Raw genomic sequence first — 54,291 nt, forward strand, 5'->3', positions numbered from 1 at the left:
CGGCGCGCAGGCGGGCTTCTGTTCGGAGGGCTTGTATTCGGGGGGCCAGGGCATAGGCTACCGCCGACAATGGGCCGCGGCACCGCGCAGGAAGCGGGGGCGCCGTGCGGGGGCACGGGAGGGCCGAGGTGGCGGGAACCGTCAGGATGCATCGGGAGGGGCCGGTCGCAGTCCTTTTGCTGGACCATCCGCCGGCGCAGATCCTGTCGCAGCGGGCGCGCAAGGGGCTGATGACGGCGCTCGACCGGGCCGAGGCCGATCCCGCGATCCGCGCGGTGATCATCGGCGATGCCTCGGGCGGATTTCCCGGACAGGTCAACCCGCGCGAATTCGGCGCACCGCTGGCCGCGCCGGTGCCCGCGGCGCTCGCACTCAGGATCGAGAGCTTTCCCAAGCCGGTCGTCGCCCTGCTCGCGGGCAACGTCACCGGGGCAGGGGCCGAGCTCGCGCTGGCGGCCGATGCGCGCGTCGCGGTACCCGCGGCCCGGATCGGTTTTGCCGACACGCTGATCGGGCTGCCGCCCTCGGCCGGGGCGACCCAGAGGCTGCCGCGGCTGATCGGGGCCCACCATGCGCTGACGCTGATGCTGACCGGGCGCAACTACCCGGTCACCAGCGAGGTCGCGCAGGGCATCTTCGACGCCATCGTGCCCGCCGCCAAGGCCGAGGCGAAGGCGCGGGAGATCGCGCTCGCGCTGGCCGAGGCGCCGGACCGGCCGCGCGCGCGCGACCGGACCGAAGGTTTCGCGGATGCCGGTGCCTATCAGGCGGAACTGGCCCGCCGCCGCGCCAATGCCGCGCCCGATGACCGGATGGTGGCGGCGGTCTGCCGGGCGGTCGAGGCGGCGCAGCTGTTCCCCTTCGAGGCCGGGCTGGAGCTCGAACAGGAGTTCTTCGACGAGATCGCGGCAAGCGACCGCGCCCGCGGACTGCGCCACGCGCTGATCGCCGAGACCCGGGTCAGCGCCGGGATCAAGGCGCCGCCGGTGGCGCTCGCCGGGATCCTCGCGCTCGGCCCCGGGGCACCGGCGCTCGTCGCGACGCTCGCGCAGCGCGGGATCGGCGTCGTGGTGCACGAGCCCGACCGCCATCGCGCCGCCCGCTTCGCCGCGGCCCTGCGCCGGGCGCTGGCGGCCAGGGCCTCGCTCCGGGCGCAGACCGGCGCGGCGGGCGAGCGGCCGGAGGACCGGGTGATCCTGCAGTCGGACATCGCGGCGATGACCACGGCAGAACTGCTGCTCGACCTCTCCCCCGACGATCCGGCGGCGAAATCGGCCGCGCTCGTCGCGCTGGCGGCACTGCCCGAAAGCGATGCGCCGGTGCTGAGCGCGACCCGGCACCTCGACACCGCGAACCTGGCGCCCCGGGCGGCGCGCGGCCGGGTGATCGGCCTGCACCTGCCCGGGCGCAGCTTTCCCGCGCACCTGGCCGAGCTGGTCGTCACCCCCGGGACCACCAGCCGCGCCCATGGCCGCGCCCGGCGGTTCATGCAGCAGATCCGGCGCATCCCGGTGCGGGTGAGCGCCTCGGACGGGCTGGCCGGGCCCGCGATGATGGGCGCGCTCCTTGCCGCGGCGGACGCGCTGGTCCGGGTCGGGCTGGACGCCGGCGAGATCGACGCGGCGATGACGGGCTACGGATTCGCGCGCGGCCCCTATGCCATGCTGGGCGAGATCGCGGCCATGGCCCATGCCGAGCGCGAGGCCCGGCTGGGCCGCGCAGCGGGCCTGTCGTCGCTGATCGCGCGCGCCGGGCTGAAGCCGGGGCGGGATAGGTGCAGCGGAGCGCTTCAGGCGCTGGTGGCCGAGGCCCGCGCGGGGCGTCCCGCGGAGCACGCCCATGGCTGGCGCGCCTCGGAGGTGCGCACCGCGCTGCTGGCGGCCCTGGTCAACGAGGGCGCGCGGCTTCTCGCGGACAGGGTCGTGGCCCGGCCGCTGGTGCTCGACGTGGTGATGGTGCAGGGCTACGGCTTCCCGCGGACGCAGGGCGGGCCGATGCAGGCCGCCGAGACGATCGGGCTCGGGCATCTGTCGCAGGCGATGCGGGTGCTCGCAGAGCTCGACAAGTCGGTCTGGGCGCCGCACCCGCTGATCGGCGACCTGATGGCCAACGGGGTCGGGTTCTCGGACCTGAACGGCTGAGCGTCAGCCGAGGAAGACGCCGAGGATCACCAGCATCAGCCCGATGACCGACAGGAAGAGCGCGCCGAGGTTCAGCGGCAGGGCCTTCTGCACGGCCGCGCGCAGCTCCTCGTCGGTGAGCTTCGCCTTGCGGGCGCGGTTCACCTTGGCGATCGACCAGAAAAGCCCCGCGAGCCCCAGCAGCGAGAGCGCCGCGCCGCCCCAGATCAGGTAGTCCATGCCATCTCCGCCCGGTTGTGATCCGCGATGCGCCTAAAAGATGCCGGCCCCGGTTGCAAGCCCCGCGGCCCCCTTGCGGGACGCGCGGCGGGGCGCTATCGGGGAACCTCCCGCAGCGATGGAGGCTCAAGATGGATGACGGCGTGATCGACAACGGCGAGGCCAGCTACCGCGTGACCGCGAACGAACTGCGCCAGTTCATCGAGCGGATCGAGCGGCTGGATGCCGAGAAGAAGGACCTGGCGGACCAGCAGAAGGAAGTCATGGCCGAGGCGAAGGCGCGCGGCTACGACACCAAGGTCATGCGCAAGGTCATCGCGCTGCGCAAGCGCGACAAGGACGACATCGCCGAGGAAGAGGCGGTGCTCGAGATGTACAAGGAAGCGCTCGGCATGAGCTGAGGCCCGGCCTGCCGCCCTGGCGGCAGGCGGCGCAGGGGGGCGCTGCCCCCCCTTTCGCGTCCCGAGGACGCGAAATTCACCCCCGGGATATTCTTGACCAGAGGAAGCAGGGGAACCTGTCGGGGCGTGGCTTGTCATCCGCGCGGGCGCGCGGTTTGGTGGTGTCGGAACGACAGGAGGTTTCGATGGCCGGCAAGACCGCACCGACGCTCGACGAACTGCGCGCGCGCTATGGCAACGACAAGGGCACCGCGTTCTACGATCCGCGGCTGAAGGCGGTGGCCGACGGCATCTTCGGGGAGGGCGGCCGCCGGGCCTGGCCCTTCGCGGGGGTCTCGACCCTGCTCGACGCGCCCTACCGGCCGCAGGACGCGGGCGTGCTGGCCGATGGCGGGCGGATCGAGGGGCTCGACGTGGCGCTGGTCGGCGTGCCGATGGATCTGGGCGTGACCAACCGGGCGGGCGCGCGGCGCGGGCCCAAGGCGGTGCGCGAGATCGAGCGGATCGGACCGTGGAACCGGGTCATGGACGTGGCCCCGATGCAGGTGCTGAAGGTGGCCGACATCGGCGACGTGCCGATGCGCTCGCGCTATGACCTCACCTCCTGCCACGAGGATATCGAGACCTTCTACACGGCGCTCGCCGCCTCGGGCATCCCGCCGCTTTCGGTCGGGGGCGACCATTCGATCTCGCGCCCGATCCTGAAGGCGCTGGCCGGGGTGCACGGTCCGCTCGGCATGGTGCATATCGATGCGCATGCGGATACGTCGGGCGTCTACGAGGGGGCGAAGTTCCATCATGGCGGCCCGTTCCGGCAGGCGGTTCTGGAGGGCAGCCTCGACCCCGCGCGGACCATCCAGATCGGCATCCGGGGCGGCGGGGATTTCCTGTGGGAATTCTCCTACGAGAGCGGGATGACCGTGATCCATGCCGAGGAACTGGCCGGGATGGGACTGCCCGCGGTCATCGCCAGGGCGCTCGAGGTGGTGGGCGCGGGCCCGACCTATGTCAGCTTCGATGTCGATTCGCTCGACCCGGCCTTCGCACCCGGAACCGGCACGCCCGAGGTCGGCGGGCTGACCCCGCGCGAGGCGCTGGCGATCCTGCGCGGGCTCAAGGGCATCGACATGAAGGGCGGCGACGTGGTGGAGGTCGCGCCCTCCTACGATCCGACCTCGAACACCGCGCAGGCCGCGGCGCAGGTGCTCTTCGAACAGCTCTGCCTGATGGCCTTCGTGCCGGGACGCTGAAAGGACACGCTCGCGGGCGGTCTCAAAACCTTGATTGGTTGTTTCAGTTCCGATCTCTTAGACCGGGTCGTGACGTTGGGAAGTTCAAGGACAGGCTGAGTATGTGGGCAAGGGTCAAGGTGGGCGTGCGCGCCGCGGTTCTGGCTCTGGCGGGGGGCGTTGCGGCGTCCGCGCCGGTGGCGGCCGAAGGCGCGCGCCCTGTTGTGGTCGAGCTCTACACCTCGCAGGGATGTTCGTCCTGCCCGCCGGCCGATGCCTTCTTCTCGACGCTCGCCGAGCGCGAGGACGTGATCGCCCTGGGCCTGCATGTCGATTACTGGGATTACATCGGCTGGAAGGACGTCTTCGCCAGCCCGCTCTTCACCAAGCGCCAGAAGTCCTATGCGCGCCACGCCGGGCGCCGTTCGATCTATACCCCGCAGATGATCATCCACGGGCAGGAGGATGTCGTGGGCACCCACCCGGTCGACGTGGCCGAGCTCATCATGCGCTACCGCGCCGTGCCCGCCGCGGTGACCGTCGAACTGGAGCGCCTCGGCGCCGGCAGGGTGGGGATCGAGGCCGAGGCGGCGCAGGGCTTCACCCAACCGTTGACCGTGCAGCTGGTCCGCTACGCGCCCTCGGCCCGGATCGAGGTGCTGCGCGGCGAGAACGCGGGCAAGACGCTGGTCTACAGCAACATCGTCACCGAATGGCACAACCTGGGCGAATGGGACCCGCGCACCCCGCTCGACATCGAGGCGGAGGCCGCGGGCGATGACCCGGTCGTGGTGCTGATCCAGCACGCGGGCCCCGGCGCGATCGAGGCCGCGGCGCGGCTGCGCTGACGCCTCAGGCCGTGCCGTCCTGCACCGCGCGCCAGCGGCGGTGGATCCAGAGCCACTGGTCGGGATGGGCGCGGACCCGCGCCTCGAGCGAATCGTTGAGCGCCTGCATCATTTCGGCCGGCTCGCCCGGCGGGATCGGCGCCTCGACCTCGATCCGGAAGGACAGGCCGTCGGGCTGGCGGATCGTGTAGATCGGAATCAGCGGCGCGCCGTATTTCACCGCCATCTCGGCCGGCGAGAGCGCGGTCATCGCCGTAACGCCGAAGAACTCCAGCGCCACCCCGTCCTCCATGTGCTGGTCGTGCAGGATCGCCACGGCGCCGCCCGAGCGGACGTATTTCACCATGTCGGCGAGGCCCCGGCGCGAGCGGGGGAAGAGCGGCGTGGCATTCGCCTCCATCATCCGGACGTAATGCAGGTTGAAGGGCACGTTGCTCATCGGGCGGTAGAGGCCGCCGAGCGCGCCGTAGCGCTGGCGCATGAGGGCGCGGAAGATCGCGTAATTGCTGAAATGGCCCGAGACGAGGATCATCGGCCGGTGATGCTCCATCCCGTCGAGCAGGGTCTCGACACCGGGGCCTTCGAGGGCGATGTCGCGGATCCGCGCGTCGACCTCGTCGGGCGAGAAGAACTCCATCACCGTGCGGCCGACCTGGTCGGGGACCAGGCGGACCAGCCGCTCGACCTCGTCCCGAGGCAACTCGGGCCAGGCGAGCGCGAGGTTGTCGCGGATGCGGCGGCGCCAGCCCGCAAGCGGCGCGATCACGGCGGAGGTGAAGCGGCCGAAGGCGCGCACCCTCGTCTCGTAGGGCAGGAGCCGCATCAGGCCGAGCGCGCCCATCAGGGCGGCGTTGACCGCGTGATCGCCGATCCGCTCGGGCAGGGACCGGGGCTCGGGCGCGCTGGCGCTCATCGGTGCTCTCCCTGTCAGGGCGCCGTGCGGGCCCCGTGTTCGCGGTGCCAGACATAGAGCCCGGACCCGACGATCACAAGCGCGCCGACCCATGTCCAGAGGTCGGGCCATTCGCCGAAGGCGACGATTCCGAAGAGCGTGGCGAAGACCAGCCCGACATAGCCGAAGGGGGCGAGCACCGCGGCCTCGCCTGCGGTGAAGGCGCGGATCAGCAGAAGCTGGCCCAGCGTGCCGAAACCCGCGAGCATGAGCATCAGCACCACGCCCTTCGGCGTGACCGGCTGCCAGTGGAAGGGCACCAGCACGGTCAGGATGATCGCCCCGAAGAGCGCCCCGTAGAGCAGCGAGGTCCAGGGATCCTCGGACCGGCCGACGTAGCGCGTCATCAACGCGTAGCCGGCGTAGGTGAAGGCGGCGCAGAACGGCAGGAGCGACCAGAGCGAGAAGACCGCGCCGCCCGGCCGGATCACGATCATCGCCCCCACGAGCGAGATCGCGATGGCCACGATCCGGCGCGGTCCGACGGTTTCGCCAAGGAAGAGCGCGGCGCCGAGGGTGATGAGCACCGGGTTCACATCCATGATCGCCGTGGCCTGGGCGAGGCCGATATGCGAGATGCCGAAGAAGAAGAGCGTGGTCGAGCACATCAGGAAGGCCGAGCGCAGCAGCTGCAGGCCCGGGAAGCGCGTGCGCGCCACGGCGCCCAGACGGCGCGAGACCAGCGCCAGCACCAGCAGCGACTGGCCCGCGTAGCGCGCCCAGAGCGCGACGACGGTGCCCGATTCCTGCGACAGGGCCTTGGCGGTGGCGTCCATCGACGTGAAGCAGAAGATTGCCGCCAGCATCAGCAGGATGGCGCGGGAATTGTCGGCGACGGGCAGGGGGGCGCTCACCAAGTTGCTGCCTGCGGGCGGGGGCGGGGTGACCCCGGGGGCGGAAGGAGCGGCGCGCATGTCATGGCGGCAGCCATAGGCGGGGGCGCGGGGAATGTCCACGCGGGCCGGAGGGGCGGGCGGTCAGCCTGGGGCAGGCGGGGGTGTGCGGGCACGGACCGGACCGCCGCGCGGTCCGAGGTCCGGCCGGTCCGGGCGCGGCAGCCGGGCCCGACCCTTTTCGATGGGCGTGGGGATATCGCGGGACCGCGCCTGCCTGCCGCCTGCGCGACATATGCGCTTCGTCCCGTCGCCGGTTTGCGGGGACGGGCCTTCCTGGCCGACAGCGGGCGCGTCGGGGCCTCGGCGCGCCGCGGAGAGCCGGACCTGCGAGGTCGCGCGCGGGCCGCGGCGGGCCAGGCTGAGCGCCTCGCCTCTTTGCCCTGCGGGCGAACCGGGGCGTCCCGGCTTCCGGCCGGGAGGCGTCCGCGGTGTCGGTCGGGCCCCGGGCGCCCCTCGGCGTCGATCGGCGTTCAGGCGTCCTCCTGATCCTCGTCCGTGAGCAGGAGCAGATCGCCCGCCGCCTCCATTTCGCGGATTGCGTTCACGATCTCGGTCATCGCCGCCTCCGCGTCCTTCGCCTTGATCTTGCCGAGGTCCCTGGCGTCCTCGCGCAGCTGTTCGGCCAGGCGGCCGGACATGTTGCCCAGAAGGTACTCCGCCGCCTTGGTTTCCGGCCCGGTGCCGCCGCTGCCCGCGGCGATGGCGGTGATCAGGGCGCTCTGGTCGAGGTTGCGGACCACCTTTGGCACGTCGCGGGGGGCAATCCGAGCGGGAATGTTGGCGAAGGTGAAGATCGCCCGGCGAACCTCCTCGGCGAAATCGGAATCGGTCTCGTCGAGCCCGGTCAGCATGTCGTCGCGCGTGTTCGCGGTGGAATAGTTGAGGATCGCGCCCACCATCTCGGCCGGGCCCTTGTCGAAGACCGAGCCGCGCCGCGCCTCGACCTGCGCGGCAAGCGAGAGGCCGATGCGTTCCAGCGCCTCGGGGGTGACGCCGGTGGTCTGGCTGATGGCATAGGTGATCCGGCGGGCACGGGCGCCGGGCAGGGCGCCCAGCACCTCGGCCGCGCGGCCGACATCGAGCTTCGACAGCACGATGGCGCCGACCTCGGTGCTTTCCTGTTCGATGAGCGGCAGGAGGTCCTTGACATCGAGCTGCCGGATCCGGTCCCAGGGATCGCCGGCCTGCTTCACCCCCGCCTCCTTCCGCAGCCGCGCGGCGGTATGCGGCGAGATCTGGCCGTCGAGCGCCGTCAGCGCCCCGGCGATCCCCTTCGGAAAGGTGAGGCCCAGCCCTTCGAGCTCGTCGGCGAATTCCTCCACGACCTCGTCGAGCGTCGCACGGTCGATCGGGCGCATGGAGCCCAGGATCTGTGTGAGATCGGCCTGCAATTCGTCCGGCAGGTCGCGGAGTGGCAGCGTCTCGCCCTCTGCCAGCAGCAGACGGACGACGATCGCCGCCTTCTGCCGCCGCGTCAGTGCGGCGCGTCCCCCGCCGCGGGGGGGTGTCATTTGTCCGAGCGGCGCAAGCGTGCCCATCTCTGCCTCGTTCCTGCTGTCCCCGCAAGGCTAGCCGGAAAGTCGTGAACGAGTGGTTTAGACGGGCAGCCGGATCAGCCGTTCACCTGCTGGACGCAGGTCCTTGCCTCGGCATCCCAGACATAGCCCTCGGCGCAGGAGCTGGCCTGCCGCTCGTGATAGGCGCAGCTGGCAGAGGCGAGCGCGGGAAGGAAGGCAAGAACCGAGGCCGTCAGGATCGTGCGGATCGTCATGTCGATGTCTCCCGTTGGATGCGTCGAGCATAGCATGACGCAGGGTCATCTCCAATGGTACAGAGGGAGACCGCCGGGAGAGGACGACAGGCAGCGGAAGAATGGGGGCTCTGCCCCCGTCGCGGGTCTGTCGACCCGCGACTCCCCCGGGATACATGAACCAGAGGAAAGTGGGGACCAGAGGAAAGAGGGGCGTCAGCTTTCGCCGAAGACGCGGGCGAAGATCGTGTCGACGTGCTTCGTGTGGTAATCCATGTCGAACTTCTCGTTGATCCGGTCGACGCCGAGCGCCTTCACCACGTCCTCGTCGGCGAGGAGCTGCTCGCGGAAATCGACGCGGTCTTCCCAGACCTTGAGCGCGTTGCGCTGGACCATGGCGTAGGCATCTTCCCGCGACACGCCGGCCTGGGTCAGGGCGAGGAGCACCCGCTGGGACATCACGAGGCCCGGGAAGCGGTTCATGTTCTCGAGCATGTTCTCGGGGAAGATCAGCATCTTGTCGATCACGCCGGCAAGCCGGTTCAGCGCGAAGTCGAGGGTGATCGTAGCATCCGGGCCGATGCCGCGTTCGACGGAGCTGTGCGAGATGTCGCGCTCGTGCCAGAGGGCCACGTTCTCCATCGCCGGGACGACCGCCATGCGCACCAGGCGGGCGAGGCCGGTGAGGTTCTCGGTCAGCACCGGGTTCTTCTTGTGCGGCATCGCCGAGGAGCCCTTCTGGCCCATCGAGAAGAACTCCGCCCCTTCCAGGACCTCGGTGCGCTGCATGTGCCGGATCTCGATCGCGACGTTCTCGATCGAGGAGGCGATGACACCGAGCACCGCGAAGAACATCGCGTGGCGGTCGCGCGGGATCACCTGGGTGGAGATCGGCTCGGGCTTCAGGCCGAGTTGCGCGCAGACATGTTCCTCCACGCGGGGGTCGATGTTGGCGAAGGTGCCGACGGCGCCCGAGATCGCGCCGGTGGCGATCTCCTCGCGCGCGGCTTGCAGGCGCGCCTTGTTGCGGTCCATCTCGGCGTAGAAGCGGGCGAAGGTCAGGCCCATCGTCGTGGGCTCGGCATGGATCCCGTGGGAGCGGCCGACGCGCACGGTCATCTTGTGCTCCATCGCGCGCTTCTTCAGCGCGGCCAGCACGCGGTCGAGATCGGCCAGCAGGATGTCGGCGGCCCGGGTCAGCTGCACGTTGAGGCAGGTGTCGAGCACGTCCGACGAGGTCATCCCCTGGTGCACGAAGCGCGCCTCTTCCGAACCGACGTGTTCGGCCAGATGGGTCAGGAAGGCGATGACGTCATGCTTGGTGACGGCCTCGATCTCGTCGATGCGGGCGACGTCGAACTCCACGTCCTTCGCCTTCCACACCGCCTCGGCGTTCTCGCGCGGGATGACGCCGAGATCCGCCATGGCGTCGCAGGCATGGGCCTCGATCTCGTACCAGATGCGGAACTTGGTGGCGGGCTCCCAGATCGCGGTCATCTCGGGGCGGGAATAGCGGGGGATCATGGGCGCGGCGCTCCTTTACCTTGTTCGCCGCGGTCATTACTCCCGGGGGGCGCGCGGGGCAAGGCGGCTGTCCGCCGCGCGAAGGGAGACGGGCCGATGCGTCAGGCAGAGGAAACGGGGATGCGCGCGCGCCAGGCGCGGCGCCGGGTCGAGCGGCACCGGCTGCGGGTCGCCCTCGTCTTCGTGGCCGCCGTCTCGGCCCTGGCGGGGATGACCGACGCGATCGGGCTGATGATCGCGGGCAATTTCGTCTCCTTCATGTCCGGCAACACGACGCGCGCCGGGGTGGCGCTGGCCGAGGGGCGCTTCGGCGCCGCCCTGCCGATGCTGCTGGCCGTCGCGGTCTTCGTCGCGGGCAATGCGCTCGGCGTGCTGGTGGCGGGGCGCGGGCGGCGGGCCTTTACACGGGTGCTGGGGCTGGTGGCGCTGCTGGTCGCGGGCGCGGCGCTGGTCTTTGCCTGGCCGCTCGCGGGGTTCCTGCTGGCGGTGCTGGCGATGGCGGTGCTGAACGCGGCGGTCGAGCAGGTCGCGGGCCTGCCGATCGGGCTGACCTATGTCACGGGCGCGCTGTCGCGCTTCGGCAAGGGGCTGGGGCGGCGGCTGCGCGGAGAGGCGCGGCCGGGCTGGGAGATCCAGATCGTGCCGTGGTGCGGCATGGCGGCGGGGGCCGTGGCCGGGGCGGGGCTGGCCATGCACTGGGGCGCGGGCGCGCTCTGGGTGCCGGCGGGCTGCGCGGCCGCATTGGCGCTCGCGGGGCTGGTGCTGCCGCGCCGGACGGCGCGCGGGCTCAGCCGGGCGGTCGGAGGATGAGCGCGCTCGCGCCCTTCGAGGGGGTCTGGCGGCTGGACCGCCGGGTGGAGAACGCCCTCGGGCCGGACGCGCGCTTCACCGGCGAGGCGGTCTTCACGCCGGACGGCGCGGGGCTGGTCCTGCAGGAGACGGGCGAGATGCGGATCGAGGGGCAGGGCGCCTTCCGCGCCGAACGCCGCTACCTCTGGCGCGGCGTGGGGGCGCGCATCGCGGTATTCTTCGACGACCTCCGCCCGTTTCACGATTTCGATCCGACGGAGCCGCGCCCCGAGGCCGAGCACCCCTGCGCCCCTGATCACTACCGGGTGGCCTATGACTTCACGGGCTGGCCGCGCTGGCACGCCGTCTGGCAGGTGGCGGGCCCGCGCAAATCCTACGTGATGCACAGCACCTACAGCCGGTGAGCCCGAGGCTTGCACCGGAGGCGGCGACGCGGCATTACCGGGGGCGAAACACTCAGAGGAGGCACTCGCGCATGGCGCAGGCGATGACTGACAGGGTTCTGACCGAGACATTCGGTCCCAGCGAAGGCGCAGCACTTCGCATCAAGCAGGCGTTTCTGGTGGTGGCGGGGATCGCCCTGCTGGCCATCATGGCGAAGATCAAGCTGCCGGTCCCGCCGTCGCCCGTCGCGGTGAACATGGGCACCTTCGCCGTGCTGACCATCGGCGCGGCCTATGGCGCGCGGCTCGGGCTTGTCACGATCATCGGCTACATGCTGATCGGGGCGCTCGGCTTCGACGTCTTCCAGTCCTCGACGGCCGAATTGTCCGGCATCGACTACATGACGGGCTCCACCGGCGGCTACCTGCTGGGCTACGTGATGGCCACCGTCCTGCTGGGCGCGCTGGCCCGCCGGGGCTGGGACCGTTCGGTGGTCTGGATGGCCGTGGCGATGCTGGCCGGCAACATCATCCTCTACGTGCCGGGCCTTCTGTGGCTGGGCCAGATCTACGGCTGGGACAAGCCGATCCTCGAATGGGGCCTGACGCCCTTCGTCATCGGCGACCTGATGAAGCTGGCGCTGGCGGCGATGATCCTGCCCGCGGCGTGGAAGCTGGTCGGCCGCGCCCGCGGCTGATCCCGGTCCACCCGGTTCGGAACCAGGAACGCGGCCCCTCCCGGGGCCGCGTTTTTCCATGGCTCAGTCGAGGTCGGTCAGCACGCGGGAGGACCGCTCGAGCGTCTTGTGGACCGGGCACTTGTCGGCGATCTCGCGCAGCTTGGCGCGCTGCGCGGCCGTCAGCCTGCCCTCGAGCCGGATGCGGCGCTGGAAGGTGTCGACCTTCTCGTCCGAGGCGCTGCCGGCGTCCTGTGCATGGACCTTGTCGTGGCTCACATCCACCTGCACATGGTCCAGATCCCAGCCCTTGCGGCGGGCGTACATGCGGATGGTCATCGAGGTACAGGCGCCAAGCGCCGCGGACAGGAACCCGTAGGGCGACATGCCGCGGTTGGTCCCGCCGTAGCCTTCGGGTTCGTCTGCGATCACATGGTGATAGGGACCGTCATTCACGTCCTGCATGAATCCGTCGGGGTCCGCTTCGGAAACCCGCACGATGCCCTCGGGCGCGCCGGGCGGCGGTGCGGGCGGCGTCAGCGTCACGTAGCGCGTGAGCCAGGCGGCAATGACCTCGGCCGCGTATTCGGCATCGTCGGCGCGCGAGACAAGGTGATCGGAATCGTCGAGCGTGACGAAGCTTTTCGGATGGCGGGCGGCGGTGAAGATGCGCGCGGCGTTCTCGATCCCGACGCTCTCGTCGCGCGGGGCGTGCAGGATCAGGAGCGCGCGGCGGAGCTCGCGGATCGCGGGGCCGAGAGAGGTCGCCTCGATATCCTCCACGAACTGCCGCCGGATGGTGAAGGGCCGCTGGCCCAGCGTCACCACGGCCTCGCCGCGGCGCGCGATCTCGTCCAGCGCATCGGCGAAGTTGTGCTCCACATGGGCCGGGTCGAAGGGGGCCGCGATGGCGACGACGGCCTTGGCGGAGGCGATCTGCCCGGCGGCCTTCAGGATTGCCGCGCCGCCCAGCGAATGTCCGATCAGCAGCTCGGGCGCATGGCCCGTGTCCGCAAGGTGTCGGGCCGCACGGACGAGGTCCTCGACGTTCGACGTAAACGTCGTGTTGGCGAATTCCCCGTCCGAATGGCCAAGACCGGTGAAGTCGAATCGCAGCACCGCGATGCCCATCGAGGCCAGCCGTTGCGAGATCCGGCGCGCGGCGGCGATGTCCTTGCCGCAGGTGAAGCAATGCGCGAAGAGCGCGGTCGCCAGCCGGGGCCCATCGGGCATGTCGAGCCGGGCAGCGAGGGTGCTTCCGTCATGTCCCTCGAAGCTGATGCGTTGCGTTGGCATGAGGCCCTCCGATCGTCGCGCTCAGAGGGGACCCTGCAAGCTGCGCATCCGGCGGGCAAGCGCGCAATCCCGGGCGTCACGCGGAGTTGAGCCGCTTGCACCGGGAGGCGGCGCGTCGCAGAACAGTGCCATGACGCCGATCCTCCAGACCCGCTTGCCCTATGCCGAGACCGACCGCCGCCCGCTGCCGGGCATCCAGCCGCTCGACCCTGGCGAATGGCTGATCGCCGACGACGCCTTTGCCGGGCAGATGGCCGAACGCGCCCGCCTGCTCGGCGGGATGCGCGACAAGGTCGTCGCCCTCACCCCCGAAGGTGCCGAGGCCGCCTCCGAGCTCATGGAGAGCGTGCTGGCCTTCCTGCAGACCCGCGCGGGCTACAGCTGCGCCGAGGGCACGGTGACGCGCCCCGACGGGGTCACCGTCACGCTCGATCCGGCCGACCCGCTGGGCACGCTGGGCCTGCTGGTGCAGGAGGACCTCTGCATCCTGGAAAAGCCCGCGGGAGCCGCTGAACACGTGCTCACCGGCGCGGTGCTCTGTTTCCCCTCGGCCTGGACGCTTGCGCAGAAGATCGGCCGTCCGCTGATGCGCATCCATGCCCCGGTCGAGGAGTATGACGAAGGGATCGGGCGCCGTGTGCAGCGGCTCTTCGACGGGGTGCAGGTCGGGCGACCGCTCTGGCGGTTCAACTGGCTGCCGACGAACGACACGGCGCTCTTCCGGCCGAAACTGGAATATGCCGACAAGATCCGCGCGACGGGCATGCCCTACCTGCGCAGCGAACGGCAGACGATCCTGCGCCTGCCGCGCACGCGGGCGGTGATCTTCGGGATTCACACCTACATGGTGGAATGGCCCCCGGCCTGAGCCGGGGCGCCCTCAGAACGGCAGCGCCTGGAGCGTGGCCGCCACGGCCTCGTGCAGGCCAAGGCCGAGGAGCGTGAGCGAGGCCGTGAGGACGAGGCTCGCGACACGCCGTTCGAACTTCACCTTGGGCTGCGGGACCATCTCGGGCGGGATCGGCAGATCGACACGGAAGACGTCGGACAGCGGCTCTCCGGCCTTCCGGGGCTTCAGGCGCGCCACTTCGGCGGCGACGTAATCGTCGAAATTGTCCCAGCAACGCATCCGGCGGGCGGTGGCGGCGCGGGTCTTGTAGTGATGCACGTTCACCCGCGTGCCGAGGTGACGGTGGTGGGTGGCAGGCTTCACCCGGCGCGGCAGGGGCGTCGGCGTCGGGGCAGGGGTCTGCGCAACCGCGCAGGCGTCCTCCGCCTCGTCCGCGTCGTCCCGGTGCATATCCGCGCTGACCATCTCGGCCACGGCACGGGCGGCCGGGTCGGCGGCAAGGCGGACCGAGGTAACGGCCTCCTGATAGGTGCGCGCCGGGATCAGCGCGCCCTGCCAGTCGACGAAGCTGGCGCCCGTCTCTTCGATGGCGATGTGCAGCATCTCGGCCAGAAGGGCCGCGGCGGCCTGCGGGTGGCCGGAGGGCAGCGCGCCGGTCTGGGTGACGGTGAAGGCGACACGGACCGCGGGCCCGTCCTCGGCCTCGGTCTCGTCCATGGTGATCCCGACGGTGACGGCCTCGCCGGAAAGCGCCGCGCCGGTGCAGCCGCCTCCGGTCTGCCGCGCGTCGATTCCGAACACATCCAGCGCGGTCAGCGCCGGGGCGATGAGCTGGTGGACCGCGATCTCGGCATCCGCGCCGAGGACCAGGGCGGCCTCGTAGGTTTCGGGGTCTTGGATCATCTGTGTGCCGCACTCTTTTTGCGAGTTTGCACGGGTCTTCTTCCCGCATTCCCCGCCAGTTTCGCCGCGAAATGAGATGAAAATCGGACATGAATCCTGGCGAATCCGCCGCATCTGGGTAAATTCTGGGCACTGAATGTGTCTTGCGCCACATTCGTGCCCGAAAGCCAGGAATACAGGGGGCAAATGCGGCAATCCTGCCCAGAACCCGAAGCCTCGAGCCCGTCCTTACCTTGCGAAAATGCGCGGAGAATTGCTCACGTTTCCGGCATTGCACCCACAAAAAAGGGCGCCCGGAGGCGCCCTTTCCCTGTCGCTGCCGATCGGCTCAGCAGGAGTAGTACATCGCGTATTCGACCGGATGCGGCGTGTGCTCGTACATCTCGAGCTCGTGCATCTTCAGGCCGATGTAGCCCTCGATCTGGTCCTTCGTGAAGACGTCGCCGGCCAGCAGGAAGTCCATGTCCTTCTGCAGCTCCTCGAGCGCCTCGCGGAGCGAGCCGCAGACGGTCGGGATGTCGGCCAGCTCCTCGGGGGGCAGGTCGTAGAGGTTCTTGTCCATGGCTTCGCCCGGATCGATCTTGTTCTTGATGCCGTCGAGACCGGCCATCAGGAGCGCGGCGAAGCACAGGTAGGGGTTCGCCGACGGATCGGGGAAGCGGGCCTCGACGCGTTTCGCCTTGGGCGACTCGGTCCAGGGGATCCGGACGCAGCCCGAACGGTTGCGGGCCGAATAGGCGCGCAGCACGGGGGCCTCGAAGCCCGGGATCAGACGCTTGTAGGAGTTGGTCCCGGGGTTGGTGAAGGCGTTCAGCGCCTTGGCGTGCTTCAGGATGCCGCCGATGTACCACAGGGCTTCCTGAGACAGGTCGGCGTATTTGTCGCCCGCGAAGAGCGGCTTGCCGTCCTTCCAGATCGACATGTTCACGTGCATCCCGGTGCCGTTGTCGCCCTTGATCGGCTTCGGCATGAAGGTCGCCGTCTTGCCGTAGGCCTGCGCCACGTTGTGGATGACGTACTTGTACTTCTGCAGCTGGTCGGCCTGGTCGGTCAGGGTCGAGAAGATCATGCCCAGCTCGTGCTGGCAGGACGCCACCTCGTGGTGGTGCTTGTCGACCTTCATGCCGATGCGCTTCATGGTCGAGAGCATCTCGGCCCGGATGTCCTGGCCGTCATCGACGGGGTTGACCGGGAAGTAGCCGCCCTTGATGCCGGGACGGTGGCCGGTGTTGCCCATCTCGTAATCGGTGTCGGTGTTCCAGGCGCCGTCGATCGCGTCGACCTCGTAGGAGACCTTGTTCATCGACACGGCGTACTTGACGTTGTCGAACAGGAAGAACTCGGCTTCCGGACCCATGAACGCCTGATCGCCGATACCGGACGACTTCAGGTAGGCCTCTGCCTTCAGCGCGGTGCCGCGCGGGTCGCGCTCGTAGGCTTCGCCGGTGTCCGGCTCGACCACGGAGCAATGCAGGCAGATGGTCTTCTCGGCATAGAAGGGGTCGACATAGGCGCTGTCCGGATCGGGCATCAGCTTCATGTCCGACGCTTCGATCGACTTCCAGCCCTCGATGGACGAACCGTCGAACATGAAGCCTTCCTCGAGGAAGTCCTCGTCGACCTGATCGGCCATGACCGTCACGTGCTGCAGCTTGCCGCGCGGATCGGTGAAGCGGATATCGACGTATTCCGCCTCTTCGTCCTTGATAAGTTTCAGAACCTTATCGCTCATTCCCTATATCCCTTCCTTGACTAGGAACGTTTCTTACAGCGCGTCGGAGCCCGACTCGCCGGTACGGATGCGGATCGCCTGCTCGACAGAGGAGACGAAGATCTTGCCGTCGCCGATCTTCTCGGTCTTGGCGGCATCGATGATCGCCTCGACGGCGCTGTCAACCTGATCGTCGTCCAGCACCACCTCGATCTTCACCTTCGGCAGGAAATCCACGACATATTCTGCGCCGCGGTAGAGCTCGGTGTGGCCCTTCTGGCGCCCGAAGCCCTTGACCTCGATCACGGAGAGGCCCTGAACGCCCACGTCCTGAAGCGCTTCCTTGACCTCATCAAGCTTGAACGGCTTGATGATCGCCTCGATCTTTTTCATGGGAATACTCCTCGCCTGACCCGTCGGTTCGACCTCAGACCACTTTCGTCCGGGACCCACAATTGGCTAACTGACCCGGCAGGCCGTGTCGAGCGGGAGCGGCGGGGTCGCGCCGAAAATTAAGGCTGATAGCGTAAGAAATGGGCAGTTTGTGAACACCTCCACTTTCACCGATCTTCTGACCGCCGAAGAGATGCGCGCGGCCGAGGCCGAGGCCATGACTCGCGGGCTTGGCACCGGCGGCGAGCTGATGGAGCGCGCCGGCCGCGGCGTGGTTGAGGCGGCATTCGCGCGCTGGCCCCGGCTCGCCGCGGGGCCGGGCCGGGCGCTGGTGCTCTGCGGGCCGGGCAACAACGGGGGCGACGGTTTCGTGATCGCGCGCCTCCTGCGCGACCGGGGCTGGGAGGTCGAGAGTCGCCTGCTCGGCTCGGCCGAGCGCCTGCCGCCGGATGCCCGCGCGGCTCACGACCGATGGGCCGCGGCGGGCGCGGTCGGCACCCTGGGGGCGGGCTGGGACAGTGCCGCGCCGCGCGATCTGGTCATCGACGCCCTCTTCGGCACCGGGCTGAGCCGGCCGGTGGACCTGCCCTGGCTCGACCTGCTCGCCGACATCGCTCCGGGTGCGCGGATCGTCGCGGTGGACCTGCCGAGCGGGCTCTGCAGCGACAGCGGCCGGGTCATCGGCGAGCGGGCCGTGCGGGCCGATCTCACCGTCAGCTTCCATCGCGCGAAGGCCGGCCATTACCTGGCCGAGGGGCCGGACCATTGCGGCGCGCTTTCGGTTGTCGACATCGGCCTGCCTCCGAGCGGTGGTGCCTTGCGGCGGATCGACCGGCCCGCGGCGCCGACGAAGGCCGGGGGGCACAAGTTCGACCATGGCCATGCGCTCGTCCTCTCGGGCGGGATGGGGCGTTCCGGCGCGGCCCGGCTGACGGCCAGGGGCGCGCTCAGGATCGGGGCGGGGCTGGTGACGCTCGGCGCGCCCGGCGCGGCGATGATGGAATGCGCCGCGCAGCTCACCGCCGTGATGCTGCGGCGGATGGACGGGCCGGAGGCGCTGGCCGAACAGCTGGAGGACCGCCGCCTCACCGCGCTCTGCCTCGGACCGGGGCTGGGCGTCGAGCGCGCGTCGGCGCTGGTCCCGGCGGCGCTCTCCGCGCCGCACGCGCCGGGGGTCGTGCTGGACGCGGATGCGCTGACGGCCGTCGCGCAGGATCAGGCGCTCTTCGCCGGGCTGAACCCGCGCTGCGTGCTCACCCCGCACATGGGAGAATTCGCACGGCTCTTCCCGGACATTGCCGACCGGCTCTCGGCCCCCGCACGCCGTGGCCCGGCGATGAGCCGCGCCGACGCGGCGCGCGCGGCGGCGGCGCGGGCGGGCTGCACGCTGCTCATGAAGGGCCCCGACACGATCGTCGCCACGCCGGACGGACAGGCCGTCGTCAGCGCCGCCGTCTACGATGACGCGGCGCCGTGGCTCGCGACCGCAGGGGCAGGGGACGTGCTGGCGGGTTTCGTCACGGGGCTGCTGGCCCGGGGGATGGCGCCCGGCGAAGCCGCGCTCACCGCCGCCGGGCTGCATGCCGCCTGTGCCCGGGCCTTCGGGCCGGGGCTCATCGCCGAGGACCTGCCCGAGATCCTGCCACGGGTCATGGCCGGTCTGTCGGGCACATGAGCCGGCGGCGCCCATGAAAAAGGGCCGCGAAAGCGGCCCTGTCCGGTTGCGGCTGCGGCTGGTTCAGGCGGTCGCCGTCTCCGGCACCGGCGCGTCGAGTTCCATCCCGCCGGCATAGACCACATGGGCGCTGTCGAAGACCAGTTCGCAGAGCGTCAGCTCGCGCTCGCCGATCTCGCGCACGAATTGGCCGTCGGCCAGGCGCGCCACCGGCACCATCGCCTGCTTCGCGCCGAAGAGCGCCTCCGCCCGCCAGTCCCGCACCAGCACCTTCTGGGCGGCGGGCAGGATCATGTCCTCGTCGGGACGGGTGTGCCCGAGCGATCCGGCGGCGATCGCCACGGCCGCCACGGCGACCTTGCGCACACGGATGTCGCGGAGCACGGCCATTCCGCTGTCGCGCGTGATGACCCGGTCGCCCGGGGTCAGGAATTCAACCGGCATTTCGCCGTCGAGCGTGAGCACGCGGGTGCCCGTCACGATCCCTGCCGGAGCTTCCGCTGCGGGGCGGGTCTGGGTCTGGCGCTGCGATGTGGACGGTTTCATGGCGGTCAACTCCTTCTGGTCCGCCCTGTTTCGCCGGGAATTATGGCCGAAATGGGCCGCGGGGCGGGACTCCGCGGGGCATTGTGGCGGCAGACGCCCCATTCGCGCCGCAATTGAGAGGACGTCCGCCGGTCCCCGCATCCTGCGCGTGAACATCTCAAGAAAGGATTAACAAGTGTGCCGCCGGGGCGCTGCGGGGCCAAAATTTCCCTCTCGCCACGCCTGCCGGGCTTTGATAGACAGCGCGGACCCCGGCGCGGCCCGGGGGCGCGCGGGTGTGGCGAAATTGGTAGACGCACCAGATTTAGGTTCTGGCGCCGCAAGGCGTGGGGGTTCAAGTCCCTCCACCCGCACCACAATTCCTGAACTGATGTCACGCATCCGGCGTCCGGAAAGCTGACGGCCCGACAGGCGGGATCGTGCGGGGACAGCACCCTGCCGGGCCGGCACGGAACGTGAGGGGGTTGTCCGTGCCCTCTCTGTACGTGTGTGGTGCGGGGATGGATCATCCCGACCGGATTCACGAAGTCTTAGCGCGTGGCGGGCTACACGGCGGCCAGAGCATCATCGAAGGATACCGCCATGCGCCTGCTCGCCATGGTCCTGGCCTGCCTCATCTTCGCGCCGCCCGCATTGGCGCTCAGCGACAGCGACGCGCCGGAGGCGCGCGCCTCGATCCTGCACCGGATCGACCTTGCGGGGCGGCAGAGGATGCTGTCGCAGCGCATCGCCATGTCCGCCTGCCTTGTCCATGCGGGGGCGGAACCGGCGGTGAACGCCGCCCGTGCCGACAGGGCGGAGGCGCTCTTCGACCGCACGCAGAGGGGGCTGCGGGCCGGTGACGCCGAGCTGGACCTTGCGCCCGAGTCACAGGCCGACGTGCTGGAGGCGCTGACGGCGGTCGAAAGGCTCTGGCCGAAGATGCGCGAGACGGCGATGGTCGTCCGCGAGGGCGGACCCGCCGCCGCATTGGCGCTCACGAGGCTGCGCACGCAGGCCGGGATGCTGCTGAAGGCCACGAACGAGGTCGTGACGCGGATGGAGGACGCCTATGCGCAGGGGCTTGTCGCGCCGGAGCTGGCCGGGGCGGTCAGCCTGGCCGGGCGCCAGCGCATGCTGATCCAGAAGGCGATGATGCAGGCCTGCTTCGCCGCGAGCAGCGGCCACGGCGCGGCGCTGAAGGCCAAGGTGCTTGCGACGAAATCCCTGTTCGAGCACAGCCTTGCCAACCTGCTCATCGGCGACGCGGCGGCGGGCGTCATTCCCGTCCCCACGCCCGAGATCGACGCGCAGCTCGTCCGTATTGTGCGGATGTGGCGCTGGCTCGGCGCGGATCTCGAGGCGCTGGCCAGCGGCACGGACATGGGGCCGGATCGGCTGGCACAGCTCGCCCGCGCGGCCGAAGTGGTGCTGATCGTCATGAACGAAACGGTCGGCCTTTACGCGGCGCTGTGAACCGCGCCGGCGGCCGGACCCGCCGGGAGCCCGGCAGGGCGCCATTGTCCTCCGCGGGGGCCGAACCGAGGTCGGGCCTGAGACCGGGGTCGCCATCGCGGGGGCCGCGACCGTCGGCGCGCGCCGGAGGCAGGCGGCGCTTGCGGTTGCGCCGAGGCACCGTGGTCGTCCTGTCGTCGAGGGGCGCGGAACTGCCCTGCGGGTGATCGCGCTTTGGTCCAATGTGTCGAGGCGCCGTCACGTCCATACGCACTTCGCTGACCCCGGGGCGGCGTCGACGGCCGGCGGGGCAGGGAGGGCGCCTGCGCGTTTCGGGGCCGAGAGGCAGGCGCTCGGTGACGCGGCCCTTGACCGGAGCGCGCACCGGACCGGTGGGGATGCGTTCCTCGGACGCGCCTCGAGCGCGCCGCCTGCGGCCGCGTCGCGCAGGGCGGCGAGCGTCGCGGCAGATCGGCGGATTAGCCCGCCCGGCACGGGTTTTCGCCTTGCATGACTGCATCGCGCCTCATAGAAGGACGTCTGAATTTCCGGCCGCCTTCCGCGGCCCGCGACCGAACTGAGAGGACGACGCAGGATGCAGGTCACCGAGACCCAGAACGAAGGCCTGAAACGCGGCTACCAGATCACGCTGACGGCGGACGAACTGGACGCGAAGGTCAACGAGAAGCTTGTCGAGGCGCAGCCCGAGATCGAGATGAAGGGCTTCCGGAAGGGCAAGGTCCCGATGGCCCTGCTCAAGAAGCAGTTCGGCCAGCGCCTGATCGGCGAAGCGATGCAGGAAGCCATCGACGGCGCGATGAACAAGCATTTCGAGGATTCGGGCGACCGTCCGGCGCTCCAGCCGAACGTCCAGATGAAGGACGGCGAGACCTGGAAGGAAGGCGACGACGTCGTGGTCGACATGACCTACGAAGCGCTGCCCGAGATCCCCGAGGTCGACCTGAGCGACATCGCGCTCGAGAAGCTCGTGGTGAAGGCCGATGACGCCTCCGTCACCGAAGCGCTCGAGAACCTCGCCGAGAACGCCCAGAACTTCGAAACCAAGGACGGCGCCGCGGAAGAGGGCGACCAGGTGGTCTTCGACTTCGTCGGCAAGGTCGACGGCGAGCCCTTCGAGGGCGGCGCGGCCGAGGATTACCCGCTGGTGCTGGGCTCCGGCCAGTTCATTCCGGGCTTCGAGGAACAGCTCACCGGCGTGAAGGCCGGCGAGGAGAAGACCGTCACGGTCACCTTCCCCGAGGAATACCAGGCCGAGAACCTGAAGGGCAAGGAAGCCACCTTCGACTGCACCATCAAGGAGGTGAAAGCCCCCGAGAAGGCCGCGGTCGACGACGAGCTGGCGAAGAAATACGGCGCCGAGGACCTCGCTGCGCTGAAGGCCCAGATCACCGAGCGGCTCGAGGCCGAGTACAACCAGGCCGGCCGCGCCGTCATGAAGCGCGCCCTGCTCGACGCGCTGGACAAGAAGGTTTCCTTCGACCTGCCGCCGAGCCTCGTCGAGGCGGAAGCCGGCCAGATCGCGCACCAGCTCTACCACGAAGAGCACCCGGACGATCACGGTCACGACCACGGCGAGATCAAGCCGACCGAGGAGCACAACAAGCTGGCCGAGCGCCGCGTGCGCCTTGGCCTGCTGCTCGCCGAGCTGGGCCAGAAGGCCGAGGTCGAGGTCTCCGATTCCGAGATGACCCAGGCGATCCTCAACCAGGCGCGCCAGTACCCGGGCCAGGAACGCCAGTTCTTCGAATTCGTGCAGAACAATCCGCAGATGCAGCAGCAGCTGCGCGCGCCGATCTTCGAGGACAAGGTCGTCGACTACGTCTTCGAACAGGCGAAGGTCCAGGAGAAGGAAGTCTCCAAGGACGAGCTGCAGAAGGCTGTCGAGGCGCTCGACGACGAGTGATCGCCGCCGCGACGATCGAACCGAAGGGCCGCCCCGTGGGGCGGCCCTTTTCGTTTGCGGGGTAGGCGCCCGGGGGGCGCTCCGTTGCCGGGCGGCGGGCATGAAAAAACCGCGCCCGGGGGCGCGGTTCTCTGTCGGTCCGGCAAGGGGGAGAGGATCAGTCCTCGTCCTCCTCCGGTGCCTCTTCGCGGGCCGGGCCCTCGTCCTCGTCGTCCGACGCGGCCGAGCCGAGATCGTCGAACAGTTCCGAGATCTCGAATTCCGCAGCGGCTTCCTCTTCGGCGGCCAGCTCCTGGATGGTCTTGCCCTGCGCCTGGATCTCGGCCTCTTCGGGCGAGCGGGCGACGTTCAGGGTGATCTCGACCTCGACCTCGGGGTGCAGGTAGATGTCCACCTTGTGCAGGCCAAGTTCCTTGATCGGCTGCGGGATGATGACCTGCTTGCGCTCGACGGTGTAGCCGGCTTCGGCGGTCACCGCGGCAACGTCACGCGGGGTGACGGAGCCGTAGAGGTTGCCGCCGTCCGAGGCCGAGCGAATCACGACGAACTTCTCGCCGTCGAGACGGGAGGCGAGCGCCTCGGCCTCTTTCTTGGTCTCGAGGTTGCGCGCCTCGAGCTGGGCCTTCTGGCCCTCGAAGGCGGCGATGTTCTCTTTCGAGGCGGTCAGCGCCTTGCCCTGCAGCAGCAGGTAGTTGCGGGCGTAGCCGGGCTTGACGGTGACGACATCGCCCATCTGGCCAAGCTTGGCGACGCGTTCGAGAAGGATGACTTCCATCGGTCGGGTCTCCTTATTTCACGGCGTAGGGAAGCAGGGCGAGGAAGCGCGCGCGCTTGATGGCACGGGCGAGTTCGCGTTGCTTCTTGGCCGAGACGGCGGTGATGCGGGACGGGACGATCTTGCCGCGTTCGCTGATGTAGCGCTGCAGCAGGCGGGTGTCCTTGTAGTCGATCTTGGGCGCGTTGTCGCCCGAGAAGGGGCAGACTTTCCGGCGGCGGAAAAACGGTTTAGCAGCCATGTCTTAGCTTCCTTTGTTCAGGCGTTGGATCAGCGGCGGCGACGGTCGTCGCGGTCGTCGCGCTTCTGCATCTGGGCCGACGGACCCTCTTCGTGCTCGTCGACCTTGATGGTCAGCACGCGCATCACGTCGTCATGCAGCCGCATCAGGCGTTCCATTTCCTCGACGGCCGGCGCCGGGGCGTCGGAGCGGAGGAAGGCGTAGTGGCCCTTGCGGTTCTTGTTGATCTTGTAGGCCATCGTCTTGACGCCCCAGTACTCGTGATCCACGAGTTTCCCGCCGTTGTCGGACAGGACGGCGCCAAAGTGCTCGATGAGACCTTCGGCCTGCGCGTTGGAAAGATCCTGGCGCGAGATGAATACATGCTCGTAAAGCGGCATGTGCACTCCATTTCTGTCGAGGCGCATTTCATAGACGGGCCCTGGCTCCTTCCGCGGGCCGGTCACGAGAGGCTGCGCGGTTCAGATCCTGTGCGGAAGGAAGCGCTCCCTTAGACCGAAACCCCGCCCCGTGCAAGGGCAAGCGGGGGAGATGGACAGCCGGGGCCCCAGCGTTTATCCCCCGGTCGCAACGGAGCAATTCATGGGAGGGCCAATATGAGCCGCGCATTCGTGTTTCCCGGGCAGGGCGCCCAGACGATCGGCATGGGCCGCGCGCTGGCCGACGCCTATCCGGCGGCGCGCGCCGTCTTCGACGAGGTCGACGAGGCCCTGGGCGAAAAACTCTCGGCGCTGATCTGGGAGGGCGAGCAGGACGAGCTGACGCTCACGCGGAACGCGCAGCCCGCGCTGATGGCGACCTCCCTGGCGGCCTTCCGGGCGCTCGAGGCCGAGGGGGTGTCGATCACGGATGCCACCTGCGTCGCGGGCCATTCGCTGGGCGAATACTCGGCGCTGGCCGCCGCCGGGGCGCTGAGCGTATCGGACGCCGCCCGGCTTCTGCGGATCCGCGGCGAGGCGATGCAGAGCGCGGTGCCGGTCGGGCAGGGGGCCATGGCGGCGCTTCTGGGTCTCGATTTCGCGACCGCGACCGAGGTGGCCGAGGAGGCCGCGCAGGGCGAGGTCTGCCAGGCCGCGAACGACAACGACCCCGCGCAGGTGGTGGTCTCGGGCCACAAGGCGGCGGTGGAACGCGCGGTGGAGATCGCCAAGGAGAAGGGCGCCAAGCGCGCGCTGCTGCTGCCGGTCTCCGCGCCCTTCCATTGCTCCCTGATGGCGCCCGCGGCCGAGGTCATGGCCGAGGCGCTGGCGAAGATCGAGATGCAGGTCCCGGCCGTGCCGGTCATCGCCAACGTCCGCGCCGAACCGGTGCAGGCGGCCCACGAGATCGAGCAGCTGCTGGTCGAGCAGGTGACGGGCTCGGTCCGCTGGCGCGAGAGCGTGATGTGGATGGCCGGAAACGGCGTCACCGAGATCTGGGAGATCGGCGCGGGCAAGGCGCTGTCGGGCATGATCCGGCGGATCGCGCGCGAGATCGAGTGCCGGCCGGTCGGCACGCCCGACGAGGTGAAGGCCGCGGCGGAGAGCCTCAGGGGCTGAGACAACGGAGAGCGGCCGGGGGCTTTGCGCCCCCGGACCCCCGCAGAGTATTTTCGGAAAAGTGAAGAACGGGACGGACCCGTTCGGAAGGGCGAGAGATGTTCGATCTGACAGGAAAATCGGCGCTGGTCACGGGCGCATCGGGCGGCATCGGCGGCGCGATCGCCAAGGCGCTGCACGGGGCGGGTGCCTCTGTGGGGCTGAGCGGCACGCGGGTCGAGCCGCTCGAGGCGCTGGCGGCGGAGCTCGGCGAGCGGGCCTTCGTGCTGCCCTGCAACCTCGGGGTTGCGGAGGCCGTGGCGGAGCTGCCGAAGCAGGCGGCGGAGGCCATGGGCGCGGTCGACATCCTGGTGAACAACGCGGGCATCACCCGGGACCAGATCTTCATGCGGATGTCGGACGAGGAATGGCAGAGCGTGCTCGACGTGAACCTGACCTCGACCATGCGGCTGTGCCGGGGCGTGATGCGCGGGATGATGAAGGCCCGCTGGGGCCGGATCGTGAACATCTCGTCGATCGTCGGGACCACGGGCAACCCGGGGCAGGCGAATTATGCCGCCTCGAAGGCCGGGATGGTGGGGATGTCGAAGTCCATCGCCTACGAGGTCGCCAGCCGCGGGATCACCGTCAACTGCGTGGCCCCGGGCTTCATCGCGACGGCGATGACCGACAAGCTGAACGACGACCAGAAGGCCAAGATCAACGGGCAGATCCCGGCGGGCCGCATGGGCGAGGCCGAGGAGATCGCGGCGGCGGTGCTCTACCTCGCCAGCGCCGAGGCCGGCTACGTCACCGGCGCGACGCTGCACGTCAACGGCGGGATGACGATGGTCTGAGCGCCGCCCCGGCGAGGGAAAGCCCCGCGCCGGTCGCGAGGCGCCGCAGGACATGCGCCGCCAGCCCGAGCGGGCCGAACATCAGCGTCAGGATCAGGACCGGCACGGTCCAGCCATGCGACAGGCCCAGCCGGGCCGCGTCGCGGGCGATCCAGGCGCCGCAGAAGAAATCGAACAGGATGAAGTGGACCCAGCCGGTCAGCGCGCCCACCGGATGGGAGAGGAGCGCGATGACGGCCGGAAGCGAGGACATGCCCGCGCCCTCGGCCGATTGGCCGAGGAAGACGCCGGTGAAGAGCAGCGCCGCATAGACCAGCCCGAGGAGCAGCGGTATCGCGCCGCTGTGGGCCAGCTGTGCCGTCACCTCCGAGCGGGGGGCGAAGACAAGGCAGGCCCAGCCCACCATGACGGGCAGGTGGATGAGGTAGAAGAGCAGCTCGTAGGTCGTCATCGCGGCGCCCCTCTCAGCCGGCGCGGGCGGCGCGCTGCACCAGCTCCAGCGCCACCTTCGTCGCAAGCCCCATGTCCTGCACCGAGATCCATTCGAGCGGTCCGTGGATCTCCTGCATCCCGGTGAAGATGTTGGGCGTGGGCACCCCCATCTCGGTCAGGCGCGAGCCGTCGGTGCCGCCGCGGATCGGCTCACCCTTCGGGTCGAGCCCGACGGCGCGGCAGGCCTCGCGGGCGAGCTCCACGGGGGTCATGTCCTTCTCGAGCCAGTAGCGCATGTTGCGGTATTGCGGCCGGATCTCGCAGGTGATCCTCGCGCGCGGCTCGGTGGCCGCGACAGCCTCGCAGACCTGGCGCAGGAGCGCGCCGTGGCTCTCCAGCCCGTCGAGCTCGAAGTCCCGCAGGATGAGCTTCAGTTCGCATTCGGCGGCATTGCCGCGCATCTCCGTCAGGTGGAGGAAGCCCGCGCGGCCGTCCGTCGTCTCGGGCGTGCGCGTCACCTGCGGCAGCGTCTGGACGATCTTCGCGGCCAGATGCAGCGCGTTCACCAGCTTGTCCCTGGCCCAGCCGGGATGTGCCGAGACGCCCGTGACCGTCACCAGGGCGGCGTCGGCCGAAAAGGTCTCGTAGATGATCTCGCCGGGTTTCGAGCCGTCGAACGTATAGGCGTAATCGGCGCCGAGGTCGGGGGGCAGGCGCGCATCGACGCCGCGGCCGATCTCTTCGTCCGGGGTGAAGGCGATGCGGATCCGTCCGTGCGGGATCGACGGGTTGGCAAGCAGGTGGCGCGCGGCGGTCATGATGATGGCGATGCCCGCCTTGTCGTCGGCGCCGAGCAGCGTGGTGCCGGAGGCGGTGATGATGTCGTCGCCAGCCTTCTGGCCGAGGTAGGGCGAGATCTCGGGCGAGAGCCGCAGCTCGGGCGCATCGGCGAAGGCGATCTCGCCGCCGTTGTAATTGCGGTGCACGACCGGCTTCACGCCGGTGGCGTTGTAGGCGGGCGCGGTGTCGACATGGGCGAGAAGCCCCAGCACCGGCCCTTCGGCGGTTGCCGGAACGGTGGCGAGCACGGTGCCGTAATCGGTGAGATGGACATCCTCGGCCCCCATCTCCTCGAGCTCGGCGACCAGCAGGCGCGCCATGTCGAGCTGGATGTCGGTGGAGGGCGATCCGGGCGAATCCTCGTCCGACTGGCTGTCGATGGCGGCGTAGCGGACCAGCCGCTCTTCCAGTTCGGTGTCGAATTCGGTGCGCATTCCGGTCTCCTTGATCTGCGTGCGGATGAGCGCCCTGCGGCCTTGGAAAGTCAAGGCGCGGCAGGGTTCGGGCCCGCCCGGGACGCTGCTTCGCGGCATGGAACAGCCGCCTTGCGAAAGCGTTTGCCTCCCCGCATGCTTATGCTATAGGCGGCGAAGGATTTTGCCGGGTGGCTCGCGGGCCAGTCGGCCTCCCGCGTCTGCGGGGGAGAGCCGCCCGGCAGGGCATGACGAGCGCGACCCCGGAGGGGCGAGGGCAGAAACGGGCTGAAGGCCCATGACGTGAGGGTAATTTCATGAGCGATGTCGCAGAACGCGTGAAGAAGATCGTTGTCGACCACCTGGGCGTGGAAGAGGACAAGGTGACCGAGAACGCTTCGTTCATCGACGATCTGGGCGCAGACAGCCTCGACACCGTCGAGCTGGTGATGGCATTCGAGGAAGAGTTCGGCATCGAAATCCCGGACGACGCCGCCGAGAACATCCAGACCTTCGGTGACGCGGTGAAGTTCATCTCGGAAGCCTCCTGAGCTTCGATGAGCGAAAAGTCGCGAAGGGCCCTCGCAGCGCGGGGGCCTTTTCGATTCCGGGGTCCCGCCGGGCGCATCCGCGGCATGTGACCGCCTGAAGCGCGCGGGTGCGTTGCGGGCGCCGGTTTGCTGTCTATATCTCTCCTGACCGCCCGCCGCCGCGGCGCAGACCGGAGTGACACATGGGATACTTCAAGACCGCCATCCTGATGGCCGCGATGACCGCCCTCTTCATGGGGCTGGGCTATCTTCTGGGCGGCACGGGCGGGGCGCTGATCGCGCTCGTCGTCGCCGCGGGGATGAACGCGGTCACGTGGTGGAATTCGGACAAGATGGTCCTGCGGATGCACAATGCGCAGCCCGTGGGGCCGCGCGACGGCTCGGGCCTGCACGAGATGGTGGCCGATCTGGCCCGCAACGCCGGGCTGCCGACGCCCGCCGTCTATCTCATCCAGACCGAGCAGCCCAATGCCTTCGCCACCGGGCGCAACCCGAACAACGCCGCCGTCGCGGTCACCGCCGGGCTGCTGCGCAGCCTCTCGCGCGAGGAGCTGGCGGGCGTGATCGCCCACGAGCTGGCGCATATCCGCAACCACGACACGGCGATCATGACGGTGACCGCGACCTTCGCCGGTGCCATCTCGATGCTGGCGAACTTCGCGCTGTTTTTCGGCGGTTCGCGGGAACGGCTGGGCCTTGTCGGGACGCTCGCGATGATGATCCTCGCGCCGCTGGCGGCGGGGCTCGTGCAGATGGCGATCAGCCGGACGCGGGAATATGCCGCCGACAAGGCGGGGGCCGAGATCTGCGGCCATCCGCTCTGGCTGGCCGCCGCGCTCGAGCAGATCCAGCGCGGGGCGTCCCGGATCGACAACGAGGCGGCCGAGCGCAACCCGGCCACGGCGCACATGTTCATCATCAACCCGCTCCACGCCCACAAGCGGGACGCGCTCTTCGCGACGCATCCGGCGACCGAGAACCGGGTCGCCGCGTTGCGCCAGCTCGCCGCCGAGATGGGGCAGGGCGCATCGACGCCCCGCCGCACCGCCCCCCGTCCGCAGCCGGCACCCGCCGCGCGCCCGGCCTCGCCCAGCAACGTGCCCCGCTCGGGCCGCCGCCGGGCCACGCCGGACCGCGACGAGGGGCCCTGGGGCTGAAGCGGGCGATTCGTCGCTCCGCCCGGGTGCCGCTACGGCAGGCGGCCGGGCTGCCCGGCGGCTGTGCGACAAAACCGGCGCCCCGGGTCAAATCGGGGAAATGTGACTGATTGGTCCTTTCATCCGCTCCACCGACCGATTAGATACAGTTGGACATTTTGGCCCGCGGGGAGGCGGGTCATACCAAGGGAGCAGAACCCATGCTGAACAATATCGGACTTCCCGGCCTGCTGCTGATCGCCGTGGTCGTGCTGGTCCTCTTCGGGCGCGGCAAGATCTCCTCGCTCATGGGCGAGGTCGGCAAGGGCATCACCGCCTTCAAGAAGGGCGTCAGCGACGGCAGCAAGGAGCTGGAAGACGGCTCCGACCATGCCCGCGACGTCACCCCGGCGGATGCCGAAAAGGACAAGGCCTGAGGCCCGCGCCTCACGCCCTGATCCGGACGACAGACCATGTTTGACCTCGGCTGGACCGAGCTTCTCCTGATCGGCATCGTTGCGCTGATCGTGGTGGGTCCCAAGGACCTGCCCGTGCTGTTTCGCAATGTCGGACGTTTCGTCGGCAAGGCGAAGGCGATGGCCAGGGAGTTCACCCGGGCGATGGAGGAGGCCGCCGACGAGGCGGGCGTCAAGGACGTCTCCAAGACCTTCAAGGACGCGACCAACCCCGGCAAGCTGGGGCTCGACAAGCTGAAGGAGGCCACGGACTTCTCGAAATGGGAACCCGGCAGCGCCACCGGCAAGCTGGCCGAGGACCGCGCCGAGGCCGCCAAGAAAATCCACGCCGCCACCGCCGAACGCGCCGCCAAGCGCAAGGCGGAAGAGGCCGCCGCGGCCGCGGAAGCCGCCGACGTGGCGAAGGCCTCGGCCAGGGCCGCGGCCGGGACGTCGCCGGCCGCCGACGCCGCGCCCGCCCCGGCAGGCGACAGCGCACCGGCCCAGGCGGCTGACAAGCCCGTCAAGGCCGCCCCGGGAGGCGCCGCTTCATGAGCATCGAGACGGACGAGCTGGAGGACAGCTCCGCCCCGCTGATCGAGCACCTGGCCGAACTGCGGACCCGGCTGATCTATTCCGTGCTGTTCTTCATCGTCGGCATGGTGATCTGTTTCAGCTTCTGGAACCCGATCTTCAACTTCCTGACCCAGCCGCTCTGCGACGCGCTGGCCGAGCGCGGCCAGATCGGCGATTGCGGGCTGATCCTGATCAAGCTGCAGGAAGGCTTCTTCGTCGCGATCTCGATCTCGCTCATGGGCGGGCTCTGCCTGTCCTTCCCGTTCATCGCCTACCAGATGTGGCGCTTCGTGGCGCCCGGGCTCTACCGCAAGGAAAAGAACGCCTTCCTGCCCTTCCTGGTGGCCTCGCCGGTGATGTTCGCGCTCGGCGCCTCCTTCGCCTTCTACGTGGTGACGCCGCTGGCCTTCGACTTCTTCCTCGGCTTCCAGCAGCCCGGCTCGGTGATCGCCGAGGGCGGGCCCGAGGGCAACGGCATCGCCGGCATCGCCTTCCAGGGCTCGGCGCAGGAATACCTGTCGCTGACCATCAAGTTCATCGTGGCCTTCGGCCTCTGCTTCCAGCTGCCCGTGCTTCTGACCCTCATGGGCAAGGCGGGGCTGGTGTCCTCGGCCGGGCTGCGCTCGGTTCGGAAATACGCGGTCGTCGCCATCCTCGTGCTCGCCGCGCTGGTGACGCCGCCCGATGTGATCACGCAGGTGATCCTCTTCGTCGTGGTCTACGGGCTCTACGAGGTCTCGATCTTCCTGGTCGGCCGCGTCGAGCGCAAGCGCGAGGCGGAGCTCCGGGCGCAGGGGCTCTGGGTCGACGACGTCGAGGAGGAAGAGGCCGAGGACCTCGCCGCAGCGGAGACCGGACGCAAGGATGAGTGACGTGCAGGAACGCATCGCCGCGGCGCTGGAACGCATGGCGCCCGCGCCGCTGGCCGCGCCCGATTTCGCCGCGGCGGACGCCTTCGTCTGGCACGTGAACCCCGAACGGCTGGTGCCCGTGGGGCGGGTCAACCGGGTGGCGCTCGAGCTGCTCGTGGGGATCGACCGCTCGCGCGACACGCTGCTGGCCAACACGCTGCAGTTCGCGAAGGGCCTGCCCGCCAACAATGCGCTGCTCTGGGGCGCGCGGGGGATGGGCAAGTCGAGCCTGGTCAAGGCGATCCATGCCGAGGTGCTGCGGCAGGGGCTGGGGCTGAAGATCGTCGAGCTGCAGCGCGAGGACCTGCCGACGGTGGGCCGGCTGATGGAGCTTCTGGCGGCCTCGGAGGAGCGCTTCCTGCTGTTCTGCGACGACCTGTCCTTCAGCCATGACGACGAGCATTACAAGTCGCTGAAGGCGGTGCTCGACGGCGGCATCGCGGGGCGGCCCGAGAACGTGCTGCTCTACGCCACGTCGAACCGGCGCCATCTGATGCCGCGGGACATGATCGAGAACGAGCGCGGCTCGGCGATCAACCCCTCCGAGGCGGTGGAGGAGAAGGTCTCGCTCTCTGACCGGTTCGGTCTCTGGCTGGGCTTCCACGCCTGCGACCAGGACAGCTACCTCGCGATGATCCGCGGCTATTGCGATGCCTTCGGGGTCGGGATCGACGACGCCACCCTGCGCGCCGAGGCGATCGAGTGGCAGGCGACCCGTGGTTCCCGCTCGGGGCGCGTCGCCTGGCAGTATTTCACCGACCTCGCCGGTCGCAAGGGCGTGGCGCTGCCCGCCTGAGGCCATCTCACAACGTGTCTGTCCGAACGGAGCGGCCCTGCGGGCCGCACACGATCCCTTGCGATTTGGCGGGGCCAAATCGCGTTTGCCTCCGGCGGGGAGTGCGGTGTCTTCCCGGAAACGCGCCAGTGGCGCGTTTCGGCACCGAACGGGCGGAGCCCTTGACCAGAGGAAGGGCGGACACGTGTCCCCTGCTTCCTCTTGCCGAAAATATCCCGGGGGAGTCGCGGCCTGCCGCGACGGGGGCAGAGCCCCCGCCGACGCCGGCCTTATTGCAGGTACGGCATGGGGTCGGTGCTCTCGAGGCCCTTGCGGACCTCGAAATGTACGTAGGGCGATGCGCCGCCGGGGATCTCGGCGATCTTCTGGCCGCGCGAGACGGTCTGCTTTTCCTTCACCGCGATCTTGGTGACGTTGGAATAGATCGTCAGCAGCTTGCCGTCGTGGCGCAGGACGACCACATGGTTGCCCTCGGCATCCGAGGTGATCGCGGCGACCTGGCCGCCATCGGCGGCGCCCACGGCAGAGCCGGGCGCGGCCTGGATGTCGATCCCGTCGTTGCGCCCCTTGGCATATTCGCGGATCACCTTGCCGCGCACCGGGTAGCTCATCGCGCCGGAACTGGCGGGGGCCGCCTGGTCCTGGCCGATGTCCGGCGGCGGGGCCGCCTTCGCCTCGGCCTTGGCCTTGGCGACGGGCACCGTCTTCTCGTCCGGCAGCGGCTTGGCCGCGCTCGGCGGCACGGGGGTCGGGGAGCCGACGCCGGGCGCCTCCACCACCGCCGGCGCGGCGGGCGCGGCCTGGGCGGGCGCGGCGCTGGCGACCGGGATCAGCAGGAACTGGCCTTCGCGGATCGTCAGATTGCCGTCGAGCCCGTTCCATTCCGCCAGCGACTTGACCGGCACACCGTAGAGGCGGGCCACGGTATAGGCGGTCTCGCCGCGCTGCACCCGGTGGCGCGTGGGTTCGGCGCCGCCCGGGGCCGGGGCGGGCTTGGGCGCGGCGGCGGGCGCGAGGGTCGAGGTCTGCACGCTCTGGTCGCCGGCGCGGTCGATGGCGCCGCCCGCGAGCGAGCTGATGTCCGAGCTTGGCCGCAGCGGTCCGGCGGTCATTGCGCCGGTGGCCTGCGACGGTTCGGCGACCCGCGTCGGCAGCGAGAGCACCTCGTCCTCGCGCAGCCGGTCATCGACGCGCAGCCCGTTGTGGCGGGCCAGGGCGGCGGGTTCGGCGCCGATCCGGGCCGCGAGGCTGGCGACGGTGTCGCCGCGCTGTGCCACGGCGACCTGGTAATTCGGGTAGGAGATGATGCCGCGGTTGTCGGGCATCGGGCGGTCCGCGGTGGCCATCCGGGCCGCCTCGGCGGTGGAGAAGCCGTTCAGGTGGTGCCGGAGGTCGTAATCGACCCGTGGCGCATTGCTGCACCCGGCGATGGTCAGGGCAAGCCCGGAGACCGCGAGGCCCCGCATGGCGTTCCGGAAAGCGTTCATCTGTTCGATCCCTCAGCGTCGCCCCTGTTGGTCGGAGCTTTCGGTGATGTTCGGTGCGCCGGCCTGCCGGACCCTGCGCATGTGACTGTCAAATCGTGCGCCTGTCGTCTCTGCGTCATTCCCGGGCAAGCCCCCCGACGAGGGGCACGAACCGCACCGGGCTCAGTTCGTCGTAATCGAGCCCGGTCTCGGTGCGGCGGACACGGATCAGGCTCTGAACCGTGTCGGACTGACCGACGGGCAGGACCATGATACCGCCAATCTTCAGTTGGGCCAATAGGGGGCCCGGCGGATCCTCGGCCGCTGCGGTCACAAGGATACGATCGAACGGCGCCTGGTCGGGCAGCCCGTGCGATCCGTCGCCGTGGATCGCGGTGATGTTCGACAGGTTCATCGCCTCGAAGAGCTTGCGCGCCTCCTGCACGAGGCGGGCGTGGCGGTCGATCGTGTAGACCCGGCGGGCGATCTGGCTGAGCACCGCGGCCTGGTAGCCCGAGCCGGTGCCGACCTCGAGCACCTTGTCGCGGCGCTGCACGTCGAGCGCCTGGGTCATCAGCCCCACGATCGACGGCTGGGAGATCGTCTGCCCGCAGTCGATGGGCAGCGGCGTGTCCTCGTAGGCGCGGCCCGCGAAGATGCCCCGGACGAAGGGACCGCGGTCGATCTTCTCCATCGCCGTCAGGGTGGCCTTGTCCGTCACGCCGCGGGTGCGCAGCGTGTAGAGGAACTGCATCTTCCGTTCGGCGGCCTCGTCGGTCATTCGATGCTCTTCAGCTCCCCGAGCATGTCATGGGCGGTCAGGTCGGCGCGCATCGGCGTGACCGAGATGTAATTGTCGAGGTTCGCATGGGCGTCCGAGCCGGGCAGGGTCGGGACCTGCTGGTCGCCGCCCTGGATCCAGAGGAACTTGCGCCCCGAGGGCGAGAAATGCGGCTGGGTCGAGAAGCGGGTGTTGCGGCGGAAGCCCTGCGTGGTGACCTTCGCGCCGCGCACGCTGGCGGCGGGGCAGGGCGGGAAGTTGATGTTGTAGAACAGCCGGTAGTCGCCGTCGTCCTTCGGCTGCGCGGCGAGGATTCGGCGGACGAGCTCCGCGCCGTGCACCGCCGCCGCCTCGAACGGGTTGTCCATCTGGAAGTTCTCGGGCCCGAGGTATTGCGAGAGCGCGAAGGAGGGGATGCCCTGCAGCGCGCCTTCCATGGCGCCGCCGAGCGTGCCGGAATAGAGCGCGTTCTCGGCCGAGTTGTTGCCCCGGTTCACGCCGGAGAGGATCAGGTCGACCTTTTCCTCCTTCAGCACGTCATGCAGCCCCGCAAGGACGCAATCGGCCGGGGAGCCCTCGGCGGCGAAGCGGCGGGGGCCGAGCTTGGTGACCATCATCGGGTGAGTGTAGGAGATCTTGTGCGCGACGCCCGATTGCTCGAAGGCGGGGGCGACGCACCAGACCTCGCCCGCGTCACCGGCAAGCTCGGCGGCGATGACCTGCATGATCTCGAGGCCCGGAGCGGAGATCCCGTCGTCGTTGGTGATGAGAATGCGCATGCGTGTCTGCCCCCGTTCCTGCCCATGGCCTGCATAGGCGAGAGGTCAGCGAGGGGCAAGCGGTCGGTAAGGGGTTGTGACCCGGTGTGGCGCGAGGGCGCGGCGCGACGTGGCGTTTCCGGGCCTCTCCGCTTCGGCCCCCGGTCCCGCGGCGCCCGGATCAGGCGCCGCGCCGGGAGGTCCGGTGCAGGCCGGTCCAGAGCCCGGCCCCGAGGGGCGAGGCGCTCAGGCCAGGGCCTCGGCCAGCAGGCGGGCGGCCTCGGTATCGGGGGCGCTCAACGCGGCACGGTCCTCGCCGGGGTGGAACCGGGCGCGGAGCGCGGTCGGCATCGGCTTCGGCGTCAGGATGCGGATCCGGGGCGAGGCGACGGTGCCCTCCTGCGCCCAGGCCCGGGCCAGCGCGATCTGGCCGCGCTTGGTGGCGCCGTAGCAGCCGTGGAACTTCTCGTCGGCCGACGGGTCGTCGAAGAAGATCGCCGTGGCCTCGGGCCCCAGCAGGGGGGCGACATAGGGGATCAGGATCCCCATGGCGGCGAGGTTCGTCGCCATGGTCTTGTCCCAGTCCTTGGCGTCGATGTGCTCGGCCGGGGTCAGCGGCGGCGCGTGGACCGCCGTGTGCGCCCAGAGCGCAAGCCCGCCCCAGCGGTCGTGGATCGACCGGCAGAGCTGGGCCATCGCGTCCCGGTTGGTGACATCCATCGGCGCGAGCGTGGCCGAACCGCCCTTGGCCTGGATACGGTCGTCGAGCTCTTCCAGCGCGCCCACCGTGCGGGCGACGCAGATCACGTGATGCTCGGGGGCGAGCGCGAGGGCGAGGGCGGCACCGAGACCGCGCGAGGCGCCGGTGACGAGGACGGGATGTGTTGTCATGCGGCGCGGTTTGCGGTCAATCTCGGCGACAGTCAAGCGCTCGGGAAGGTGAAACGCCTGAGCTTGCCCCGATGAGCCACGGTGACGAAGTCCTCGGCGATGGCGAGCACCTTGTCGCCCGCGAGCCGGTCGCCGACGGTCACCTTGCTGACGACGCCATTGGGCAGGCGCAGGATCGCGCGGCGGTCGCTGTCGGAGCCGTAGGTGCCGAGCAGCAGCGGCTCGGTCGGATCGAACTGGGCCGCAACGGTCGCGGTATCGGCGGCGGAGCCGCTCGCCGGATCGGGACGCGGTGCGGTATCGAGGTTTGCGGGCCGCAGGCGCGGCCGGAGGGAAATCTTGGGCATGTCTCTACCGGTGGAAGTGTCCGTCACACGCGCCCGCCTCCGGTTTGAGCGAAGGGTCGGCGGGCGGCGACGGGGTTCACCTAAGGACTGCGGGCGGGTCTGCAAACCGGGCCTCGGACGTTGACGCTGGGTCATCGGCGGCATGCCGCGACGCAGGCCGCCTACGCCGGCGCCAATACGCCGCAATCGCTTGATCCGAGGGGAAAAAGTGTCACGTTTGCCGGAGGGTTTCGTGAGCGGCCGTGAGGCGCTCAGGCTTGGCCGGTGCCTTCCCTGTCGGCGAATGGCGGGGCGATCAGGCGGCTTGGCCGGTCAGGCAATGCGCGGCACTCGGCCCCGAGCCATTCCGGCGGCGGGGCGAGGCCGGACAGGGCGGTGACGCAGAGCGGAGAGATCGCCTGGTGCCCCGTCCACCCGACGGGATGGCAGGCGGAAGCGGGCATCGCGCAGGAAATCAGCCGGGACGCCTGCGGCAGGCGATCCGGACGGCGGCTGCGGAGCGCGGCGAGGATGCGCGCGCTCCGGTGCGACAGGGGCGAGGCAGGGGTGGTGATCCGCGGGCGCGGTCACTCCGCCGCCTTCAGCTCGAACCCCTTCTCGATCATGTCGGCGGGTTCGACCGGGTATTCGCCCGAGAAACAGGCGTCGCAATATTGCGGGCACTTGTTGTCGCGGCCATTGGCCTCACCGACCGCGCGGTAGAGCCCGTCGAGCGAGATGAACTTCAGGCTGTCCACGGCGAGATGTTCGCGCATCTCCTCCTCGGACATGGTCGCGGCCAGCAGCTTTTCGCGCTGCGGGGTGTCGACGCCGTAGAAGCAGGGCCAGGCGGTCGGCGGGGAGGCGATGCGGAAATGCACCTCCTTGGCGCCGGCGTCGAGGATCATCTCCTTGATCTTCCGGCTGGTCGTGCCGCGCACCACCGAGTCGTCCACCAGGATCACCCGCTTGTCCTTGATCAGGGCGCGGTTGACGTTGAGCTTCAGGCGGACACCCATGTTCCGGATCTGCTCGGTCGGCTCGATGAAGGTCCGGCCCATGTACTGGTTGCGGGTGATCCCCATGGCATAGGGGATACCGCTTTCCTGGGAGAACCCGATCGCCGCGGGCGTGCCGGAATCGGGCACCGGGCAGACGAGATCCGCATCCACCGGCGCCTCGCGGGCCAGCTCCACGCCGATCTGGCGGCGGCTTTCATAGACCGAGCGGCCGCCGAGGATCGAATCCGGGCGGGAGAAATAGACATGTTCGAAGATGCAGAACCGGGGGCTTTGCTGGCGGAAGGGCCGGCGGCTCTCGATCCCCTGGTCGGTGATGACGACCATCTCGCCCGGCTCGATCTCGCGCACGAAGGTCGCGCCGATGATGTCGAGCGCGCAGGTCTCGGAGCTCAGCACCCAGCCGTCGCCGACCTGGCCCAGCACGAGCGGCCGCACGCCGAGCGCGTCGCGCACGCCGATCAGCTGGGTCGCGGTCATGGCCACGACGGCGAAGGCGCCCTCGACCCGGCGGAGCGCGTCCTCCATCCGTTCCGGCAGGGCCTTCTGGAGCGACCGCGCCATCAGGTGGACGATGCATTCGCTGTCGCTGGAGCTCTGGAAGATCGAGCCGCGCTCGATCAGCTCGCGCCGCAGCGACTCGGCATTGGTGATGTTGCCGTTATGCGCGATGGCCGCGCCGCCCATGGCGAATTCGCCGAAGAAGGGCTGCACGTCGCGGATCTGCGTCGCGCCCTTGGAGCCGGAGGTGGAATAGCGCACATGGCCGATCCCGAGCATCCCGGGCAGCGTCTCCATCACCGATTGCGACGTGAAGTTGTCCCGGATGTAGCCGAAGCGGCGGGCCGAGTTGAACCCGTGCGACGGGTCGTAGGTGACGATCCCGCCGGCCTCCTGCCCGCGGTGCTGGAGCGCGTGCAGCCCGAGGGCCACGAAGCTCGCCGCGTCGGTCACGCCGATGGTGCCGAAGACGCCGCATTCCTCATGCAGCTTGTCGTCGTCGTCCCACGGGTGGCGGGGAAGATCTTTGGTCACGGTGTCAGGCTGGTTGCTGGACAAGGGAGCGGCTCCGAATCCTATCGCGTCCTGGGCCCTAGTTAAGACGTCCGGGCCGGTATGTCACGAAAGGATCACAGAACCTTGTCCGCCACGCCCGGATTGTGCGCCAGGGTGACGCAAGGTCAGGCAGGGCGGCGGCATGCAGGGCCGGGGCGAAACGCAAACGGCACGGCGCCCGGGGGGGCCGTGCCGCGCATCCGCAATCGTCCAGCGATCAGGTCGGCTGGTCGCAGGCGCCGACGAGGCCTTCGTACTGGGTGGTGATCCAGCCGAGCGCCTGCGCCGGATCCTCGTCGTTGATCCGTCCGGTGACCTGCGCGAAGACCTGCGCCGAGCGGCTGTCGTCGATCATCGGGATGTCCTGCGAGGTCAGCACCGTGTCGTAGACGAAGAAGGCGATGGCCACGAGCAGCACGCCCCGCGCCGCGCCGAAGAAGAAGCCGAGCGCCTGGTCGAGCCCGCCCAGAACCGAGCGCTGGACCACCGACGAGAAGAGCGGCGTGAAGAGCGAGGCAATGACGAGCGCCACGGCGAAGACCGCCGCGAAGGCGGTGATGATCGAGAGCTCGCAGCTGTCCGAGATGAAATCGCCCAGGAAGGGGACTTCCTTGACCAGCGGCATCACCGCCGGGGCGAAGATATAGGCCACGATGGCGGCGACAACCCATCCCGCGATGGCCAGCACCTCGCGCAGGAAGCCACGCGAATAGGCCAGGATGGCCGACAGCACGATGATTGCGGCCACCACGCCGTCGATGAGGGTAAAGCCTTCCATAACGCTCCCGTACTTCCTTGCAACGGTGCGCGGGGATCAGCCCGCGCCGAAGATCTCGCCTACGAAGGCGGTCAGGTCGGTCATCCGTGTGACCTTCAGACCGCTCTCACCGCCCGGCTTGCCTCCGGCCGGCGCGATGGCCGATGAAAAACCAAGTTTCGCCGCCTCTTTCAACCTGTTTTCGGCCTGACCCACCGGACGGAGGGCGCCTGACAGGGAAATCTCGCCAAAAACGACACATTCCGCCGGCAGGGCCGTGTCCTCCCGCGCGGAAAGCAGCGCGGCGGCGACGGCGAGGTCGGCCGCGGGCTCGCCGATCTTCAGCCCGCCCGCGACGTTCAGGTAGACGTCGAGCCCGGTGAAGGGGATGCCGCAGCGCGCCTCGAGCACCGCGAGGATCATCGCGAGTCGCCCGCCGTCCCAGCCCACGACCGAGCGTCGGGGCTGCGATTGGGGCGTGGGGGCCACGAGCGCCTGTATCTCGACCAGAACGGGCCGCGTGCCCTCGATCCCGGCGAAGACGGCCGAGCCCGGCGCAGGCGTGCCGCGGTCCGACAGGAAAAGCGCCGAGGGGTTCGCGACCTCCGACAGACCCCGGCCGGTCATTTCGAAGACGCCGATCTCGTCAGCCGGGCCGAAGCGGTTCTTGACCGCGCGCAGGATGCGGAACTGGTGCCCGCGCTCGCCCTCGAAATAGAGCACCGTGTCGACCATGTGCTCGACGACCCGGGGCCCGGCGATCTGCCCGTCCTTGGTGACATGCCCGACGAGGATCACGGCCGAGCCGCGGCGCTTGGCGAAGGCGGTCAGCTCGTGCGCCGCGGCGCGCACCTGGCTGACCGAGCCCGGCGCGCTGCCCACGCTGTCCGACCACATGGTCTGGATCGAGTCGACGATCACGAGGTCCGGGCGCTCGGCGTCCAGCGTGGTCAGGATGTCGCGCAGCACCGTCTCGGCGGCGAGCTGCACGGGCGCGTCCGAAAGCCCCAGCCGGTCGGCCCGCATCCGCACCTGCGCGGCCGCTTCCTCGCCCGAGATGTAGAAGGTCTTCAGCCCCCGCGCGGCAAAATGCGCCGCGGCTTGAAGCAGCAGCGTCGATTTCCCGATCCCCGGATCGCCGCCCACCAGGATTGCCGAGGCGGGCACCAGCCCGCCGCCGAGCACGCGGTCGAGCTCGGCCAGACCGCTCTGCGTCCGGGGCAGGGGCGCTTCACGCGCCGAGAGGTCGGTGAGGGTGATCGTCCTGCCGCGCGAGGCGCCCAGCGACTGGGTCCCGGCGGCGGCGGAGAGCGGCGTTTCCTCGGTGATCGAGTTCCACGCCCCGCAGGCATCGCACTGGCCGGACCACTTGGAGTGGACCGCGCCGCATTCCGTGCATGTGTAGGAGGTGTTCGCCCGCGCCATGAGGCTTCTTGCCCCGCGGCGCGGACAGGGTCAACCGGGCCTATTCGGCGGCGGGTTTGACGCCGAGGCCCACCACGTTGCCGGCGGAGCCGGTCTCTTTCCGGATCGCCGCGTTCAGGCCGATGTTCAGCTCGGGCAGGATGTCGTCCAGCTCGGCCCTGAGCCGGTCCAGCTGGCTGCGCGCGACGCTCTCGTCCAGCTCCACCGCTTCCAGCCAGTGCCGCAGGTCGCGGGTGACGGCCTTGGCGGTCTCGAGCCGGTCGTTGAACTGTTCGATCTCTTCCTGGCGCTGCTTGAGGAAGGTCCGGGCGCGTTCGACCTTCTCCTCGGAATAGGTATCGGCCAGTTCGCGGGACATCTGGCTCATCTGCGCGGCGGCCTCCAGGATGTCCGGCTCCAGCCGTCCGAGGTCGGGATGGTCGCGCAGGAAGGCGAGGCGTTCGCGCACGGCGTCGAACTCGTGGCTCAGCCGGAACGCGCCGGCGCGGTCGGCGGCATGGGCGGTGACATAGGCATGGGCCACGTCATGCATCGAGATCCGGAAGTCACGATGCGCGCTTTCCAGCGACATCACGCGGTGGCTCATCGGCAGGAAGGCGCAGAGCGCCACGAAGAAGGCGGCAAGCCCGATCATCGCCCACATGCCGGCGCCTTCGACCGGCGCGCCGTTCCACATCAGCGGCAGTTCCGGCCAGGCGATGACCCCGAAGGCGGCAAGCGCCACCGCAAGGCTTAAACCGAGGGCCAGCAGGAGCATGACGCCCATGGTGACCGGCTGGATGATTTTCGTGAGGATGAGCGACGCGGTCCCCGACGGACCTGTGTGAGCTTGCGTGACCATAACGCTGGCGACCCCTAAGTCTGGCGATAAATGATTCGGCAAAGAATTGCCGATAGTATAACACGACTTGAATATTTTAGTTCCGAAGGGTCAGTCGCTTAGCGCCGGGGGGCTGCCTTCAGCGCCCGTCCGGTGGCCCAGGACAGGGCCAGGCTGGCAAGAATACATCCGCTGAAAAGGTACAGGCCCCAGGCGGTTTCGACCCGTCCCACACCGATGCCCTTGGCCATCGCGATATAGAGCGAAATCAGGAAGATATCGGCCATCGCAAGGCGTCCGGCCCATTCGGCGAGCGCCAGCGTCCGCGGCCCGGCGCGGCCCAGCTGGACGGCGAGCAGGGCGAGCGTCTTGGCATAGGGCGCGGCCAGCGCGAAGAGTGCCACGAGCGCGGCCAGGACCGGGTCCGTCCCGGCGAGCGAGGCGAGGCCCGAGAGCACGCTGATCTCGGACAGGCCGAAGAGCGGCAGCAGCCCGGCACGCATCAGCGGGGCCGTCCAGGCGACGGGGTAGAGCACCAGGAGCGCGAGCGAGGCCGCGACCGGCAGGCGCATCAGCGCACCGCGGGGATCGGGCCCTCGGCGCGGCCGTGGATGAACTGGTCGAGGTAGGGATCGCCGCTGTCGTCCATCCGCGCGACCGGTCCGGTCCAGCGGATCTTGCCCCCGTGCAGCATGGCCACGTCGTCGGCAATGGCCCGGACCGAGCTCATGTCGTGGGTGATCGTCATGGCGGTGGCGCCCATCTCGGTCACGATCTCGCGGATCAGCTCGTTGATGACGCCGGCCATGATCGGGTCGAGCCCGGTGGTGGGTTCGTCGAAGAAGATGATCTCGGGGTCCGCCGCGATGGCCCTGGCGAGCCCGACGCGCTTCTGCATCCCGCCAGACAGCTCGGCGGGCAGGCGGTCGGCCACCTCGGGCGCGAGGCCCACGCGGCGCAGCTTCTCGATCGCGATCTCCCGCGCCTCGGCCTTGGGGCGCTTGAGCGCGCCGCGCAGCAGGCGGAAGGCGACGTTCTGCCAGACGGGCAGCGAATCGAAAAGCGCGCCGCCCTGGAAGAGCATCCCGAACCGGGCGAGGAAGGCGTCGCGGTCCTTGCTCGCGCCCTCCACGGTGATCGTGCCGCTGTCGGGCCGGATCAGGCCGAGGACGCATTTCAGCGCCACGGACTTGCCGGTGCCCGAGCCGCCGATGATGACCATCGAGGTGCCTTTCGGAACCTCCAGCGTCATGCCCTGAAGGACATGGTTCCGGCCGAAGCTCTTGTGGACATCGTCGAAGCGGATCATAGCGAGAAGAACACCCCCGTCAGGAGGAAGTTCGCGGCCAGGATCATCACCGCCGCCGCCTCGACCGCGGACTTGGTGGCCCGGCCGACGCCCTGCGCGCCCCGGCCCGAGTTCATGCCCGCCTGGCAGCCCATGACGGCGGCGATGACGCCGAAGACCGCGCCCTTCACCAGCGACGAGATCACGTCGAGCGGCTCGAGGAAATCGACCGTGTTCTTGAGGTAGGTCGCCGGGTTGAAGCCCAGCGTGCCGGTCGCGACCTGGTAGCCGCCGAAGATGCCCACGATGTCGCCCACGCCGACCAGCACCGGGACCGTGATCAGCGCGGCCAGGACCCGCGGCACCGTGAGGTATTTCATCGGGTGGGTGGAGAGCGTGACGAGCGCGTCGATCTGCTCGGTCACCTTCATCGTCGCGATCTCGGCCGCGATGGACGAGGTCACCCGCGCCGCGATCATCAGCCCGACGAGCACCGGGCCAAGCTCGCGCACCATGCCGATGGCGACGATCTGGGGGACCACCGCCTCGGCATCGAAACGCGCGCCGCCGGCGTAGATCTGGAGCGCCAGCGCCCCGCCGGTGAAGACCGCGGTCAGGCCGACGACGGGCAGCGAGAGCCAGCCGATCTGGAGGACCTGCACGCCCAGCTCGCGCGCGTAGAACGGCGGCCGGACGACATGGCTGAGCGTCTCGAGGAAGAACAGCGTCACCCGTCCGATCATCGCGAACAGGGCCAGCACCCGTGCCCCGACCGCGGCAAGGGGGCGTGTGAGGACCGCCATGCTCAGCCGCCCGCGTAGCGCCGCGTGTAGCGGTGACCGAGCTGGGTGAGAATCTCGTAGCCGATGGTGCCCGCATTGTCGGCGAGGTCGTCGACCCCCTGCCGGTGGCCCAGCAGGCTCAGCCGGTCCGGCACCTCGGGAAGGTGGGTGATGTCGACGCCGATCAGGTCCATCGAGATGCGGCCGCGGATCGGGCAGGGCGTCTCGCCGAAATACATCGCGGTCATCGGCCCCATGATGCGCTGGATCCCGTCGGCATAGCCGGCCGAGACGGTGGCGATGCGGCAGGGCGCCTCTGCCGTCCAGGTGTTGCCGTAGCCCACCGTCTCGCCCGCGGCGAGCTCGCGCGTCTGGATCACCGGCAGGTCGAGATGCGCGACCGGATGGGCCTGCTCGAACGGGCGGCCGCCATAGAGGCCGATGCCGGGCCGGGTGAGATCGAAATGATAGTCGGATCCCAGCAGGATGCCCCCGGTGGCCGAGAGCGAACGCGGCACGTCGAGCCCCTCGGTCATCGCCTTGAAGGTTTTGAGCTGCTGCGGATTCATCGGGTGGTCGGGTTCGTCGGCGCAGGCGAGGTGCGACATGACGATGGTGAGGCTCTGCTCTTCCGCGATCCCGCGGACGGCCTGCCATTCGGCGGGCTCCATCCCGAGCCGGTTCATCCCGGTGTCGAGCTGCACGCCGAAGCGGTGGCCGGGCAGGGCCTCCACATGGCGGAGCATCTGGTCGAGCGAGTTGATCATCGGCACGAGGTCGAGGTCGTGGATCATGTCGGTGTCGCCGCGCATGTGTCCGCCGAAGACGTTGATCTCGACCCCCGGCCCGAGCGCCTCGCGCACCTTGGCGCCTTCTTCGGCCACGGCGACGAAGAAGCGGCGTGCGCCCGCGCGGGCAAGCGCCTTTGCCACGCGGCCCGCGCCCAGCCCGTAGCCGTCGGCCTTGACCACCGCGGCGGTCTCGACCCGGTCGTCGGAGAATGCGTTCAGCGCCTGCCAGTTGGCAATCAGCGCGTCGAGGTCGATGGTAAGCTGTCCCGTTCCCATGCCCGCGTTTCTGACCGGAGCGGCAGGGGGGTGCAAGGGACAAAGCGCCGCTTTTCAACCGCAGGTCAGGGTTCCCAGTTGTTGCGGTAGTTTTCCCATATCTTCTCGCCCACGAGGCAATCGTAGCCGCCGCCCGACTGCACCCTGAGCACCCGCGCGCGGCGCGCCTGCGGCGGCACCGGGTCGGGCTGACGCCCCGCGATCTCGAGCACCAGCTTGCGGCGCACGGCGGCGGCGAATTCGGACCAGTCGTCGACCGGGATGACGAAGCTGCCCGTGCCGCCGATCACGCAATCGGTGTAATAGAGGTCGAGATCCTCGAGCTGCCAGTGGCTGCCCATCCCTTCCTGCGTCATCAGAGGCAGGCCGTTGATCGTGATCCCCCGTGCCAGCACCGCGTCGCGGGCCGACAGGACCGGCATGCCGTCGTTGTTGGGTCCGTCGCCCGAGATGTCGATCACCCGCCGCAGCCCGGTGAAGCCGTTGTCGTCGAACATCGCGGCGCCCATGGTCAGGGCGGACGAGATGGAGGTGCGCCGCATGCCGGTGGAGAAATGGCTTTCCAGCCGCTGCGCGAAGGCCTGCGCGTCGGCGAGACTGCCGATCACCGCCCAGTCGTTGACCACCCGCTGCGAATAGCTGCCCGCCCATTCGACATAGGCGATGGCGATATGGCCTAGGAAACCCGCGCCGATGGCATTCAGCACCGCGTCGGAGACCAGCGCCTCCGCATAGCCGCGGCGCTGGATTTCAAGTTCGTTCGGCGTCATGGAGCGCGAGACGTCGACCAGAAGCAGAAGCTCCACATCGACCTCGACCGAGGCGGGATCGTAGGGCTCCACCTGCGCGGCAACGGGGGCGCCGAGCAGCGTCGCCAGTGATAGCAGAAACGCCCTGAGCATGGCCCAACTGTCCCTGCGTCACCCGCGCCTGTCCAGCGCTACCTTCGATTGCACGGAAAGGTGAATGGCCGTACGAGGCCGCCGCCGCTTCAGGCAGCGTCGTCCTCGGGCAGGATGCGGCCGACGGCCCAGCGGGCGGTCAGCCCGTGGATCACCGTCGAGGCGAAGACGACGAAGACCACCAGTGCCCAGAGCGCGCGTTCGTTGACGAACTCGATATGGCTCGCGGCATAGGCGAGATAGTAGACCGAACCGATGCCGCGCACGCCGTAGAACGCGGTCAGCCAGCGCTCGCCGTCGCGCATGCCGGAGCGCACCAGACCGATGCGCCCGGCGAGGGGACGGATCACCAGCAGCAGGCCGAAGCCGATCAGGGAATGGCGCCAGTCGAGCTCGTTCCAGAGCAATGGCATCAGGCTGCCGAGCAGCACCAGCAGGATCGAGGTCGCCGCCTGCTCGATGGAATCCGAGAACACGTGCAGGCGCTGGTGGATCCGGTGCTCCAGCTCGCCCCGCCGGCAGACGATGCCCGCGACGAAGGCGGCGATGAACCCGTAGCCCTCGGCCAGCTCGACCAGCCCGTAGGCCAACAGCACGGCGCCGAGCGCAAGCGATCCCGGCCCCGCATCGGCCAGCCGCGTGTGGCGCACGCCCGAGAACAGGAGCTGGGCGACGATCCATCCGATCCCCGCGCCGAGCGCCGCGCCCATGACGATCCGGTAGATCATGTCGAGCAGCAGCCATTCCGTGAACCAGCCGCCCTCGGGCTGCACCGCGACATGCAGGGCGAGGTAGACGAAGGGGAAGGCGAGCCCGTCGTTCAGCCCGGCCTCGGTCGTCAGGGTGAAGCGGACGGGATGCTCCTTGCCCTCGAGCGGCGGGCCGACCTGCACGTCGCCGGCAAGGACCGGGTCGGTCGGGGCAAGCACCGCCCCCAGCACCAGCGCCCCCGCGACGGTCAGCCCGGCCAGCCACCAGCCCAGGAAGGCGACCGCCGCGATGGTCAACGGCATGGTGATCGCCAGCAGGCCGATGGTCGGTCGCCAGTGCTGCAGGTTGCGCAGGTCGTCGATCCTCAGCCCGGTGGCGAAGAGCACGACGATCACGACGATCTCGGCCGTGATCTCCCAGATCTTCGGGTTCTCGGACGGGTCGAGGAAGGCCGTCGCATCGGGAAAGATCAGCGCGGCGACCAGCCCCACGAGCATCAGGATCGCCGATCCGGCCGGCGGATGCCGGAACAGCTTCATCGGCAGCCACCACGACAGCAGCAGGGCGCCGCCGGTGATGGCGAGCAGAATGTGGTAGGAGGTGAACCCGAAGAAGTCGTCCATGGGGTAAGGCAACCCCGCCAGGTGCCCGCGGTTCCCGGAGGGGGCGACTGACGGGGCGGGGGTTTGTGCGGCGGCCCCTGCGGGGGACCGGTGAAATTCCGCCAACCGCACCGCATCCGCCGCGCCATCCGCCCGCGACATATTCATTTACGGGAAAATATGTGATACAACTCAACCATTGAGAGAGAAAATTTTCAGACCGTTCATTTCAGCAATCGGAGCGATTGACATGCAGGATTATTCTCCCGGCTCGGCCGGCGCCCATCGTGAGATCCGTGTCGCCAGGCCCAATGAACCGGATCTCGGTCCGCTGCGGCTTCTGCCGGGCACATGGGCCAATATCCGTCCGGAACACCGGGTCACGAACAACGACGGCACCCCGAACCTCTTCAAGGGCGAAGGCACCCTGACCGGACAGGGTCAGAGCCCCTTCGACGGGCGCGGCTGGAACCTGATCGCGCTGCCCTTCGCCGAGGCCGGCGCGCGGCGCAACTACCGCGTCCTGATGAACCAGTACAACGAGGTGCTGGAATTCAAATTCATCGACGACGGTGTCCCGAACCGGGGCATCACGCAGGAGACCCCGGCCCAGAACGCGGACCAGCGGGTGGCGGCGCTCGATTACCAGCAGATGATCGCGCAGATAAAGGCCGAAGACGCCTCGGTCAGCGGCACGGCCGGCGATCCCGAACTGCCGATCCACCACGAGCCCGGGTTCTTCCTGCACATGAAGGATCAGACGATCAACGGCTTCGACATCGCCCGGCTGGCCACCATCCCGCATGGCGATGCGGCCGCGGCACTCGGCCGCGCGGCCTCGTTCGACGGCCCGCCCAGCATCCCGCCGCTGTCGGGCCTTCCCGAAGGTGTCGCCTCGAACATCGCCGCGGCGGTGAACCAGGCGACCGAGGACAGCTATCTCTTCCCCTATCGGCATTTCATCGACCAGCCCTTCAAGGGCGTGATCGGCGACGCGGGCTTCCCGGGCTTCGGGCCGGATGACACGAACCTGCTCCTGCGGCTCGGCATGCCGCCCAATGTCGTGCGCACGACGGAACTGGTCCTTGAGACGGACGTGATGGAGGGCGGGATCAACAACATCCCCTTCATCGTGCGGCAGGCGAACCCGACGCTGATGCGGTCGACCTTCTGGATCATGGAGCTCGACGAGATGGACGAGGACGGCGACCCGCGGCTGGTGCTGGCCTATTCGCAGTTCATCTTCCTGGACTTCTTCGGACGGTTCGACGGGCGGCCGGGCCTGATCCGCTGGCCGCATGTCTCGATCAACATGATGGAGCGGATCGAGAAGCCCGCGCGTCCGGCCGAGGAGGCGACGGTGATCGCGTCGGCCAACCTGTCCGAGAAAACCTACGCGTAAACCTCGGGTTCCGGGGTCACGCGGCCCCGGAAACGGCGACCCCCGCCTCCCGAAGGAGGCAGGGGCCGCTCTGCTCGATAATGCCGGGTCTCAGTAGCCGTCGTCGTTGCCGTTCTGCCAGGGCTTCACGAGGTTGCCGAACCGGGTGAAGCGGCCGTCGAAGCTCAGCTCCACGGTGCCGATCGGCCCGTGGCGCTGCTTGCCGATGACGACCTCGGCCTTGCCGTGGAGCCGCTCCATGCGCTCCTGCCAGGCGGCGATCTCTTCCATCTTGTCGTCCGAGGGCTTCTCGCGTTCGACGTAATATTCCTCGCGGAAGACGAACATGACCACGTCCGCGTCCTGCTCGATCGAGCCCGATTCCCGCAGGTCCGAGAGCTGCGGACGCTTGTCCTCGCGGCTCTCCACCTGACGCGACAGCTGCGAGAGCGCGATCACGGGGATGTTCAGCTCCTTCGCGATCGCCTTCATGCCCATCGAGATCTCGGCGATCTCGTTCACCCGGTTCTCGGCCGTGCCGCGGACGAGCTGAAGGTAGTCGACGATCAGGAGGTCGAGCCCGTGGGTCCGCTTCAGCCGCCGCGCCCGTGCGGCGAGCTGGGCGATCGGCAGGGCGGGCGTGTCGTCGATGTAGAGCGGGCAGGATTCGAGCGTCTTCGCGGCCTCGACGAAGCGGCGGAACTCCTCCTCCGTCATGTCGCCCTTGCGGATCTGCTCCGAGGGCACCTCGGCCGCCTCGGACAGGACCCGGGCGGCCAGCTGCTCGGCCGACATCTCGAGCGAGTAGAAACCCACGACGCCGCCGTCGATGGCGCCCTCGGTCCCGTCATGCCGGATGCCGCGCTTGTAGGCCTTGGCCACGTTGAAGGCGATGTTGGTGGCGAGCGAGGTCTTCCCCATCGAGGGCCGCCCGGCGAGGATCAGAAGGTCCGAGGGGTGCAGGCCGCCGAGCTTCTTGTCCATGTCCACGAGCCCGGTGGAGATCCCCGCAAGGCCCCCCTCGCGCTGGTAGGCGGCGTTCGCGACGTTCACCGCGTCGGTGACGGCACGCAGGAAGGACACGAAGCCGCTCTCGGTCTGGCCCTGTTCGGACAGCTTGTAGAGCTGCTGCTCGGCCTCGACGATCTGCTCCTTCGGCTCGGACTTCACGTCGACCTTGGCGGCCTTGGCCGAGATCTCCTGCCCGAGCGCGATCAGCTGGCGACGGATCGCCATGTCATAGATCATCTGGGCGTAATCCTTGGCCGCATAGGCCGAGACGGCCGCGCCCGCGATCCGCGCCAGGTAGGCGGGTCCGCCCAGTTCCTTCAGCCCCTCGTCATCCTCGAGGAACGCCTTCAGCGTCACCGGGGAGGCGAGATTGTTCTTCGCGATCCGCGCCGCGGCGGTCTCGAAGATGCGCGCGTGCACCGGTTCGTAGAAGTGCTGCGGGCCGATGATGCCCGCGATCTTGTCGTAGATGTCGTTGTTGGTCAGCAGCGCGCCCAGGAGCTGCTGCTCCGCCTCGATGGAATGCGGCACACGGTCCGCGGCGTCGGACTGGGGCACAAGGGCCCCGCCGGCGTCAATCCTCGCATGGTCGTTCATCTCGTCCCCTCGCAGCCCACGAGCCGCCTCGGCGCGTCTCCCGCGCCGGTCTGCCCGCTGCCTCGATATGCGCGTCTCGGACGACGCGTCGTTCTGTGAAACGAAGCATTAACCGAGGCCCCGGGCGACCGGCAATCTGGATATCCTGTGGATGATCTGTGCATAAGCCGACGCTACCACATCTATGCAAGCGACGCGAGCAATTCGCGAGATCTTGCGGGGGTGCCGACAAAGCTCGGCGGAGGCATACGTCACTTTCCGCGCATCGCCGGCACGGCGGCCGGCCCATGCCGCGCCAGCCTTCCGCATTGCGGAATTGCGCGCCTGCCGGCCGGGCCGCCCCGGCCGCCCGGCCGAATCGTCAGCCGTTCCGGCGGGCCTCCTGCCATTCCCGCGGCGCGGCGAGGAAGCGTTCGACCTCGGCCAGGGTCTCGGCGTCGAAGGCCTCGCGACGGCGTGCCTCGGCCAGCACGTCCCACCAGGTGCAGAGGTGATGCAGGCTCACGCCATGATCTCCCAGCGTCTTCTCGGTCTGGGGGAAGATGCCGTAATAGAAGATCACCGCCGTATGCGCACAGGAGGCGCCGGTCTCGCGGATCGCGTCCACGAAGGAGATCTTCGAGCCGCCGTCGGTGGTGAGGTCCTCGACCAGCAGGACCCGCTGGCCTTCGCTCATCTGGCCCTCGATCCGGGCGTTCCGGCCGTAGCCCTTGGGTTTCTTGCGCACATAGGTCATCGGCAGCGCCATGCGCTCGGCGACGAGGGCCGCGAAGGGAATGCCCGCCGTCTCGCCGCCCGCGATGTTGTCGAAGGCCTCGAGGCCTGCGTTCCGCATCACGGTGACGGTCAGGAAGTCCATCAGGGTGGACCGGATGCGCGGGTAGGAGATCAGCTTCCGGCAGTCGATATAGGTCGGCCCCTGAAGCCCGGAGGCATAGGTATAGGGCTCGGCCGCGTTGAAATGCACCGCCTCGATGTCGAGCAGCATGCCGGCGGAGAGGCGGGCGATTTCCTCGGGCGAGGGATAGGACGAGGGGATCATGCGGAAGGTCTCCTGTAGGCGAAGGTCCCGTGCTTCATCTTTCCATAAATACTCTCGCCGAAGGCGAAATCGTCACGGGGCCTTGCCCCGTGATCGCCGCCGATGGCGGCGATGCCTCCGGCGGGAGTATTTTCGGAAAGATGAAGCCGGGGGTCAGGCATCGACCCGCCAGTGCAGCGGGAAGCCGGGGTCGAAGACGGTCACGGGGCCGTCGCCGCCCTCGATCTTGGCGGGATAGGTGACGGGGTCGCCCCTGGTCAGGGTGATCGTCTCCTCGTTGGGCGCGAGGAAGTAGTAGGCCGGGCCGTTGAGCGAGGTGAACGCCTCGAGCCTGTCGAGCGCGTTTTCCCGTTCGAACACCTCCGCCAGAACCGACATCGTGTTCGTCGCCGTGAAGCAGCCGGCGCAGCCGCAGGCATGTTCCTTCAGCGCGTCCACATGCGGCGCGCTGTCGGTGCCGAGGAAGAACCGCGCGGCGCCCGAGGTTGCGGCCTTGACCAGCGCGCGCTGGTGCGTGGCGCGCTTGGCGACCGGCAGGCAGTAGTAATGCGGCCTGATGCCGCCCACGAGGAGGTGGTTGCGGTTGATGACGAGGTGGTGCGTGGTGATCGTCGCGCCGAGGTTCTCGTCCGCGTCCGTCACGTAATCCACGGCGTCCGAGGTGGTGATGTGCTCCATCACCACGCGCAGCCCCGGATGGGCGCGCCGGATCGGGTCCAGCACCTTGTCGATGAAGACCGCCTCGCGGTCGAAGATGTCGACCTCGGGCGCCGTCACCTCGCCATGGGTGCAGAGCGGCAGCCCGATCTCGGCCATGCAGTCGAGCACGCCGCGGATCTTCTCGAAATCGCGCACCCCCGAGGCCGAGTTCGTCGTGGCCCCCGCCGGGTAGAGCTTCACCGCGGTGATCAGCCCCGAGGCATGGGCCGCGCGCACGTCGGCCGGGTCGGTCTCCTCGGTCAGGTAGAGCGTCATCAGCGGCCTGAACGCCATGCCCTCGGGCAGGGCCGCCATGATCCGGTCGCGGTAGGCCGCGGCGTCGGCGGAGGTGACCACCGGCGGCACGAGGTTCGGCATGATGATGGCGCGGGCGAAGTGGCGCGCGGATTCCGGCAGCACGGCCTTCAGCATCGCGCCGTCGCGCAGGTGCAGGTGCCAGTCGTCCGGGCGGCGGAGGGTGAGGCTCTGGGTCATGGCCAGCGCATAGCGCAGCCCCCGCGGCTTTTCCAGCCCCGCGATCAGCCGGAGCGCGCCGCCTCCGCCTCCGCCTCCGCCTCGGGCGCCGGGGCCGCGGCTTCGAGCGTCTCGAGCCGCCGGGCGAAGCGCGGCGCCTTCATCCGCGAGACCACGTTGCGGCAGAGCGCGAGGGCCAGGCCCGGCCGCTCCGCGGCCTCGACGGCGGCCAGGAGGCGGCGGAGGTAGGGCGGGTGGCTGCGCCGGGTCCGCGCCAGCCGCGCGAAGCTCCGGGGCGTCAGCCGTCCGGTGCCGGCAAGCTCCAGCAGGCGGGGCAGGATGCGCATGGTCTTGAGGTCGGTCTCGATCGCCGGGCCCATCCGGCGCATCCGCAGGTAGGTGACGTTCGGGCGCCGGAAGAGCGCGGCATGGGCCGCGTCCTGCAGGATCGTCGGGTCGAAGATGACGAAGGCACGCTCGGCCGCCTCGATCATGTCGGGCGCGAAGCCGTAGCGGTCCGTGAAATCGACGCGCCGCATCTCGGGGAAGCGGTCGTCCCAGAGCGTCAGCCCCGGATCGAGCGTCGCCTGCGGCGCGACGGCCAGCACGGTGGCGCCCGGCGCGGCGACCGAGAAGGCCGCCGCGGCATAGCCGCAGGGGCCCGCGCCGTAGAACACCACCCGCTCGAAATCCTCGAGGAAGCCGTCGTCGATCAGCCTGTCGAAGAAGCCGTAGACCTTTGGATCGCGGAACCACGTGTCGGTGTCGCTGGCGATGCAGAGGTGCGACCAGCCATGATCGCGCACCATCTGCCAGCCCAGCGGTTCGCCCTCGGTGCGGATCGCGGGCAGGGTCTCGAAGGTGACGAGCAGGGTCACGCCCCGTTCGACCAGCGCGGCGAAATGGTGCTTGCCGAGCGGCTGGAAATAGCCGTGCTCCTCGGCGATGTCGACGAATTCGCGCAGCCAGTCAGACGCGTCCAGCCCCGCGAGCGACCGGCCGAACGCCGTGTCCGTCTCGTTCATCTTGTCCCCCGTACCCCGTCCGTCCCCGAAGGAGCGGTCCGGCTGTCATCCTGCATCATAACCGCAGCGGCGCGAAGGTCCGCGTGGAATTGTCGCCGTTTCGGCAATTATGCACCGGTTTCATCCGAATTGTCCTTGCGGCGCGCAAGGTTCGCCCGCCGGATCAGGAACCGCGCGGCATTCTCGGTCACCGTTCGGCTGGGCGGCGTCATCAGCAGCCGGCCGAAGAGCGCACGGTAGGGCTCCTCCAGCATCAGCGCCTCGAATCGCGTGCGGCGCCAGCGGGCGGCGGCATGGTGCAGGCGCGCCACCTCCGCGTCCGCCATCAGGCGCGCGCGCTCCGCCTCGGCCTCGGGCGCAAGCGCCAGGATCGTGCGGTCCTCGTCGGTGTTGAGGTTGCGTTCGATCCAGTAGTCGATGTCGAGCATGTCCCCGGAATGCACGGCGCGTCCCCGGTCGGCCTTGACCACGAAGCTCTCCATCGCGCCGAGCGGATAGTGGTTGAGCTGGGCCAGCCCGTTGTTCTTGCGGCCGTAGGGCGAGAAGATCTGCCCGGTCCGGAACTTCTCGTCGAGCGCGCGCCCCGAGGCGTCGAACCAGCGGGCAGAGGCCAGCCGCTCCGGATCCGGGTCGCGCGGCCGGTGCACGCCCAGCTTCCGGTAGGTGCCGTCGTTGCGGTACAGCGTCTTGAACATCGACGCCCGCCACGGCCATGTCAGCACCTCGGGCGCGGCGCGGGTGAACTGCCGGGTGACGGGCGCATCCTCGAACCGGATCACCTCGGCATTGCCGAAGAGCCGCCAGGTGAGCGTGATGGCCGTGGCCTCGGGGAGGGCGGCGATCAGGTCGGGCAGGCGATGCGCGCCCGTATGGACATTGACGAACTCGTCCACGTCGAGCGTGAGGATCCAGTCCGCCGTGCGCACCACCGGCAGGGTGTCCGCGATCTTCAGCGCGGTGAACTGGATGCCGCCGTTCTCGTAGGGGCCGTCGTTGCGGATGTGGGTCAGCGCCCCGAGCTCCTGCAGCCGGTCGAGCAGCAGGTCGGTGCAGTCGTCGCAATCGTTCGAAAAGACCACGAAATCGGTGAAGCCTGTCGCGCGGTGATGCGCGAGCCATTCGAGCAGGAAGGCGCCCTCGTTACGGACGCAAAGGATGGCAAGGAATTTCATCCTGTTATCGGCCGATCTTCGTTCATTGCCTTCAGCTTTCCATGTCGAGCGCCAGGGCATAGGCCACCCGCTCGGTCCCGTTCAGCCGGATGCCGAGCGCCTGGTCGTAGAGCGCGCGGAACTCCGGGGTGTTCCGCAGCTCCTCCGCCTTGGCGCGGTGCCAGCCGAGACCCGCGG

The 54,291-nt window shown here is 69.2% G+C and carries 57 protein-coding genes and 1 tRNA gene (1 of these 58 cut by a window edge); 21 read left to right on the plus strand and 37 right to left on the minus strand.

The window, feature by feature from the left end:
* Positions 1 to 128 precede the first annotated feature (128 nt).
* Positions 129 to 2,141 carry an enoyl-CoA hydratase/isomerase family protein gene (locus tag Q344_RS0103615; RefSeq protein ID WP_156954623.1) on the plus strand — a complete coding sequence of 671 codons (2,013 nt, stop codon included), beginning with the start codon at positions 129 to 131 and terminating at the stop codon, positions 2,139 to 2,141.
* A gap of 3 nt (positions 2,142 to 2,144) precedes the next feature.
* Here the strand turns inward: Q344_RS0103615 and Q344_RS0103620 are convergent, their stop codons facing one another.
* Positions 2,145 to 2,360 (minus strand): hypothetical protein, encoded by a 216-nt coding sequence (locus Q344_RS0103620; RefSeq protein WP_028285469.1) that lies wholly within the window; start codon positions 2,358 to 2,360, stop codon positions 2,145 to 2,147.
* Positions 2,361 to 2,491: 131 nt separating this feature from the next.
* Here Q344_RS0103620 and Q344_RS0103625 point away from each other — a divergent pair, with 131 nt between their 5' ends.
* From Q344_RS0103625 to Q344_RS0103635, 3 genes are all read left to right on the plus strand, one after another.
* On the plus strand, positions 2,492 to 2,761 hold the full coding sequence (locus Q344_RS0103625) for a DUF2312 domain-containing protein (RefSeq protein ID WP_028285470.1): 270 nt from the start codon (positions 2,492 to 2,494) through the stop codon (positions 2,759 to 2,761).
* 185 nt (positions 2,762 to 2,946) lie between these two features.
* Entirely contained in the window at positions 2,947 to 4,011 is a 1,065-nt protein-coding gene (gene speB / locus Q344_RS0103630) for an agmatinase (protein WP_028285471.1), read from the plus strand.
* Positions 4,012 to 4,112: 101 nt separating this feature from the next.
* The gene (locus Q344_RS0103635) at positions 4,113 to 4,838 is read left to right on the plus strand and encodes a DUF1223 domain-containing protein (RefSeq protein ID WP_084178286.1); all 726 of its coding nucleotides are present in this window, start codon (positions 4,113 to 4,115) and stop codon (positions 4,836 to 4,838) included.
* Between the two features lie 4 nt (positions 4,839 to 4,842).
* On the opposite strand, the gene Q344_RS0103640 is transcribed toward Q344_RS0103635, so the two are convergent.
* The 5 genes from Q344_RS0103640 to purB form a co-directional block, all read right to left on the minus strand.
* Positions 4,843 to 5,751, minus strand: coding sequence for a lysophospholipid acyltransferase family protein (locus Q344_RS0103640; protein ID WP_084178287.1), 909 nt, complete (start codon positions 5,749 to 5,751; stop codon positions 4,843 to 4,845).
* Between the two features lie 14 nt (positions 5,752 to 5,765).
* A complete protein-coding gene (locus Q344_RS0103645; protein ID WP_229669128.1) occupies positions 5,766 to 6,644 on the minus strand; it encodes a DMT family transporter in 879 nt (292 codons plus the stop codon).
* Between the two features lie 512 nt (positions 6,645 to 7,156).
* Positions 7,157 to 8,197, minus strand: coding sequence for a flagellar motor switch protein FliG (locus Q344_RS0103655; protein WP_229669129.1), 1,041 nt, complete (start codon positions 8,195 to 8,197; stop codon positions 7,157 to 7,159).
* A 101-nt stretch (positions 8,198 to 8,298) separates the two neighbouring features.
* Entirely contained in the window at positions 8,299 to 8,457 is a 159-nt protein-coding gene (locus Q344_RS26310; protein WP_169739174.1) for a hypothetical protein, read from the minus strand.
* A 195-nt stretch (positions 8,458 to 8,652) separates the two neighbouring features.
* The gene (gene purB / locus Q344_RS0103665) at positions 8,653 to 9,960 is read right to left on the minus strand and encodes an adenylosuccinate lyase (protein WP_028285476.1); all 1,308 of its coding nucleotides are present in this window, start codon (positions 9,958 to 9,960) and stop codon (positions 8,653 to 8,655) included.
* 96 nt (positions 9,961 to 10,056) lie between these two features.
* Here purB and Q344_RS23025 point away from each other — a divergent pair, with 96 nt between their 5' ends.
* The 3 genes from Q344_RS23025 to Q344_RS0103680 all read left to right on the plus strand — a co-directional run bounded on the left by Q344_RS23025 (position 10,057) and on the right by Q344_RS0103680 (position 11,851).
* Positions 10,057 to 10,770, plus strand: coding sequence for a YoaK family protein (locus Q344_RS23025; protein WP_051630249.1), 714 nt, complete (start codon positions 10,057 to 10,059; stop codon positions 10,768 to 10,770).
* Positions 10,767 to 11,174, plus strand: a complete 408-nt coding sequence (locus Q344_RS0103675; RefSeq protein ID WP_028285477.1) for a DUF6314 family protein — start codon at positions 10,767 to 10,769, stop codon at positions 11,172 to 11,174. Before Q344_RS23025 ends, Q344_RS0103675 begins: the two co-directional genes overlap by 4 nt.
* Before the next feature lie 71 nt (positions 11,175 to 11,245).
* Complete coding sequence (locus Q344_RS0103680) at positions 11,246 to 11,851, plus strand: biotin transporter BioY (protein WP_028285478.1); 606 nt, start codon at positions 11,246 to 11,248, stop codon at positions 11,849 to 11,851.
* Positions 11,852 to 11,914: 63 nt separating this feature from the next.
* Here the strand turns inward: Q344_RS0103680 and Q344_RS0103685 are convergent, their stop codons facing one another.
* Positions 11,915 to 13,126 (minus strand): bifunctional alpha/beta hydrolase/OsmC family protein, encoded by a 1,212-nt coding sequence (locus Q344_RS0103685; protein WP_028285479.1) that lies wholly within the window; start codon positions 13,124 to 13,126, stop codon positions 11,915 to 11,917.
* Positions 13,127 to 13,256: 130 nt separating this feature from the next.
* On the opposite strand from Q344_RS0103685, the gene Q344_RS0103690 reads away from it, so the two are divergent.
* Positions 13,257 to 13,994 (plus strand): heme-dependent oxidative N-demethylase family protein, encoded by a 738-nt coding sequence (locus Q344_RS0103690; RefSeq protein ID WP_028285480.1) that lies wholly within the window; start codon positions 13,257 to 13,259, stop codon positions 13,992 to 13,994.
* Between the two features lie 12 nt (positions 13,995 to 14,006).
* On the opposite strand, the gene Q344_RS0103695 is transcribed toward Q344_RS0103690, so the two are convergent.
* From Q344_RS0103695 to Q344_RS0103705, 3 genes are all read right to left on the minus strand, one after another.
* Positions 14,007 to 14,879 (minus strand): hypothetical protein, encoded by an 873-nt coding sequence (locus tag Q344_RS0103695; protein ID WP_028285481.1) that lies wholly within the window; start codon positions 14,877 to 14,879, stop codon positions 14,007 to 14,009.
* A 328-nt stretch (positions 14,880 to 15,207) separates the two neighbouring features.
* Complete coding sequence (glnA, locus tag Q344_RS0103700; RefSeq protein ID WP_028285482.1) at positions 15,208 to 16,611, minus strand: type I glutamate--ammonia ligase; 1,404 nt, start codon at positions 16,609 to 16,611, stop codon at positions 15,208 to 15,210.
* A gap of 33 nt (positions 16,612 to 16,644) precedes the next feature.
* A complete protein-coding gene (locus tag Q344_RS0103705) occupies positions 16,645 to 16,983 on the minus strand; it encodes a P-II family nitrogen regulator (RefSeq protein WP_028285483.1) in 339 nt (112 codons plus the stop codon).
* 193 nt (positions 16,984 to 17,176) lie between these two features.
* Here Q344_RS0103705 and Q344_RS0103710 point away from each other — a divergent pair, with 193 nt between their 5' ends.
* Positions 17,177 to 18,658 carry a bifunctional ADP-dependent NAD(P)H-hydrate dehydratase/NAD(P)H-hydrate epimerase gene (locus Q344_RS0103710; protein WP_036538706.1) on the plus strand — a complete coding sequence of 494 codons (1,482 nt, stop codon included), beginning with the start codon at positions 17,177 to 17,179 and terminating at the stop codon, positions 18,656 to 18,658.
* A gap of 63 nt (positions 18,659 to 18,721) precedes the next feature.
* Here Q344_RS0103710 and Q344_RS23030 read toward each other — a convergent pair whose 3' ends face one another.
* Positions 18,722 to 19,204 carry a Hint domain-containing protein gene (locus Q344_RS23030; protein WP_036538273.1) on the minus strand — a complete coding sequence of 161 codons (483 nt, stop codon included), beginning with the start codon at positions 19,202 to 19,204 and terminating at the stop codon, positions 18,722 to 18,724.
* A 271-nt stretch (positions 19,205 to 19,475) separates the two neighbouring features.
* Here Q344_RS23030 and Q344_RS0103720 point away from each other — a divergent pair.
* The 3 genes from Q344_RS0103720 (at position 19,476) to tig (ending at position 22,562) form a co-directional block, all read left to right on the plus strand.
* Positions 19,476 to 19,560, plus strand: a tRNA-Leu gene (locus Q344_RS0103720).
* A gap of 226 nt (positions 19,561 to 19,786) precedes the next feature.
* The gene (locus Q344_RS0103725; protein WP_028285485.1) at positions 19,787 to 20,659 is read left to right on the plus strand and encodes a type IV pili methyl-accepting chemotaxis transducer N-terminal domain-containing protein; all 873 of its coding nucleotides are present in this window, start codon (positions 19,787 to 19,789) and stop codon (positions 20,657 to 20,659) included.
* 574 nt (positions 20,660 to 21,233) lie between these two features.
* Positions 21,234 to 22,562, plus strand: coding sequence for a trigger factor (gene tig, locus Q344_RS0103730; RefSeq protein ID WP_028285486.1), 1,329 nt, complete (start codon positions 21,234 to 21,236; stop codon positions 22,560 to 22,562).
* A gap of 157 nt (positions 22,563 to 22,719) precedes the next feature.
* Here tig and rplI read toward each other — a convergent pair whose 3' ends face one another.
* Genes rplI through rpsF form a run of 3 tightly spaced genes read right to left on the minus strand, consistent with a single transcriptional unit; the run spans position 22,720 to position 23,958 of the window.
* Positions 22,720 to 23,337: a 50S ribosomal protein L9 gene (gene rplI / locus Q344_RS0103735; protein ID WP_028285487.1), complete on the minus strand. Its 618-nt coding sequence runs from the start codon at positions 23,335 to 23,337 to the stop codon at positions 22,720 to 22,722.
* Between the two features lie 13 nt (positions 23,338 to 23,350).
* The gene (rpsR, locus tag Q344_RS0103740) at positions 23,351 to 23,578 is read right to left on the minus strand and encodes a 30S ribosomal protein S18 (RefSeq protein ID WP_005982441.1); all 228 of its coding nucleotides are present in this window, start codon (positions 23,576 to 23,578) and stop codon (positions 23,351 to 23,353) included.
* A gap of 29 nt (positions 23,579 to 23,607) precedes the next feature.
* Positions 23,608 to 23,958 carry a 30S ribosomal protein S6 gene (gene rpsF / locus Q344_RS0103745; protein ID WP_028285488.1) on the minus strand — a complete coding sequence of 117 codons (351 nt, stop codon included), beginning with the start codon at positions 23,956 to 23,958 and terminating at the stop codon, positions 23,608 to 23,610.
* 216 nt (positions 23,959 to 24,174) lie between these two features.
* Between rpsF and fabD the strand changes: the two genes are divergently transcribed.
* The gene (fabD, locus tag Q344_RS0103750) at positions 24,175 to 25,116 is read left to right on the plus strand and encodes an ACP S-malonyltransferase (protein WP_028285489.1); all 942 of its coding nucleotides are present in this window, start codon (positions 24,175 to 24,177) and stop codon (positions 25,114 to 25,116) included.
* Between the two features lie 98 nt (positions 25,117 to 25,214).
* Positions 25,215 to 25,952: a 3-oxoacyl-[acyl-carrier-protein] reductase gene (fabG, locus tag Q344_RS0103755; protein ID WP_028285490.1), complete on the plus strand. Its 738-nt coding sequence runs from the start codon at positions 25,215 to 25,217 to the stop codon at positions 25,950 to 25,952.
* Here the strand turns inward: fabG and Q344_RS23035 are convergent.
* Together Q344_RS23035 and pepT are read right to left on the minus strand one after the other, a co-directional pair.
* On the minus strand, positions 25,927 to 26,403 hold the full coding sequence (locus tag Q344_RS23035) for an ABA4-like family protein (protein WP_036538280.1): 477 nt from the start codon (positions 26,401 to 26,403) through the stop codon (positions 25,927 to 25,929). The genes fabG and Q344_RS23035 overlap by 26 nt on opposite strands.
* A gap of 13 nt (positions 26,404 to 26,416) precedes the next feature.
* Positions 26,417 to 27,658 carry a peptidase T gene (gene pepT, locus Q344_RS0103765; RefSeq protein ID WP_028285491.1) on the minus strand — a complete coding sequence of 414 codons (1,242 nt, stop codon included), beginning with the start codon at positions 27,656 to 27,658 and terminating at the stop codon, positions 26,417 to 26,419.
* Positions 27,659 to 27,954: 296 nt separating this feature from the next.
* On the opposite strand from pepT, the gene Q344_RS0103770 reads away from it, so the two are divergent.
* From Q344_RS0103770 to Q344_RS0103795, 6 genes are all read left to right on the plus strand, one after another.
* Positions 27,955 to 28,188: an acyl carrier protein gene (locus Q344_RS0103770; protein WP_028285492.1), complete on the plus strand. Its 234-nt coding sequence runs from the start codon at positions 27,955 to 27,957 to the stop codon at positions 28,186 to 28,188.
* 182 nt (positions 28,189 to 28,370) lie between these two features.
* Positions 28,371 to 29,345, plus strand: coding sequence for a zinc metalloprotease HtpX (htpX, locus tag Q344_RS0103775; RefSeq protein WP_028285493.1), 975 nt, complete (start codon positions 28,371 to 28,373; stop codon positions 29,343 to 29,345).
* A 200-nt stretch (positions 29,346 to 29,545) separates the two neighbouring features.
* Positions 29,546 to 29,761, plus strand: coding sequence for a twin-arginine translocase TatA/TatE family subunit (locus tag Q344_RS0103780; RefSeq protein ID WP_028285494.1), 216 nt, complete (start codon positions 29,546 to 29,548; stop codon positions 29,759 to 29,761).
* Between the two features lie 36 nt (positions 29,762 to 29,797).
* Complete coding sequence (tatB, locus tag Q344_RS0103785; protein WP_028285495.1) at positions 29,798 to 30,334, plus strand: Sec-independent protein translocase protein TatB; 537 nt, start codon at positions 29,798 to 29,800, stop codon at positions 30,332 to 30,334.
* Positions 30,331 to 31,227, plus strand: coding sequence for a twin-arginine translocase subunit TatC (gene tatC / locus Q344_RS0103790; RefSeq protein ID WP_028285496.1), 897 nt, complete (start codon positions 30,331 to 30,333; stop codon positions 31,225 to 31,227). The genes tatB and tatC overlap by 4 nt, the downstream gene beginning before the upstream one ends.
* Positions 31,220 to 32,062 (plus strand): ATP-binding protein, encoded by an 843-nt coding sequence (locus tag Q344_RS0103795; protein ID WP_028285497.1) that lies wholly within the window; start codon positions 31,220 to 31,222, stop codon positions 32,060 to 32,062. Before tatC ends, Q344_RS0103795 begins: the two co-directional genes overlap by 8 nt.
* Positions 32,063 to 32,331: 269 nt before the next feature.
* Here the strand turns inward: Q344_RS0103795 and Q344_RS0103800 are convergent, their stop codons facing one another.
* The 15 genes from Q344_RS0103800 to Q344_RS0103870 form a co-directional block, all read right to left on the minus strand.
* Positions 32,332 to 33,549: a peptidoglycan DD-metalloendopeptidase family protein gene (locus tag Q344_RS0103800; RefSeq protein ID WP_028285498.1), complete on the minus strand. Its 1,218-nt coding sequence runs from the start codon at positions 33,547 to 33,549 to the stop codon at positions 32,332 to 32,334.
* Positions 33,550 to 33,664: 115 nt separating this feature from the next.
* Positions 33,665 to 34,309, minus strand: coding sequence for a protein-L-isoaspartate(D-aspartate) O-methyltransferase (locus Q344_RS0103805; RefSeq protein WP_028285499.1), 645 nt, complete (start codon positions 34,307 to 34,309; stop codon positions 33,665 to 33,667).
* Entirely contained in the window at positions 34,306 to 35,088 is a 783-nt protein-coding gene (gene surE, locus Q344_RS0103810) for a 5'/3'-nucleotidase SurE (RefSeq protein ID WP_028285500.1), read from the minus strand. Before surE ends, Q344_RS0103805 begins: the two co-directional genes overlap by 4 nt.
* 225 nt (positions 35,089 to 35,313) lie before the next feature.
* A complete protein-coding gene (locus Q344_RS0103815; protein ID WP_028285501.1) occupies positions 35,314 to 35,958 on the minus strand; it encodes an SDR family oxidoreductase in 645 nt (214 codons plus the stop codon).
* A gap of 32 nt (positions 35,959 to 35,990) precedes the next feature.
* On the minus strand, positions 35,991 to 36,305 hold the full coding sequence (locus Q344_RS23040) for a hypothetical protein (protein WP_051630251.1): 315 nt from the start codon (positions 36,303 to 36,305) through the stop codon (positions 35,991 to 35,993).
* Positions 36,306 to 36,871: 566 nt separating this feature from the next.
* Positions 36,872 to 38,338, minus strand: coding sequence for an amidophosphoribosyltransferase (purF, locus tag Q344_RS0103825; protein WP_028285502.1), 1,467 nt, complete (start codon positions 38,336 to 38,338; stop codon positions 36,872 to 36,874).
* A gap of 238 nt (positions 38,339 to 38,576) precedes the next feature.
* Entirely contained in the window at positions 38,577 to 39,137 is a 561-nt protein-coding gene (locus tag Q344_RS0103830) for a CvpA family protein (RefSeq protein WP_028285503.1), read from the minus strand.
* Between the two features lie 36 nt (positions 39,138 to 39,173).
* Positions 39,174 to 40,541: a DNA repair protein RadA gene (radA, locus tag Q344_RS0103835; protein WP_028285504.1), complete on the minus strand. Its 1,368-nt coding sequence runs from the start codon at positions 40,539 to 40,541 to the stop codon at positions 39,174 to 39,176.
* 40 nt (positions 40,542 to 40,581) lie between these two features.
* On the minus strand, positions 40,582 to 41,307 hold the full coding sequence (locus Q344_RS0103840) for a DNA repair protein (protein WP_156954624.1): 726 nt from the start codon (positions 41,305 to 41,307) through the stop codon (positions 40,582 to 40,584).
* Positions 41,308 to 41,480: 173 nt separating this feature from the next.
* On the minus strand, positions 41,481 to 41,933 hold the full coding sequence (locus Q344_RS0103845; protein WP_036538285.1) for a paraquat-inducible protein A: 453 nt from the start codon (positions 41,931 to 41,933) through the stop codon (positions 41,481 to 41,483).
* Positions 41,933 to 42,670 carry an ABC transporter ATP-binding protein gene (locus tag Q344_RS0103850; protein WP_028285506.1) on the minus strand — a complete coding sequence of 246 codons (738 nt, stop codon included), beginning with the start codon at positions 42,668 to 42,670 and terminating at the stop codon, positions 41,933 to 41,935. Before Q344_RS0103850 ends, Q344_RS0103845 begins: the two co-directional genes overlap by 1 nt.
* Entirely contained in the window at positions 42,667 to 43,392 is a 726-nt protein-coding gene (locus Q344_RS0103855; RefSeq protein ID WP_409372504.1) for an MlaE family ABC transporter permease, read from the minus strand. The genes Q344_RS0103850 and Q344_RS0103855 overlap by 4 nt, the downstream gene beginning before the upstream one ends.
* 62 nt (positions 43,393 to 43,454) lie before the next feature.
* Complete coding sequence (gene alr, locus Q344_RS0103860) at positions 43,455 to 44,498, minus strand: alanine racemase (RefSeq protein ID WP_028285508.1); 1,044 nt, start codon at positions 44,496 to 44,498, stop codon at positions 43,455 to 43,457.
* Between the two features lie 65 nt (positions 44,499 to 44,563).
* Positions 44,564 to 45,400, minus strand: a complete 837-nt coding sequence (locus Q344_RS0103865; protein WP_036538288.1) for a DUF1194 domain-containing protein — start codon at positions 45,398 to 45,400, stop codon at positions 44,564 to 44,566.
* 89 nt (positions 45,401 to 45,489) lie between these two features.
* Positions 45,490 to 46,734 (minus strand): cation:proton antiporter, encoded by a 1,245-nt coding sequence (locus Q344_RS0103870; protein WP_028285510.1) that lies wholly within the window; start codon positions 46,732 to 46,734, stop codon positions 45,490 to 45,492.
* A 229-nt stretch (positions 46,735 to 46,963) separates the two neighbouring features.
* Between Q344_RS0103870 and Q344_RS23045 the strand changes: the two genes are divergently transcribed.
* Positions 46,964 to 48,115: a heme-binding protein gene (locus Q344_RS23045; protein WP_051630253.1), complete on the plus strand. Its 1,152-nt coding sequence runs from the start codon at positions 46,964 to 46,966 to the stop codon at positions 48,113 to 48,115.
* A 90-nt stretch (positions 48,116 to 48,205) separates the two neighbouring features.
* Here Q344_RS23045 and Q344_RS0103880 read toward each other — a convergent pair whose 3' ends face one another.
* The 6 genes from Q344_RS0103880 to Q344_RS0103905 all read right to left on the minus strand — a co-directional run.
* Positions 48,206 to 49,702, minus strand: a complete 1,497-nt coding sequence (locus Q344_RS0103880; protein ID WP_028285511.1) for a replicative DNA helicase — start codon at positions 49,700 to 49,702, stop codon at positions 48,206 to 48,208.
* 361 nt (positions 49,703 to 50,063) lie between these two features.
* On the minus strand, positions 50,064 to 50,744 hold the full coding sequence (locus Q344_RS0103885; RefSeq protein ID WP_028285512.1) for an orotate phosphoribosyltransferase: 681 nt from the start codon (positions 50,742 to 50,744) through the stop codon (positions 50,064 to 50,066).
* Positions 50,745 to 50,897: 153 nt separating this feature from the next.
* Positions 50,898 to 51,938: a dihydroorotase gene (gene pyrC, locus Q344_RS0103890; RefSeq protein WP_028285513.1), complete on the minus strand. Its 1,041-nt coding sequence runs from the start codon at positions 51,936 to 51,938 to the stop codon at positions 50,898 to 50,900.
* Positions 51,939 to 51,982: 44 nt separating this feature from the next.
* Complete coding sequence (locus tag Q344_RS0103895) at positions 51,983 to 52,942, minus strand: hypothetical protein (RefSeq protein WP_028285514.1); 960 nt, start codon at positions 52,940 to 52,942, stop codon at positions 51,983 to 51,985.
* 107 nt (positions 52,943 to 53,049) lie between these two features.
* The gene (locus Q344_RS0103900) at positions 53,050 to 54,114 is read right to left on the minus strand and encodes a glycosyltransferase family 2 protein (RefSeq protein ID WP_028285515.1); all 1,065 of its coding nucleotides are present in this window, start codon (positions 54,112 to 54,114) and stop codon (positions 53,050 to 53,052) included.
* A gap of 31 nt (positions 54,115 to 54,145) precedes the next feature.
* Positions 54,146 to 54,291, minus strand: the 3' end of a protein-coding gene (locus Q344_RS0103905) for a glycosyltransferase family 2 protein (protein WP_028285516.1). The gene runs 2,182 nt beyond the window's last position; 146 of the gene's 2,328 nt are visible here — the last part of the coding sequence; its start codon lies off the right edge, out of view; its stop codon occupies positions 54,146 to 54,148.

This window comes from Pseudooceanicola nanhaiensis DSM 18065 (assembly GCF_000688295.1).
Taxonomy (GTDB): domain Bacteria; phylum Pseudomonadota; class Alphaproteobacteria; order Rhodobacterales; family Rhodobacteraceae; genus Pseudooceanicola; species Pseudooceanicola nanhaiensis.

Bases quoted from the DNA above. Each gene is read 5' to 3' on its own strand.
- Q344_RS0103620 (WP_028285469.1), bottom strand. From the start codon at position 2,360: ATGGACTACCTGATCTGGGGCGGCGCGGCGCTCTCGCTGCTGGGGCTC.
- Q344_RS0103625 (WP_028285470.1), top strand. From the start codon at position 2,492: ATGGATGACGGCGTGATCGACAACGGCGAGGCCAGCTACCGCGTGACC.
- speB (WP_028285471.1), top strand. From the start codon at position 2,947: ATGGCCGGCAAGACCGCACCGACGCTCGACGAACTGCGCGCGCGCTAT.
- Q344_RS0103635 (WP_084178286.1), top strand. From the start codon at position 4,113: ATGTGGGCAAGGGTCAAGGTGGGCGTGCGCGCCGCGGTTCTGGCTCTG.
- Q344_RS0103640 (WP_084178287.1), bottom strand. From the start codon at position 5,751: ATGAGCGCCAGCGCGCCCGAGCCCCGGTCCCTGCCCGAGCGGATCGGC.
- Q344_RS0103655 (WP_229669129.1), bottom strand. From the start codon at position 8,197: ATGACACCCCCCCGCGGCGGGGGACGCGCCGCACTGACGCGGCGGCAG.
- Q344_RS26310 (WP_169739174.1), bottom strand. From the start codon at position 8,457: ATGACGATCCGCACGATCCTGACGGCCTCGGTTCTTGCCTTCCTTCCC.
- purB (WP_028285476.1), bottom strand. From the start codon at position 9,960: ATGATCCCCCGCTATTCCCGCCCCGAGATGACCGCGATCTGGGAGCCC.
- Q344_RS23025 (WP_051630249.1), top strand. From the start codon at position 10,057: ATGCGTCAGGCAGAGGAAACGGGGATGCGCGCGCGCCAGGCGCGGCGC.
- Q344_RS0103675 (WP_028285477.1), top strand. From the start codon at position 10,767: ATGAGCGCGCTCGCGCCCTTCGAGGGGGTCTGGCGGCTGGACCGCCGG.
- Q344_RS0103680 (WP_028285478.1), top strand. From the start codon at position 11,246: ATGGCGCAGGCGATGACTGACAGGGTTCTGACCGAGACATTCGGTCCC.
- Q344_RS0103685 (WP_028285479.1), bottom strand. From the start codon at position 13,126: ATGCCAACGCAACGCATCAGCTTCGAGGGACATGACGGAAGCACCCTC.
- Q344_RS0103690 (WP_028285480.1), top strand. From the start codon at position 13,257: ATGACGCCGATCCTCCAGACCCGCTTGCCCTATGCCGAGACCGACCGC.
- Q344_RS0103695 (WP_028285481.1), bottom strand. From the start codon at position 14,879: ATGATCCAAGACCCCGAAACCTACGAGGCCGCCCTGGTCCTCGGCGCG.
- glnA (WP_028285482.1), bottom strand. From the start codon at position 16,611: ATGAGCGATAAGGTTCTGAAACTTATCAAGGACGAAGAGGCGGAATAC.
- Q344_RS0103705 (WP_028285483.1), bottom strand. From the start codon at position 16,983: ATGAAAAAGATCGAGGCGATCATCAAGCCGTTCAAGCTTGATGAGGTC.
- Q344_RS0103710 (WP_036538706.1), top strand. From the start codon at position 17,177: ATGCGCGCGGCCGAGGCCGAGGCCATGACTCGCGGGCTTGGCACCGGC.
- Q344_RS23030 (WP_036538273.1), bottom strand. From the start codon at position 19,204: ATGAAACCGTCCACATCGCAGCGCCAGACCCAGACCCGCCCCGCAGCG.
- Q344_RS0103725 (WP_028285485.1), top strand. From the start codon at position 19,787: ATGCGCCTGCTCGCCATGGTCCTGGCCTGCCTCATCTTCGCGCCGCCC.
- tig (WP_028285486.1), top strand. From the start codon at position 21,234: ATGCAGGTCACCGAGACCCAGAACGAAGGCCTGAAACGCGGCTACCAG.
- rplI (WP_028285487.1), bottom strand. From the start codon at position 23,337: ATGGAAGTCATCCTTCTCGAACGCGTCGCCAAGCTTGGCCAGATGGGC.
- rpsR (WP_005982441.1), bottom strand. From the start codon at position 23,578: ATGGCTGCTAAACCGTTTTTCCGCCGCCGGAAAGTCTGCCCCTTCTCG.
- rpsF (WP_028285488.1), bottom strand. From the start codon at position 23,958: ATGCCGCTTTACGAGCATGTATTCATCTCGCGCCAGGATCTTTCCAAC.
- fabD (WP_028285489.1), top strand. From the start codon at position 24,175: ATGAGCCGCGCATTCGTGTTTCCCGGGCAGGGCGCCCAGACGATCGGC.
- fabG (WP_028285490.1), top strand. From the start codon at position 25,215: ATGTTCGATCTGACAGGAAAATCGGCGCTGGTCACGGGCGCATCGGGC.
- Q344_RS23035 (WP_036538280.1), bottom strand. From the start codon at position 26,403: ATGACGACCTACGAGCTGCTCTTCTACCTCATCCACCTGCCCGTCATG.
- pepT (WP_028285491.1), bottom strand. From the start codon at position 27,658: ATGCGCACCGAATTCGACACCGAACTGGAAGAGCGGCTGGTCCGCTAC.
- Q344_RS0103770 (WP_028285492.1), top strand. From the start codon at position 27,955: ATGAGCGATGTCGCAGAACGCGTGAAGAAGATCGTTGTCGACCACCTG.
- htpX (WP_028285493.1), top strand. From the start codon at position 28,371: ATGGGATACTTCAAGACCGCCATCCTGATGGCCGCGATGACCGCCCTC.
- Q344_RS0103780 (WP_028285494.1), top strand. From the start codon at position 29,546: ATGCTGAACAATATCGGACTTCCCGGCCTGCTGCTGATCGCCGTGGTC.
- tatB (WP_028285495.1), top strand. From the start codon at position 29,798: ATGTTTGACCTCGGCTGGACCGAGCTTCTCCTGATCGGCATCGTTGCG.
- tatC (WP_028285496.1), top strand. From the start codon at position 30,331: ATGAGCATCGAGACGGACGAGCTGGAGGACAGCTCCGCCCCGCTGATC.
- Q344_RS0103795 (WP_028285497.1), top strand. From the start codon at position 31,220: ATGAGTGACGTGCAGGAACGCATCGCCGCGGCGCTGGAACGCATGGCG.
- Q344_RS0103800 (WP_028285498.1), bottom strand. From the start codon at position 33,549: ATGAACGCTTTCCGGAACGCCATGCGGGGCCTCGCGGTCTCCGGGCTT.
- Q344_RS0103805 (WP_028285499.1), bottom strand. From the start codon at position 34,309: ATGACCGACGAGGCCGCCGAACGGAAGATGCAGTTCCTCTACACGCTG.
- surE (WP_028285500.1), bottom strand. From the start codon at position 35,088: ATGCGCATTCTCATCACCAACGACGACGGGATCTCCGCTCCGGGCCTC.
- Q344_RS0103815 (WP_028285501.1), bottom strand. From the start codon at position 35,958: ATGACAACACATCCCGTCCTCGTCACCGGCGCCTCGCGCGGTCTCGGT.
- Q344_RS23040 (WP_051630251.1), bottom strand. From the start codon at position 36,305: ATGCCCAAGATTTCCCTCCGGCCGCGCCTGCGGCCCGCAAACCTCGAT.
- Q344_RS0103830 (WP_028285503.1), bottom strand. From the start codon at position 39,137: ATGGAAGGCTTTACCCTCATCGACGGCGTGGTGGCCGCAATCATCGTG.
- radA (WP_028285504.1), bottom strand. From the start codon at position 40,541: ATGGCGCGGGCGAACACCTCCTACACATGCACGGAATGCGGCGCGGTC.
- Q344_RS0103840 (WP_156954624.1), bottom strand. From the start codon at position 41,307: ATGGGCGTCATGCTCCTGCTGGCCCTCGGTTTAAGCCTTGCGGTGGCG.
- Q344_RS0103845 (WP_036538285.1), bottom strand. From the start codon at position 41,933: ATGCGCCTGCCGGTCGCGGCCTCGCTCGCGCTCCTGGTGCTCTACCCC.
- Q344_RS0103850 (WP_028285506.1), bottom strand. From the start codon at position 42,670: ATGATCCGCTTCGACGATGTCCACAAGAGCTTCGGCCGGAACCATGTC.
- Q344_RS0103855 (WP_409372504.1), bottom strand. From the start codon at position 43,392: ATGATCGGACGGGTGACGCTGTTCTTCCTCGAGACGCTCAGCCATGTC.
- alr (WP_028285508.1), bottom strand. From the start codon at position 44,498: ATGGGAACGGGACAGCTTACCATCGACCTCGACGCGCTGATTGCCAAC.
- Q344_RS0103865 (WP_036538288.1), bottom strand. From the start codon at position 45,400: ATGCTCAGGGCGTTTCTGCTATCACTGGCGACGCTGCTCGGCGCCCCC.
- Q344_RS0103870 (WP_028285510.1), bottom strand. From the start codon at position 46,734: ATGGACGACTTCTTCGGGTTCACCTCCTACCACATTCTGCTCGCCATC.
- Q344_RS23045 (WP_051630253.1), top strand. From the start codon at position 46,964: ATGCAGGATTATTCTCCCGGCTCGGCCGGCGCCCATCGTGAGATCCGT.
- Q344_RS0103880 (WP_028285511.1), bottom strand. From the start codon at position 49,702: ATGAACGACCATGCGAGGATTGACGCCGGCGGGGCCCTTGTGCCCCAG.
- Q344_RS0103885 (WP_028285512.1), bottom strand. From the start codon at position 50,744: ATGATCCCCTCGTCCTATCCCTCGCCCGAGGAAATCGCCCGCCTCTCC.
- pyrC (WP_028285513.1), bottom strand. From the start codon at position 51,938: ATGACCCAGAGCCTCACCCTCCGCCGCCCGGACGACTGGCACCTGCAC.
- Q344_RS0103895 (WP_028285514.1), bottom strand. From the start codon at position 52,942: ATGAACGAGACGGACACGGCGTTCGGCCGGTCGCTCGCGGGGCTGGAC.
- Q344_RS0103900 (WP_028285515.1), bottom strand. From the start codon at position 54,114: ATGAAATTCCTTGCCATCCTTTGCGTCCGTAACGAGGGCGCCTTCCTG.